The following is a 57,671-nucleotide window of genomic DNA, read 5'->3' on the forward strand; positions in this document are numbered from 1 at the left end:
CGACCGACACGCCGTGCCTACCGTGCCTTCATCCTGATGCGGCGCTAGAGATAACGCCGATCTTCATTCCGCTCTTCTCCAGGACACGGCTGGTTGCCTGCACCGGTCCGTCGAGGTGGAATTCCGGTTCCGAGCCGACCAGTGCCTGGGCGATGATGCGGGCTCGCGGCTTCAACCCGAGTGCGCGAGCCTTGTCCTCGTCCATGAGCAGGACTGCGGCCGCGCCGTCGGATATCTGGGAAGACGTTCCGGCCGTGTGAATCCCGCCTTCGAGGACGGGCTTCAGTCGGGCTAGGGACTCGGCCGTCGTATCGCGCAGGCCCTGATCGCGATTGACGAGCTTCGTCTCGCCCGTGAGGTTTCCTTCCTTGTCGACCTGGGGCGCCGAAAGTTCGAGAACCTCGCGGTCGAAACGCCCTTCCTCCCAGGCCTGCTTGGCCAGCGCCTGCGAGCGGACGCCGAGGGCTTCGATGTCGTCACGGGTCAGTCCGCGTCGACGCGCGATGCGTTCCGCAGCTTCGAACTGGTTGGGCATGTCGATGTCCCACGTCGCCGGCCGACGCGGTCCGGCCTGATCGCCGACGTTTGCGCCGAGGGGAACCTGGCTCATGGCTTCGATGCCGCAGGCGATGCCGGCGTCGATGGCGCCGGTGGCAATCAGTCCGGCAATCAGATGGTTCGCCTGCTGGGCCGAACCACACTGGCAGTCCACGGTGGTTGCGCCGGTCTGCCACGGAAGTCCGGCGTGCAGCCAAGCCGTGCGCGTGATGTTGTTGGACTGAGCGCCGGCCTGGGTGACGCAGCCGCCGATCACCTGCTCGATCAGCAACGGGTCGATTCCCGACCGGTCGAGAACGCCCTTTTGTGCCGCTCCGAGGATCTCGGCGGCGTGCAGACCGGCGAGCCAACCTCCGCGCTTGCCGATCGGTGTACGGACAGCCTCGACGATTACTGGTGTGCCCACAGCGGGCTCCTTTCCTTGTAATGAAAAAGTAGAACAGGTTCTCTGCGGGAAGCAAGACCTGTCGACGTTTCCTTTCCTAGTAAGCAGGCTTGTGTTTCAATGAGAGTAGAACGTGTTACACATCACGGATCCCCATCACCCCTGTGATGAAAAGGCTTAGGGCAGGAGACATCAGTGGCACAGCCCGCATTCCCCGAGGGAATCGACTTCACGGACCCCGACATCTACGCGGAACGCATGCCGTTCGAGGAGTTCGCCGAACTCCGGAAGACGGCCCCCGTGTGGTGGAATCCGCAGCCCCCGGAAATCGGTGGATTCCAGGACGAGGGCTTCTGGGTGGTCACCCGTCATGAAGAGGTCAAGGAGGTCTCGCAGCGAAGCGACATCTTCTCGACCCACGAGAACACTGCGATTCCTCGCTTCGCCGACGACATCCCGCGCGAGAACGTCGAGATGCAGCGATTCATCCTCATCAACAAGGACGCTCCGGAGCACACCAAGCTTCGCAAGCTGGTTTCGCGTGGATTCACCCCGCGAGCCATCAACAGCCTGCGCGAAGAACTGACCGAGCGCGCCGAAAAGATCGTCAAGACTGCGGCTGCCGGTGGTGCCGGAGACTTCGTGGTTCAGGTCGCGTCCGAACTTCCGCTGCAGGCAATCGCCGAGCTTCTCGGTGTGCCGCAGGAAGATCGAATGAAGCTCTTCGACTGGTCCAACCAGATGACGTCCTACGACGATCCTGAGTTCGACATCGATCCGCAGGCAGCGTCGATGGAGATTCTGGGATACGCGTACCAGATGGCGGATCAGCGCAAGAAGTGTCCCGCCGATGACATCGTCACCAAGCTCATCGAAGCTGACATCGACGGAAATGAGCTCTCCCCAGAGGAATTCGGCTTCTTCGTGATTCTGCTTGCGGTCGCGGGTAACGAGACCACTCGCAATGCCATCACACACGGCATGGTTGCCTTCCTCGACAATCCCGACCAGTGGGAGCTGTACAAGAAGGAACGCCCGAAGACTGCGGCCGACGAGATCGTTCGTTGGGCCACCCCGGTGACCTCTTTCCAGCGGACCGCGCTCGAAGACACCGAACTCGGGGGACAGAAGATCAAGAAGGGCGATCGCGTCGTGATGATGTACGCGTCGGCCAACTTCGACGAAGACGTCTTCGAGAACCCCACGAAGTTCGACATCATGCGTGACCCCAATCCGCACCTCGGATTCGGCGGCACGGGTGCGCACTTCTGCATCGGCGCCAACTTGGCTCGTCTCGAAATCGATCTGATCTTCAACGCGATCGCCGATCACCTACCCGACATCACCAGGCTCGGCGATCCCCGTCGCCTGCGCTCGGGCTGGCTCAACGGCATCAAAGAGTTTCAGGTTGATTACAAGACATCGGGCTGCCCGGTCAAACACTGATCCGGACATATACTGACCTGGTAACCGGCGAGTAGGTTCTGTGTAGGTTTTCGGGAGTTGCCTCTGCACTCTCGAACACGCAGAACTACAGTAGACGTTCCGGGGGGCCACTAGTTGGCAACCTGGAACTGCGGCGGCGTCTGCGGGATCCCTCATCTCCCGTAGGCGCCGCCGTTTGTAGTTCAATCTCTAATTCAGCCGCCGTATGGCTTGGTGATCGCTTCCAGGAAATGTCCCGACGGGTCGAGGAAGTAGACCCCACGCCCACCGTCGTTGGTGTTGAAGCCGGTACTCGACTGGCGCGGATCGGCCCAGTGATCAAGTTTCAACGCCTGTATCCGCTGGTAGATGCCGTCGAAGTCATCTTCGGAGACGAGGAAAGCGTAGTGCTGAGACGCAACCTCGGCGCCCTCTTCCACCTGTGCAAAGTCCAGTGTCACCCCGTGCTCGAGTTCGACGCCGAGAAAGTAGCCGGCCTCGACCGGGCCTGGCAGACCGAACATGTGAGTGAAGAACCACGCAGACTCTTGTCGGTCTTTTGCGGCGATGATGGTGTGGTTGAACGAAATGGTCATGAGTGACCCCTTGCAGTACGACGCCTCCATGCCTGACGCAGTCCGTCATCGACACGCGACGTTGGCAACCAGGAAACCATTTCAGGGTTCTCGGTGCAAGTACGACAGGCTGATTCGAATACGACGAGAGCGGCCCCGGTCGATGACCGGGGCCGCTCTCGTACTGTGGGTTCTCAGGCTTTGCGTGCCGTCTTCATCGCACGGTCCACTTCCCAGAATGCTCGAAGTGACGCGATCTTGCCTGCGTCGTTCACGCGATAGACGAACACGCCCTCGGCGTCGATGATCGAGCCGCCGATGGTGGTCCGGATCTTGCCGATGTTGACGTTCTCGTTGCCGCACACCAGTGAATCGTCGATCAGAAACTCGAGCTTGTCCGCGGTCGCGATCGTCATGTCGTAGAACTTGGAGATCGCTTCGCGTCCGTGATGGCCTTTGCCTTCGGGATCGAATCCCGACGGCCCGACCGGATCCTCCACCCAACCGTCCTCGGCGAAGAGGTCCAGCCAGGCTTCCTTGTTCTTGCCACTCGCTGCGGCGCGCGAAGCGTTACCCGCGACGCGGGCGGGGTGTTCGTCAGTCATCGCGACTCCTCAGTTGATGTACTGCTCGGCGAACTTACGCATCGAATCCTGCTTTGCCTCCAGCGGGGCATCGAAGCCGATTCCGTCGAAAACCCAAGGTACGGTGATGATGTCCGTGACGCCGGCATCTTCGAGTTCTGCGTAACCGTCCTTGCCGAAACGGTCGATGCACACCGTCTGGATTTCGAACGGCTCGTTCTCGCGGCCGTACTCGGCGCGCAGTTCGCGTAGTCGTGCGATCACACCCACCAGGTCGTCGAACTTGATCATCGCCGAGGTCCAACCGTCGCCGACTCGCGCAGCACGCTTGAGCGCCACCTCGGTGTGGCCGCCGACGTAGAACGGAACCGGCTTGGTGGGAGCCGGACTCATCTGCAGGCGATCGAAATCGAAGAACTCGCCGTGATACTCGACCATCCCGCCGCCGAGAATTAGTTTGAGAACGTCGATCATCTCGTCCACTCGGGCGCCGCGACGCTTGTACGGAGCGCCGCACCACTCGAACTCTTCAGGAGCCCAACCGATTCCGACACCGAAGCCGAAACGGTTGTTCGTCAATGCCGCTACCGATCCGACCTGCCGCGCGAGCAGGACCGGATTGCGGCTACCCAGCTTGAGCACCTGGGTGTAGAACTCGATCTTCTCGGTCACCGCGCCCATTGCAGCTGCGGCGATCAGCGGATCGACCCAGGGGGTCTCGGCATTCCACATCCGAGACCCGTCCGGGGTGTACGGGTAATCCGCCGCCTGCGTTTCCATGAAGAACAGTGAATCGGGGAGAGCGATCGACGAAAAGCCGCATTCCTCGGCCGTTTTGGCGATACCGGCTAACTGGTCCAAGGGGTTCATGGCAACCCCGACGGTGTACTTCATCTTCGGTCTCTTCCTGATCGGCGTGTGTGCTGCTGTTACGTGGTGGGACGTTCGGAGCCGACGACCCACATCGAGAAGTACTGCGAGCCACCGCCGTAGGCATGGCCGAGAGCCTTGCGCGCGTCGGCCACCTGGTGATCGCCGGCGCGGTGCATGACCTGCATCGCCGACTCGGCAAAACGGATCATGCCCGAGGCGCCGATCGGGTTGGAAGAGAGAACACCGCCCGAGGCATTGACCGGGAGCTTGCCGCCGATCGCGGTTTCGCCGGCCTCGGTCAGCTTCCATCCCTGGCCTTCCTCCGCGAAACCGAGGTTCTCGAGCCACATCGGCTCGAACCACGAGAACGGGACATAGATTTCGGCGCAGTCGATTTCGTTGAGCGGATCGGTGATTCCCGCGGACTTCCACAGCGCGGCCGCGGCGTCACGGCCGGCCTGCGGATTGACCTGATCGCGTCCGGCATAGAAGGTCGGCTCGGTGCGCATGGACGTCGCGTGGATCCACGCGACCGAACGACCCTCGGCCTCGACCTGTGCGGCCGCTTCCTCGTTGCCGATCACCAGAGCGCACGCGCCGTCCGAGGACGGGCAGGTCTCGTCGTAGCGGATCGGATCCCAGAGCATCTGAGATGCCTGCACCGATTCGAAGGTGATGTCCGGCTGCCGCAGGTGCGCATACGGATTGAGGCTGCCGTTGAGCCGATCTTTCACCGCGACGAGGTAGCCGATGTGCTCCGGTGCGCCCGATCGACGAATGTACGAACGGACGTGCGGGGCGAAGTATCCACCGGCGCCGGCGCCGACAGGCATGTTGAACGGTACCGGTGTGGACAGCGCCCACATGGCGTTCGACTCGGACTGCTTCTCCCATGAAACCGTCAGAACGCGCTTGTGGACACCGGATTTGACCAGGCTGGAGGCGACGATAGCCGTCGAACCACCCACCGAGCCGGCAGTGTGAACACGCAGCAACGGCTTTCCGTTGGCGCCAAGGGCATCCGACATGGCGAGTTCGGGCATCATCGAACCCTCGAACAGGTCGGGGGCCTTTCCGATCACGACGGCGTCGATGTCGTCCCAGCCGACGTTGGCGTCGAGCATCGCGGCGTCGATGGCTTCACGAACCAAGCCCGCCATCGAGACATCATGACGCTTTGCGACGTAGTGAGTTTGGCCGGTGCCGAGCACGGCCGCGAGTTGAGGCGTTCCGGCCATCAGTTCCGTCCCTCCAAGACTGCTACCAGGTTCTGCTGCAGCACAGGGCCGCTTGTTGCATGGGCCAGAGCGCGATTCGCTTGGCCGTCGAAGATTGCCTTGGCGGCGTGGCCGATTCGTTCCAGACCACCGGCGAACAGTGGGTTGCCGCTGAGCGGACCGCCGGACGGATTGATCGTGGTGGCGTCGGTCAGGCCGATCGCTTCCTTCAATATCAATTCCTGGTGAGTGAACGGTGCGTGCAGTTCGGCGACGTCGATGTTGCCGACCTCGCCGCCCGTTGCCGCCTTGGCTGCCGACGTAGTGGACGGCGACGTGGTCAGGTCACGTGCACCCAGGTTGGGGGAGTCGATGCGATGCTCGAGTCCGGTGATCCACGCCGGCCGATCGCAGAGATCGCGGGCGCGATTACCCGAGGCCAGGACGATTGCTGCCGCACCATCGGTGATGGGTGCACAATCGTGTGCGCGCAACGGATCTGCGAGGAACGGGCTGGCGAGTAGTGCCTCGATGTCGACCTCGCCCGCGAGCTGAGCCTTCGGATTACTCAGCGCGTGACGACGGCTGCGAGCGGCAACCTCCGCCATGTCCTCTTGCGTCCACTTACCCGCGTCGAGTCCGAGTCGGGCTTGAAGTCCGGCGATCGAGACGGAGTCCGGCCACAGCGGAGTGACGAGGTACGGATCGAGCTGCATGGACAGGATCTTGCGCAGGTGCCCGGCGGAGGATTTGCCGAAGCCGTACACCAGCGCGGTCTCGACCTCGCCGGTCAAGATCTTGATCCACGCTTCGTAGAAGGCCCACGCAGCATCCATCTCGACGTGAGATTCGTTGATCGGCGGGACCGCTCCGATGGAGTCGATGGCCGAGATGAAGGAGAACGCTCGTCCGGCCAGGTAATCGGAAGATCCGGAGCACCAGAAGCCGATGTCGGACTTGGTGATTCCCAGATCGCTGTAGAGCTGCTGGAAGCACGGGACGAGCATCTCGACGCCGTTGGTGGTGCCGTTGGTTTCGCGGACGTGGGGTGCCTGAGCAAAGCCCACGACTGCGATGTCTGCAGAAGTCATTTCAGGAGCCTCACAGGTGGTGTTGGAAGGTGGAGTACTCGGCGTCGGGTTCACCTGTCGGCCGGAAGTATTCGATGTTCTCGAGGGTGTAACCCCACTCTTCGCGAGGCTTCCACTTGGCTTCGACGCGCATGCCCATGCGTACGTCCGCGGCATCACATTCGAGGATCAAGTGCAGGAACGGAATGTCGGCTCCGTCGAGAAGCACGTAGGCGGCCACGTAGGGAGGTTTGATTCGCTGCCCGAGGAACGGGACGTTGACGATGCAGAAGGTGGTGACAATTCCCTTGTCGGGCAGTTCGATCTGCTCGCTCGTCGGCTTCCCGTTGGTGGGATTCGCGCCGCGCGGTGGGATGTAGATCTTGTCTTCGGGTCCGCTGCGACCACCGATCAGCTTGCCTTCTGCGAGACCACGGAGGTAGAAACTCTCCTCGGCCGAAGCGGAATGCATGAAGTGCAGGTCGACAGGCGTCGTGATCATGGTGACAGGATCGGCGGTGGAATCGACTGTCGCGATTCCATTTTCGCTCTCACCTGGTTCGAAGCACTCGATGTCCTTGATCTGCCCGATCCGCTCCGACGCCCAGCGAGCACGAACCCGCAGGCCGGTGCTGATGTCGTCGGGGGAGTCGACGTCGACCGCGTGGAGCATGGACGTGTCCGCGCCGTCGAGCTTGATCAGGGCCCACGCGAAAGGCTTCGTCAGGGGTTGACCCTCGATGGGTTCGGGCATCCACGTCCAACTCACGACCGTTCCGCCGTCGGAGACTCCGACGAAGTCGGTCAGTGGTTCGGCCGTATCCGGATCGAATTCCGGTGGCGGCACGAAGACACGACCGTTCGACCCACGTGCGCCGATCACCTTGCGATCACGCAGGGCAGTCACGAACGCGCCGATGGTCGGTCCCGTCGATCTGGTGTAGTCGAAATGGAGATTCAATGGTGCGCTCAGGGGCTTGTCGGCCACCCCGCTCTTTCCGATGGTCACAAGATCGAGTAGAACAGGTTCTAGAGATTGTGGCAAGAGTCACTTCTGATCACCGGCAATGTGGAGGCCTGCGATGAAGCTTGGGTTGCAACTCGGATACTGGGGCGCACAGCCGCCGGCAAACGCCCCGGAACTGATCGAGGCCGCGGAAGGCGCGGGATTCGACGCGGTCTTCGCGGCGGAGTCGTGGGGCTCGGACGCCTTCACCCCGCTTGCCTGGTGGGGATCTCGGACCGAGAACGTCCGTCTCGGCACGTCCGTCGTACAGATTTCGGCACGAACACCGACCAGCTGTGCCATGCACGCGCTCACTCTCGATCACCTCAACGGTGGGCGAACGATCCTCGGGCTCGGCGTATCCGGCCCGCAGGTCGTCGAAGGTTGGTACGGCCAGCCATTCGAGAAGCCGCTCGCGCGCACCCGCGAATACGTCTCGATCGTGCGCCAGGTCCTCGCCCGTGAAGCGCCCGTCACCAGCCCCGGCCCCCACTACCCTCTGCCGTATGCGGGACCGGGCAGTTCGGGACTTGGCAAGCCGCTCAAGCCCATTACGCACCCGCTGCGTGCGGACATCCCGATCTGGCTCGGCGCCGAAGGGCCGAAGAACGTCGCGCTCGCCGGTGAAATCGCCGACGGGTGGCTGGCGATCTACTACACCCCACGCCTGGCCCCGATGTACAACAAGTGGCTCGACGAAGGCTTCGCTCGCGCCGGGGCCCGTCGTAGTCGCGAAGACTTCGAGGTGGCCGCCACGTGCCAGGTCATCGTGACCGACGATCGCGCCGGCGCCATCGCCGCGCTCAAGCCGATGACCGCCCTCTACGTCGGCGGAATGGGCGCCCCGGAGTTGAACTTTCACGCACAGGTCTACAAGCGGATGGGCTACGAGAAGGAGGTCGACGAGATCGGTCGCCTCTTCATGTCGGGCAGCAAGGACGAAGCTGCTGCCGTCGTCCCCGACGAGATGGTCACCGAGACCATGATCATCGGCAACGTCGACGAGGTGCGCGCGGACGTGAAGCGTTGGGAGGAAGCCGGAGTCACGATGCTGCTGGTGACCTGCCGCGACGCCGACCATGTGCGAGAGCTCGCGGCCGCGGTGGGTGGTTGAGCGGGGCACACCCTTTTTTTCGAGCGAACGGAATGCTCGAGCACTAATTTCCCAACCTCAGTGCCGCCGCCAGCCTCCTGCCACATCGCGTGAACGTATCGCTGCCCTTCTCTGACAGGGGGAGCGATACGTTCACAGGGCGGAGGGTTATCCACAGGTCGGTGTAAATGCCTGATTGGCAAGGGCCTGCGCGGCCGGGAAAGCCCATGATGTCTCCATGAGAAGGGGCGAATGGGGAGACGATCCGAGTGTGCTGATCGTTGCGAGCACGGATGGCGTAATTCGCGTGGCAGAGCTGACCAGATTGGGTGTGTCGGACACAGCGATTGCCGGGCGATGCCGCACGGGCGGTACTTGGCAGCGAATGCTTCCCGGCATAGTTCTGCTGGGGAACGGTTATCCGACGCCGCGACAGCGCACGATCGCTGCATTGATGTTCTGCGGCCGCGGATCGATGGTCACTGGAAAAGCCGCTATGGCGCAGCATGGCTATCGTCCGCACTCCGGCGAGGTTCAAATCTTGATGCCCATGCATCGCAGGGTGCAATCGACCGGATTCGTCGTGGTCGAAAGGACTGTAAGGCTGCCGACGCCACTGACACGCAGCGGAATTGATTGCGCGCCACTGGTTCGGGCGGTACTCGATGCTGCACGGCGATGCAAGACTTTGGATAGTGCTCGCGCGTTGATTGCAGACGTCGTTCAACGAGGTGACGTTGTGGTTCGTGATCTGTCCAAAGAGTTGGAAGCCGGAAGTATTCGCGGTAGCGCGTTGCCCCGCAAAGTTTTGCGGGAGGTGGATGCCAACGTGCATTCGGTGCCAGAGGCAGAGGCCCGCGAGCTCTGGAGGAGAACCGGGCTGCCCGAAATGGTATTCAACCGTGAGATCTGCGACGCAAACGGGAAATTCATTGCAATGCCCGACGGGTGGATCGATTCTGTGGCTTTTGCGTGGGACATCGATTCACTGGACTGGCATCTGTCACCTGGGGACTACCGGGCGACGGTCGAGCGTCGGACTCGTATGCAGAACGCGGGCATCATCGTGCTTCCGACTGTGCCGAGCGCGTTGCGCGCAGAGCCCGAGCGCGCGATAAGCGACCTGCGTGCGCATTTTGCGCTGGCCGCGTCACGGCCGCGTCCGAGGGTGTCAATCAGTGCCAGACCCGGAGGGTGAACGTATCGCTCCCCTTGTCAGACAAGGGGAGCGATACGTTCACGCGATCGGGGAGCGGTGGTGCGCAGAGCGGTGGTGTGGGGAGCGGTGCTGTGCAGAGTGGGACGGGATAGGGCACCGGTGCACCGAGAGGGGGAAAGGGGGGTGGGTCGGACAACCCTGACTCAGACACCCTTGAACTGGGGCGCCCGCTTCTCACCGAAGGCTCGCGGGCCCTCCTTGGCGTCCGCGCTCATGAACACCTTCATGCCCAGCTGCGCGTCGATCTGGAAGGCCTCTTCCTCATGCATGCCCTCGGTGTCGCGGATGGTCTTGAGAATCGCCTGCACGGCGAGGGGGCCGTTTGCACTGATCAGGTCCGCGAGCTCCAGCGCCTTGTCGAGGGCCTGACCGTCCGGGACGACGTGGCCGATGAGCCCGATCTCCTTGGCCTCCGGAGCCTTGATGTGACGACCGGTGAGCAGGATGTCGGCTGCGATCGTGTACGGAATCTGTCGAACGAGACGCACCGCGGAACCGCCGAGCGGGAAGAGCCCCCACTTGGCTTCGGAGACGCCGAACTTGGCGCTCTCGCCCGCGACGCGGATGTCGGTGCCCTGCAGGATTTCGGTTCCGCCGGCGATGGCTGCACCCTCGACCGCAGCGATCAGCGGCTTGGTCAACCGGCGCCCCTTGAGTAGACCTTCGATCTTGGACATGTCGACGCCGCCGCCCGCGAAGGAATCTCCCGGAGGCTTGGCGGACATGTTCTTGAGGTCGGCGCCGGCGCAGAAGTCGCCGCCAGCTCCGGTGAGGATCGCGACGCGGATTTCGGGGTCGTTGTCGACCTGATCCCAGGCGTCGACCATGATCGCCATCATTTCGCCGGTGATGGCGTTCTTACGCTCGGGGCGATTCATGGTCACGATGAGAACGTGGCCACGCTTCTCCACGAGGCAATGCGGCGCGGTTTCCGAAATGTCTGATTTTTCGGTCGTCGAAGTGGACACTGATGGCTCCTGGCGGGTCTGTGAGCTGGCTCTCAAATTGGGTCTTGCCAGAAACGGTAACACGTTCTACTTTGAACTCGTGGCCCTTAACATCGCAGACTTCGTAGAGCACGCAATCGACCTCGTTCCGGACCGCGTTGCGCTGGTCTCGGACAACCGCGAGATGACTTATGCGCAGTTGGAGGACCGAGCAAACCGCCTCGGTCACTACCTGCGTGAACATGGCGTTCAACCGGGTGATAAGGTCGGCATCTACTGCCGGAACGTCATCGAGGCGATCGAGGCCATGGTCGCCGTTTTCAAAATCCGGGCCGTGATGGTCAACATCAACTACCGGTACGTCGAGAACGAGTTGCAGTACATCTTCGACAACTCCGACATGGTTGCGCTCATTCATGAGCGCCGCTACTCGGACAAGGTCGCGAACGTCCTGCCGAATACTCCCAAGGTCAAGTCCGTCATCGTGGTCGAGGACGGCACCGATCTGGACTTCAGTGCTTTCGGCATCGGCTACGAGGACGCACTCGCGCAGAGTTCGGGTGAGCGTGATTTCGAAGAGCGCAGCAACGACGACATCTTCATGCTCTACACCGGCGGCACCACCGGAAGTCCCAAGGGCGTCATGTGGCGCCACGAGGACTGGTGGCGTGTTCTCGGCGGCGGCATCAACTTCGTCACCGGAGTTCCGGTCGAGGACGAGTACGAGATGGCGAAGGTCGGCGCAGCCAACCCGACCATGATCCGCTACCCGATTCCCCCGATGATTCACGGTGGTTCGCAGTCTGCGGTGTTCCACAGCCTCTTCGGCGGCGGAACCTGTTTGATGCACCCGGAATTCGACGCCCACGAGGTGTGGCAGAACATCGACAAGCACAAGGTCAACCTGATCTTCATCACGGGTGACGCGATGGGCCGTCCGATGCTCGACGCACTGATCGCCGGCAATCCGAAGACGGGTGAGCCGTACGATCTTTCGACGCTCTACGTGATGGCCAGCAGTGCTGCGCTCTTCTCGCCGAGCATCCAGGAGCAGTTCCTCGAACTGTTGCCCAACCGCCTGCTGACCGACTCCATCGGAGCATCCGAGACCGGCTTCGGCGGACTGGCCGTGCTGAGCAAGGGTCAGAAGCACACTGGCGGTCCGACGGTCAAGATCGACGCCTCCACAACGGTTCTCGACGACGACGGCAACGAGGTCGAACCCGGATCGGGCAAGCGCGGCATGCTCGCGCGCAAGGGCAACATCCCGCTCGGCTACTACAAGGACGAGGTCAAGACGGCCGAAACCTTCCGCACCATCAATGGCGTTCGCTACTCGATCCCCGGCGACTATGCGCAGGTCGAAGCCGACGGCACGGTCACGATGCTCGGCCGCGGTTCGGTGTCCATCAACAGCGGCGGCGAGAAGGTTTACCCGGAAGAGGTCGAGGGCGCGTTGAAGGCGCACCCGGACATCTTCGACGTGCTGGTGGTCGGTATCCCCGACGAGCGCTTCGGTCAGCGGGTTGCCGCAGTGGTTCAGGTACGTGAAGGCACGTCGCCGACGTTGCACGACATCGCCACCGCAGCGCGCAAAGAGATTGCCGGATACAAGGTTCCGCGCAGTGTGTGGTTCGTCGACCAGATCAAGCGCAATCCGGCCGGCAAGCCCGACTACCGCTGGGCGAAGGCCGAAACGGAATCGCGCGAGGCCGATGATCACAACGGAAACGGCGCTCCTGTGTCGTCCTCAAACGAAAGCGTGGAAGCCTGATGCGTTCGGATCTCGCCGATAAGTTCGGCATCGAATACCCGATTTTCGGATTCACTCCTTCCGAGCATGTCGCGGCCGCCATCAGTCGCGCGGGTGGTCTCGGTGTGCTCGGTTGTGTCCGGTTCAACGACCCGGAAGAACTCGAAGCCGCACTGACGTGGATGGACGAGAACACAGACGGTAAGCCGTACGGCGTCGACATCGTCATGCCGGCCAAGGTGCCGACAGAGGGCGGCGCCGTCGATCTCGACAAGCTGATTCCGGAGGAGCACCGCGCCTTCGTCAACCGCACGCTCGACGAGCTCGGTGTGCCGCCGCTTTCCGACGACGTCGAGCATGCGACCGGCGTACTGGGATGGCTTCACTCGGTGGCGCGGTCTCACGTCGATGTTGCTCTGGGACACCGGATCGCGTTGATTGCGAATGCACTGGGATCGCCGCCGAAGGACGTCATCGATCAGGCGCACGAGAAAGGCGTTCCGGTAGCAGCACTGGCCGGCGCAGTCGAGCATGCACGTCGTCATGTCGAGAACGGTGTCGACATCGTGATCGCGCAGGGCTACGAGGCCGGCGGTCACACCGGCGAAATTGCGTCGATGGTTCTCGTTCCGGAAATTGTTGATGCGCTGGGCGATTCAGCTGCCGTACTGGCCGCCGGCGGTATCGGCAGCGGCCGTCAGGTGGCTGCTGCACTTGCACTCGGTGCGTCCGGAGTGTGGATGGGCTCGTACTGGCTCACCACATCCGAATACAAACTCGGCAGTGCGTCGGGCGAAGGCCCGTCCGCTATTCAGCGTGCACTGTTGGGCGCGACGTCGGCCGACACCGTACGTTCGCGCATCTACTCGGGTAAGCCCGCTCGGTTGCTCAAGACCAAGTGGACGGAAGCCTGGTCGAACCCGGGAGCACCGGCGCCCTTGCCGATGCCGCTGCAGAACCTACTGGTCAGCGACGCTCATCAGAGAATCGCTGCATCGGAGAACCCGGAAGTTGTGGCAATGCCCGTCGGTCAGATCGTGGGACGGATGAACGAGATCCGACCGGTCGCCGAGGTCATGGCAGAGCTGGTGTCGGGGTTCGAGGACGCGCGAACCCGACTGGATTCGATGAAGTAGTAGATGACACGTACGTATGCCCTCGGCCGAGTTTCGGCCGAGGGCATACGTCGTTTCAGCCGGCGAGGTCGTCCGGTCCGACGCTGTCCGACAACCATTCTCCGCGGCTGAGGGCGCCGTCGTCGCGGCGACGTGCGATCACGAAAATGACCAGGGCGGCAGCGAGGACAACTGCGAGAACGCGCGAAGGCGTCAGGTTCGGGTTCTTCATACCCGTAATTTTGCCGGAAGAACGGGCGCGATGGTGAGACAGCGGAGCAAAATCACGCGTTTCGAAACTACTGCGCTTCGGAAGCATGAAGGCCGGCGATCCGCTCGCGCAGGCCACCGAAGTGCACATCGAGAGTGTGCGCCGCCTCGACGGCATCACCCGTACGGATCGCGTCGAGAATCGCACGATGCTTCGACGCGATGTCGATCAGTGGTGTATCCGAATGCCCGATAGCCTGCTGGATCTCGCTGTACACCTGCCAGAAGACGTCCATCAACTGAGCGAGGACCTGGTTGTCGAGCGGGGAGTACAGGCGGGAATGGAAGGTCGCGTCGATGTCGGAGAAGTTCTTCCCGGCGGCGGCACGGACCTCCATGCCGGTGACGAGTTCGTCGAGGTCGGCGTGGTCGGCCGACGTCATCTCGGCCATCGCCGCACCGATCAGTCCGGTCTCGAGTGCCTGACGAATGTCGACCAGTTCCATCGCCTCGTGCCCGGTGCCCTGCAACGACAACCGGCCACGGAAGGTCAGGCCGTCGGCGAGAGCGTCGAAGTTGCTCGGGGCGACGAACATTCCGAAACCGTGACGGATCTCGACGACGCCCAAGGCCTGCAGAACCTTGAGTGCCTCGCGGAGGGTGTTCCGGCCGATTCCCAATTCCTCGGACAGTTCGGCCTCGGTGGGCATCGGGTCGCCAGGGGAGAGTCTGCGTTCGAGGATCAAGTTCATGATGTCCGTCTGAAGTGCGCGCATGCGGTTTTGCGCGCTGAAACGAGCGCCCTGTGTGCCACTCCGGACAGACATCGATTCCCCTTTTCTGATACGAACGTCCTTCATCCTATGTCCGGTCATCCGCTCCATTGGTCAACCCACGTCAACGGTGCGTTGCAGGAGACTGGGCGCTGCGCCCAGCAGTTTGGCCGTGTACGCATCCGACGGGTTGTCGAATACTTCCTGGGCCGTTCCCTGCTCGACGATCCGCCCGGCGTTCATGACGACGATCGTGTCGGAGACATACCGCACCGTCTGGATGTCGTGCGAGATGAACACCATGCCGAGCCCCAACCGAGCCTTGATGTCGCTGAGCAGGTTCAGGATCTGCGCTCGCACCGAGACATCGAGAGCCGACGTCGGTTCGTCGGCCACGATGACGTCAGGCTCGAGCGCGAGCGCACGCGCGATCGCGACACGTTGACGCTGACCGCCGGAGATCTGGCTCGGGATGACTTCGAGCGCAGATTGGGGGAGTCCGACCAAACCGACCAGCTCGCGAACTCGGGCGGTTCGGCTCGCGCGGTTGCCGATGCCGTGGACGTCGAGCGGATCGGTGAGGATGTCGGCCACCGTCATTCGCGGATTGAGCGCGGTAGCCGGGTCCTGGAAGACGATCGAGATCGCCCGCCCGAACTCCTTGCGCACGCCCGCCGACCGGGTCAGAGCGCTTCGGCCGCGAAATACCACGTCGCCCGACGTCGGTTTCTGCAATCCGACCATGACTTTGGCCAGAGTGGACTTGCCGCAACCCGACTCGCCCACGATGCCGATCGTCGCCCCTCGTCGTACGGCGATACTGACATCGTTGACCGCGTGAACCGTGCCGGGTTTGAACAGTGATCCCGAACGGGTCTTGTGGACGACGTGAATGTTCTTCAGTTCCAGGATGGGTGCTTCAGCTGTAGTCATCGCACGCTCTCCAATTCCGATTCTGCGTGTGCGGGAGTCGCGGACTGGTTCGCGAAGAAATGCTCGGTCTCGCCGATCCGAACCATCTCGGGCTTTCGGTTTGGATCGGAATCCGGACGCAGGGAACGTTCGGCAAAACGGTCACCGGCGGCGAAGCTGCCTGGCGACGGTACGGTTCCCTGGATCTGGTGGAGCCGCGGAGCCTCGTCCTCGATGGAGAGAACGGCGCCGAGGAGGCCCTGAGTGTATTCGTGACGCGGATCGACGAGTAGATCGCTGGTGGGCGCAGACTCGACGACCTGACCGGCGTACATCACCGTGATCTTGTGAGCGAGTGAAGCAACGAGTGCAAGATCGTGGCTCACGAAAACCATGGCAAAGCCGAGCTTTTCCCGAAGATCGTTGAGCAAGTCCACGACCTGGGCCTGGACGGTGACGTCGAGAGCGGTGGTGGGCTCGTCCGCGACGATCAACCGCGGACTGCGGGTGAGCGACATGGCGATCAGAACGCGCTGACGCTGACCACCGGAAAGCTCGTGTGGGTAGCTGGAGAGAGTGCGCACCGGATCGAGTCCGACGAGTTCGAGCAGTTCCTCGGCTGTGCGGGTACCGCCGCGCTTGGTGAGCTGCTTGAACTGCGCGCGGATCAGCATCGCCGGATTCAGTGAACTCAGCGCATCCTGGTAGATCATGGCCATGTCGTGCCCGCGCAGCTTGTTTCGCTCCCGGTTGTTCAGCTCGAGGACGTTGACGCCGTCGAACAGGATCTCGCCGGTCACCACCGCCGTCTTGGGTAGCAGACCCATGATCGCCAGCGAGGTGAGCGATTTTCCGCAACCGGACTCTCCGACGAGCGCCATCGTCTCGTTCGGGCGGACGGTGAAGCTCACGTTGTCGACGATCGCGGTGTCTCCGTAGCGTTCCGGGAACCGGATCGTGAGATTGCGGACCTCGAGGAGTGGTGCTGCATCGCCCTCGTACACAAGACGATCGGACCGAGATCGCTCGGTTTCCGCCAGGATCTTCAGGTGAGTTTCGAGAGGAGTCGGCTCGGCGGCCGGCTTCAGGACATCTTTCACGACGCTCGGGTCGGCGAAGTCGTCGATCAACTCCGGAGTGTTGGCGACCGATGCGGCTTCGTCCTCCAGAATGAGTTCGTTGGAGGTCTCCTCCGCTGCGGCGGTCTGCGCTGCTTGGAGTGCGGAGGGCGTCTTCTTGGTCTTCTTCAGACTCGGATCGGCCATCGCGTCCGTCAGGCCCTCGGCGAGCACGTTGAGGGAGAGCACCGTCAGAAGAATCAGCAGACCGGGGAACACCGTTGCCCACCAACCACCGAGAAGGACCATGTTCTTGCCGTCGGCGATCACCGATCCCCACGACGGATCCGGGGGACGGACACCTGCTCCGATGAACGACAGGCTGGCTTCCAGCACGATGGCGTCGGCGACCATGACAGTGCAGAAGACGAGAACGGGCGCAGCACAGTTGGCTACGACGTGCTTGACGACGATGTGTGAAGTTCTTGCGCCGATGACCTTTTCGGCCGCGACGTAGTCCTCACCGTACTGAGCGAGAACGTTCGCGCGAACGACGCGGGCGACCATCGGTGTGTAGAGGAACGCGATGGTGACGATCAGAACCGGAATCGAACCACCGAAGGCTGCGACGAGTACGGCAGCGAGCGCGATGCCCGGGAACGCCATGACCACGTCGAGCACTCGCATGATGGTCTCGTCGACGCCTTTTCGGCTCGTTGCGGCGACCGACCCGATGAGAGCACCGGCGCACAATGCGAGGAAGGTGGACCCGAGACCGATGGTCAACGACCAGCGTCCGCCGTAGAGCAAGCGGCTGAACAGATCTCGGCCGAGACTGTCCTGACCGAACCAGTGCTCGGCGCTGGGGCCCGCGGTACCGACCACCTGTTCGAGTGGGGTGTACTGCGTGATCAGCGGCGCGAAGAGGCAGGCGAGCACGATGATCGCGAGAACCGCCATCGACAGCCAGGCCGAGAGGGGGAAGCGAGAAAAGGTGATACCGGGTCGCGAAAGCTTCTCGGTGAGTTTTCTTCTCATCATGCTGCGCTCCGAAGTCGTGGATTGACGAGCAGGTAGAGGATGTCGACGGCGAGGTTGACGACGACGAAGCCGACCGCGATCACGATGACAACACCCTGAACTACTGCGGGGTCACCGTTGGTGACGCCGTTGATCATGAGCTGACCCATTCCGGGAAGACCGAAGATCTGCTCGATGACCACAGCGCCACCGAGGAGGTATCCGACCCGTAGACCCAGGACGGTGAGCGGGTTGATCAGTGCGTTACGCAAGACATTTCGCCCGATCACCACGTGATAGGGCAGGCCGCTGCCGATCGCGGTACGGACGTAGTCCTTGTCCAACTCCTCGACCATCGACGTGCGGATGATGCGCGTGAGTTGTGCTGCGACGGGCAGTGACAGGGACAGCGCCGGGAGCGCCATGTACCAGAGCCAGTCGGTGACGGAGTCGCTCGGATTGACGTAGCCACCGGTGGGGAACCATCCGAGTTGGACGGCCAGATACTGAATCATCAGCAGTGCCAACCAGAATGACGGTGCTGCCACACCACCGAGGGAGATCACTCGGATGACCTGATCCGGCCAACGATCGCGGAACAGTGCGCTGGTGACACCGAAGATCAGCGAGAGCACGATGGCGATCACCAGTCCGAGAACCGTGAGCTGAATGGTCAGTGGCAGAGCGGTGGAGATCGAGTCCAACACCGGGGTACCGGAAATCAGACTGTCACCCATATTGCCGCTGACCAGATCGGTCACGAAGTGAACGTATTGCAGCGGAAGCGGATCGAGCAGTCCGTTCTCTTCCTTGAACTTCTGCAACTGTTCCGCAGTCGGGTTGCCGCCGTTGAACGCCGCCGTTGCGGGATCGGTGGGCGCGAACTGCATCACGATGAAGACGAACGCGATGATGCCGAGGATCAGGGGGATCAGTATCAGTAATCGCCTGATCAGCATGGGGAGGACTCTTGCCATCGGGGAATCTCTCAGTTGTGGGAAACGGCCGAGCGGGCGGGTATCAGGCCGGCTTCGCCTGAAGCAGGTTGACGCCGGGGTACGGCAGCGGAGTGACGTCGGCGATCTTCTTCGGATCCCACGCAGTCAGGAGTTCCTGATGGAGAACCGGGTAGTAGACAGCGTTTTCGGCGATCTGGTTCAGGTACGACTGCACAAGGGTGCTGCGCTTTGCCGGGTCTGTCTCGCGGGTGGCCTCGTCCATGGTGGCGTAGATCTTCTGTGCCTCGGGGGTGTCGTCCCACTTGGCGTAGGTCTTCGTCCACAGGCCGCCCTTGCTGTACGTGTAGCGCACGAGGAGGTCGACGTCGCTGCCGAATGCCTGTGGGTTGGACGTACCCGCAGCGATCTGGAACTTCTGGCCGCTGTTGAGCTTGCTCACCATGGCGCTGGTGTCCTGCGGTTCGAGCGTCGTGTTGAATCCGACTGCATCCCAAGACTCTTTGATGGTCGGCAAGCAGTCGGCCAACCAGCTGACGTTGGTGGAGAGCAGCGTCAGGTCGAGGCCACTGACACCGGCGGCAGCGAGAAGCGAGCGGGCCTTGTCCGGATCGTACGAGTAGACGGTGGACGCTCGCGCGTAGTCGGGGTTGCGCTCGTACAGGTAGCTCGTGGCCGGTGCTGCCTTGCCGCCGAGGGCGATCTCGATCATCTTCGGGGTGTTGATCGCATAGAACATCGCCTGGCGAACACGAACGTCGTCGAACGGTGCCTGAGTGGTGTCGAAGAGCAGGTACATGAGGTTCATGCCCGGGTTGCCCTCGACGGTGCGCCCACCGGAGGTGAGGGTAGGGACGTTGGCGACGGGGATGTTGTCGGCGAGTTGTGCACCGGCATTGTTGCCCGAGACGCGCGCGATGCGTGAGGAGGTGTCGACGATGGAGAGCCAGTTCATGGTCGCGAAGTTGGCCGGACGCGGCCCGTTGTACGCCTCGAACGCCTCGAAAGCTGTGTTGCTCTTGGGGGTGTGGCTCTTGAGCTTGTACGGACCGGAACCGACGACCAGCGTTCCGGACTTGGCCTCGTCCCAGTGGCCGTCGAAGACGTGCTTGGGCATGATCTTGGCGATCGAGAGACGCTGTGCGGCAGCGCTGAACGGGTAGTTGAAGTTCAGGGTCACCGTTTGGTCGTCGACCTTGGTGACGGACTGCAACCAGGAGGAGAAGAAGGAGCGGATCAGTACGTTCTGCTGTGGATCGAGGATGCGATCGAAGGTGAAGACGACGTCGTCCGAGGTGACCGGAGTGCCGTCGTGCCAGGTTGCGCCCTCGCGGATTTTCATGGTCCAGCTCGAGGCGGTGGCGTCGGTCGGGACGGCCTGTGCGAGCGCCGCATACGTCTCACCGGTGCCTGGATCGTTTTCGAGCAGTCCCTCGTAGACGTGGTTGACCGCTGCCATGAGGAAACCGGATGCAGTCTGCATCGGGTCGAAGCTCTGGTCGTTGCCGTATCCGATGGCGGTGGTCAGATCGCCGGTGCTCGCGGAACCGCCGACAACCGAGGTCGACGACGGGCCGCCGCCACAGGCCGCGAGAGTCGCGGTGATACCTGCTGCAGCTCCCAGTAGCCCGGTGTACCGGAACAGGTCTCGGCGTGTGAACGCGGAGCTCAGCGGTCGTTCGTTCTTCAAGGCGGCCTCCAAGGCGGGGAGCGGGACATCAAGGGAGTGGATAGGGGATGTCCTATGTTCGACGTCCGATGTTGCGTAACTTACATTGTGGATCAGAAAGCGTCTAGAGAATCTTCGGAACTGGCGGCGCTGAACTTGGACGTTTCGCCGGTTTTGAACCAAAAATAGTGCGCTCACCTGCATAGATGAAGACTGCGTTACCGACGTCGAATTGACGACCGATGACGCTGGCCGTATAACATAGGACATCCCTCATCCAATCTTTGGAGACTTCATGACCCGATATAAAGTCGGTGTGGTCGGTTGCGGATTCTTCGGTAGTTCCCTCGCTCGCGAGCTGGCTGCCCATCCACGTTTCGAACTGGCGATGCTGTGCGACCGTGACTTCGAGCGGGCCAAGGATGTCGCCGCAGAGTTCTCGGCAACCCCGACAGACGATCACGACGCGGTGGCCGCTGACCCGGAGTTGGCCCTCGTTGTCGTCGCGACGCCCAATCACGCGCACGCCGAACCTGCCATCGCGGCACTCGAACACGGCAAGGCAGTTTTTGTCGAGAAGCCACTTGCCGTCGAACTGGTCGATGCGCAGAACATGATCGCGAGCGCCGACGCGAGCGGTTCGCCGTTGATGGTCGGGCACATCATGCGGATGATGCCGGGTGTACGACGTCTGGCGGACCTGCTGACGTCGGGGGAGCTCGGTGAGGTCGCTGCGATCGAAACGTCTCGCTCACGCTGGATCGACACCGACGGCGCAGATCCGCAGTGGTGGAAGCTCGACAAGAGCCGAACGGGTGGAGAACTGACTCACGAGATTCACGAACTGGACCTGATGTGCTGGCTCGGCGGCGAGGTGACTGCCGTGTCGAGCATCGCCACCGCGGACGACGGCTTCCGCAACACAGTGGTGTCGTTCGCCGGCGGCGCGATCGGCAGACACACCATCTCGACGCGTTCACACACTTCTTCGTGGGAGCTGACGGTCGATGCCGCCGAAGGCTCGGTCCACGCGGACTTCCACGCCGGCCGGGTCAGCCGACTGCGCGGGGGACGGGTCGAAGAGTCGTGGCCGATCTTCGACGTCGACGCCGAGAACCAATCGTTGATCGACTCTGCGAGCAGGATACAGAAGTACAATTCGGGTAGCGGAGGATCCTCGCTGTGGATGCAGGCTGCGATTCGCCACGAAATCGACGAGATGGCAGCAGTTCTCGACGGCAAGGCTGACTCCGGCTCACCGTTGACATACGCACGTGAACGCGCACTCGTGGTCGCCGAGCAGGTGCGACTCGGTGGCGGGGAACCGGCGGCGCTGTCGGGAAGTGCGAAGTGACCGTGCGTGTAGCCGTCATCGGCAGCGGCGCAATCGCGCGGGACCACGTCAGCGCTTTGGCGCGCATCCCGTCGGTCGAAGTCGCCTACGTATTCGGCAGTGACTTGGACCGTGCCGCATCGGTCGCGGCATTGGCGCCGGGTGCGAAGGCCAGTACCGATCTGGCGAAGATTCTCGCAGACCCGAGCGTGCACGCGGTCAACGTCGTCGGGGCCACTCCGGACCACGCGCCCGTGACGATAGCCGCAGGCCGCGCGGGAAAGCATGTGCACGTGGAGAAGCCCGCAGCGCTGACAGTCGCGGACTTCGACGCGATGGTCGAGGCCACCGAAGGTGGCGGCACCTCACTGATGGTCGGACAGACCGTACGATTCCAGCCGTCGATCACCTCGATCGGAAACTCGGTTGCACAAGGCGCCATCGGCGACCCCCGGTTGATCCACCTCAGTTGGTACACCGGCCACGTCTGGCCAGGGGGCTGGCGAGGCTGGCAACACGACAAGGAACGCTCGGGTGGTCACCCCGTTCACAACGGAACCCACGCTCTCGATCTGGTGACGTGGCTGATCGGTCGTCGTCCGATCCGTGTGTTCGCTCGTAGTTTCCCCACCTTCGCGGCGGGGATGCCCGTGCACGACAGCTTCCATCTGACCGTTCGCTTCGAGGACGGATCGCTGGCGCTCATCGAATTGGCTTACGCTCTACCACAATCGGGAAAGATGGTACGCCGGATCGTGGTGTCGGGGACATCCGGCACGCTCGCGCACGACACCGGCGACGACCCGGGCCTGTTGACGGATACGACAAACGCGCCGCCGTCGTCGATCGAAGATGCGATGGCGCATCAGATGCGCCACTGGATCGCCACTCTCGACGGTTCCGCGACCCCGATAGTCGAGAACTGGCAGGTACGTGCAGCTCTCGCGACTGCCGTCGCTGCACAACAGTCACTCGACACCGGCCGCGCGATCTCGATCGGAGAACACCGATGACCGGCACCGGTTCGATCCGCGTCGGATTTGTCAGCGGCGTAAGGCATGCCGGCTCCTATGCGGACCTGTTGCGCTCCGATCCTCGAGTGAGCTTGGTCGGGGCCTCCGACGAATCCTCGGTCCCCGATTGGATTCGTGAGGACGGAATCGCGATGGCAAAGACCGCAGACATCGAGTGGATCGACGAACTCGGCGAGCTGCTCGACCCCGAACGGATAGACCTGGCGATCATCTGCAGTGAGCCGACCAGGCATGCACGGCTTGCGATTGCCGCACTGAACGCGGGACTCGACGTCCTGGTGGACAAGCCGGTGGGTATCGACGAGTCGGAGGCCGCGGCGGTCGAGGAAGCGGCACGGTCGAACGGGCGAATCTGTACGGTGGTGAACCGCACTCATTCACCTGCGCTCCGGCGACTGCGCCGCTGGATCGATGCCGGAAACCTCGGACTGCCGCGCCACGTGGACATCGAGTTCCTTGCAAGCGGAACACATTTCGCGACGTCCGTCGAGCGTCCCGAACTGGTGGTGGATCCCGCGCTTTCCGGCGGGGGAGAAGTAGTGAACTTCGCCGGTTACGCCGCCGACTACCTCAGATACCTCACCGGCCTGGACGTCACCGAGGTGTACGCCGAGACGAGCACACTCTACGGCGGGGCCCACCAGCAGTTCGGAGTCGAAGACACGGCGTTGATCTCGCTCGCCTTGGAAAACGGCGTCACCGCGACGGTGACCGTCGGAAGAATCCCCGCAGCACCGGGTTTCGGCGCGAATACCGCGACGGTTCGGGTCCTCGGCTCCCACGGATACGCGAGTTCCGACGACGACAAACCCGCGGTGACCCACTTCGCATCCTCGGGAGACGTGACCGCACTACCCATCGGCGGCTTCGGTTCGGACAACGCGGTGTCGAGCTTTCTCTCTCACGTGCTCGATCGACTTCCCACACGGACCGAACCCGACTACACCGTGGCAGACGCCCGCGCGTCGATGCGCGTGATCGATGCTGCCTATCTGTCCGCCTCGAGCGGTCAGCCGGTCTCCGTTTCTCCCTGACAGCCGCACCCACAACTCAATCCGACAACCAACATATGGAGACCCCATGAGCACGGAAACCACCACCTTCAGCGGAATCGTCCCGCCGATCGTCACACCACTGACGCTCGAGGGCGAGGTCGACACCACGTCGCTCGAACGCCTGCTCTCACTGCAGATCGAAGCCGGAGTCGACGGCTTGTTCGTCCTCGGTTCCTCGGGTGAGGTCGGTTACCTCACCGACGCTCAGCGCGCCCAGGTGGTGCAGACGGTCATCGGTCACGTCGGCGGCCAGGTACCGGTCCTCGTCGGAGTGAACGACATGACCACCAACCGGGTCATCGCCGTCGCCGAGCAGGCGCGCGAGGCTGGTGCGGATGCCATCGTCGCGACGGCGCCGTTCTACGCGATCACCGACGCAGCCGAGACGGCAACGCATTTCCGCTCCATCCACGCCGCAGTGGATCTTCCGTTGTTCGCCTACGACGTCCCGGTTCGTGTCCACAGCAAGCTCAGCCCGGCAATGCTGGTCGAGCTCGGTCGCGAGGGAGTCATCGCCGGCGTGAAGGATTCGAGCGGCGACGACGTCAGTTTCCGTATGTTGCTCCGTCAGTCGGCCGGGCTCGAAAACTTCGCCGTCTTCACCGGGCACGAGGTAGTCGTCGACGGATGCCTGCTGATGGGTGCTTCGGGCGCTGTGCCCGGCCTGGCCAACGTGGACCCGCACGGCTACGTGCGACTGTGGCGCGCTGCGCAGGCAGGAGACTGGGTGGCGGCGAAGGCCGAGCAGGATCGACTCACCGATCTGTTCTCCATCGTCGAGGCACCGACACCGGGTCGCGTCAGTGCCGGTGCCGCGGGTCTGGGCGCATTCAAGACGGCTCTGGCCCTGCGCGGCGTCATCACCGGCAACACGATGTGCGCCCCGATGCTCTCGCTCGACGAGTCCGAGACCGCAACGATCAAGGTCGTTCTGGAACAGGCGGGGCTCCTCTGACATGACATCTGGGCAGAAGCGATGGATCGGCATCGACATCGGCGGCACCAAAGTGGCTGCTGCGGTGGTGACGTCCGACGGAGACGTGATCGACACGGTTCGTGCGGCAACACCGACGGCCGGTAAGGAGGCTGTTCTCGAGACCGCCACCGCGTTGGTCGACCGTCTGAGGGCGAATCACCCGGTAGCCGGAATCGGAGTCGGTGCACCGGGAATCATCGATCGGGTGCGTGGCCGCGTCGTCTTCGCCTCCGACATTCTGTCCGGATGGAGTGGCGCCGAGGTTCGCGGGGAACTCGAGGCGCACTCGGGTCTACCGGTGACGGTGGACAACGACGTGCGCGCGATGGCCCACGGCGAGAACATGATCGGCGCCGGTCGTGGTAGAAGCTCTGCACTGTTCGTCTCGATCGGTACCGGAATCGGTGGCGCGTTGACCGTGGGCGGACAGCTGTACCACGGTGCCCACGGAACAGCCGGCGAGCTCGCGCATCTGCTGGTTCCGGTCCCCGGGGCGATAGGTTGCGGTTGCGGTAGAACCGATCACCTCGAGGCAGTCGCCTCTGGCCCGGCGATGGAGGCCGAGTACGCAGCGCGGGCGGGTGTGCCCACTCAACCGTTGCAGAAGGTGGTGGCACTCATGCGCTCCGGCGACCCGATCGCCCGTGCCGTGGTCACCGACGCCGGTACTCTGCTCGGCCGAGTCCTGGCCGGCGTCGCCACCGCATTCGATCCCGAGGTGATCGTCATCGGCGGCGGCGCAGCCCAGATCGGAGCCGACCTCTTGTCGCCGCTGACGTCCGCTTTCCGGGTGGAAGCGATGGGTCCCATTGCCGAAACCGCCATTCTTCCTGCCCGTTTGGGCACCGATGCGCCGCTCGTCGGAGCTGCGCTCCTGGCCGCCGCAACACGAATCGAGGTAACACCGTGACTGTCGAAGAACTGCTCACGATCATCAGCGGGAAGCTGATCGTGTCCTGTCAGGCCGGACACGGCCATGCCTTGCGCGACACCGGGACCATCGAGAGGATGGCCCGCGCCGCGGTCGACGGCGGTGCAGTGGCGATCCGCTGCGGCGGTGTGGGCGGAACCCCGGATGTCGCCGCAGTCGTGTCGGCAGTGAAGGTACCGGTGATCGGTTTGACGAAGATCGGCTCGGAGGGCGTGTTCATCACGCCGACAAGGGAATCAGCCCTCGAAGTCGTGGATTCGGGTGCGCAGATCGTGGCTGCCGATGCCACGCTGCGACCGCGTCCGGACGGGCTGACCTTTGCCGACACCGTCGACGCGGTCCATGATCGCGGCGGCCTCGTCATGGCTGATTGTGGAACACTCGAGGACGGCATCGCTGCCGCCGCGGCGGGCGCCGACATCATCTCCAGCACACTGGCGGGATATACCGAGAACAGCCGACGGCTGGCAGGCCCGGACCTGGAGCTGGTTTCGGAACTGCGGCAGGCACTTCCAGATGCGGTCCTCATCGCCGAGGGGCGGTACCACAGCCCGGAGGATGCGGCACGCGCCATCGCCCTGGGTGCAGACTCGGTGGTTGTCGGAACCGCAATCACGGATCCGGCGTTCATCACGTCGAAATTTGCAGCCGCAGTATCGGGCGCCGAAAGGCAGAGGGTGTGACCCCGACGTCGAAGGCTTTGAAGTCCAAGACTGCCGAACGGATTCGACTGGAGACTTTGCTCGGCGACTCCTCGACGCCGATCCGGTGGGTCTTCACCGGCGACAGCATCACTCAGGGATTGACGCACACCGACGGTCATCGAAGTTACGTCGAACACTGCGCCGAGCGCGTCCGTGGTGAACTTTCCTTGTTCAACCACGTCCTTGTCAACACCGGGGTGAGCGGCAATCGATCCTCCGATGTGCGTTTGGGTTTCGCACACCGCATCGAAGTGTTCGAACCCTCGGTGGTGTTGATCATGCTCGGTACGAATGACGCATTGGATGGCGAAGAAGGACTGGAGCGGTTTCGAGACGACCTCTCGGACATGATTTTCCGGACGCGAGCGATCGGTGCGGTGCCGATCCTGCAGACGCCGCCACCGATCGACGTCGAGAATGCGCCCACCAGAGTTGGATTGCTTCAGTACGTCGAGGTCGTGCGGCAGGTTGCCGCCTCGACGCGCGTGGTGTTCGTCGACCACTACGCGCAGTGGACGGCCCATTCTCCCGAGGGCCCACCGCCGGCTCTCCTGGCTGACGCGTTCCATCCGAACGAACAAGGGCACTACGTGCTCGCGGACGCCGTGCTCCGTGAGTTGTCGATCGCGGATGCCGAAGTTCCCGTTGTACCGCAGGTGATGTCGTGACACTTCGTGGACAAATTCTGCGTGGACAATTGGTGACCGGTGGTCGATTGCTCTCGGACGGGGTTGTCGAGATCTCCGGTGATCGTGTGGTGTGGGCCGGACCCGCGTCGCAGCGAACCGACCCGTTACCCGAACGGGCAGCTGCGGGAACAACGATCATTCCGGGTTTGGTCGACGTTCATTGCCACGGCGCCGGCGGATTCGGTTTCCCCGAGGCAGACGAGTTCGGATCCACCGTGGCTGCCGATCACCATCGGACGAACGGCACGACCTCGGTGATCGGCTCGCTCGTCTCCGCGCCGCCGCAGATCCTGCGCAGTCGCATCGAGCTCCTGGCAGGACTGGTGGACGAGGGCACGCTGGCCGGAATTCACCTGGAAGGTCCATTCCTTTCGGTACTTCGTTGTGGCGCCCAGGATCCCGACAGCATTCTCGACGGCGACCCGGCTCTGCTCGAGTCGCTGCTCGAAGCCGGCCGTGGGCGCATTCGCTCGATGACGATCGCTCCGGAGACAGCACACTTCGACGAACTTGCCTCATTGCTGGAGCGTCACGGTGCCGTCGTGAGTATCGGACACACCGATGCGTCCAACCCGATTGCGACACGTTCGATCGCACACTCGGCGCATGCACCGCTCAGTGCCACTCACCTGTTCAACGGTATGGCGCCGATGCATCACCGTGCTCCCGGCGCAGTGGCGGCATGTCTTGCCGCGGCTGCGAAAGGACAGATGGTGGTCGAGTTGGTCGGGGACGGAGTACATCTGGCCGACGAGACGGTAGCGACGGTGTTCGATCTTGTCGGTCCGCATCAGATCGCGTTGGTCTCCGACGCGATGGCTGCCGCCGGAATGCCCGACGGCCGTTACCCGCTCGGGCCTCTCGACGTCGACGTGGTCGGTGGCGTGGCGCGATTGGCCGGCCAGGGGGAAACGGCCATTGCCGGCGGGACGAGTCGGTTGATGGACATAGTCCGCCGGGCTGTCAATCACGCCGGCGTCGATCTGCTTTCGGCTGTCATCGCAGCGACGGCAACGCCTGCTTCGCTGATGGGGCTGGCCGGAATGGTCGGCGATCTCGTGCCGGGTTGCCGCGCCGATCTGATCGTCACCGGTCCAGAACTCGAAACCCGCGCCGTCATGGCCGCTGGGAACTGGCTCATGAACTACACCGAAAGCTGAGGAATCAACCGATGGAAATTGTCATTGTCGACAGTGCGGATGCGGCCGGCACCGTTGTTGCCGACATCTTCGAACACGCGGTGCATTCAGGTTCAAGGACTTTGGGCCTGGCGACGGGGTCTTCACCGCTCTCTGTCTACCGCGAACTCGCGCGCCGTCACCGCGAGGACGGGTTGAGTTTTGCCGGCGTGCAGGCGTTCCTGTTGGACGAATACGTCGGCCTGCCGGAAGGCCACCCGGAGTCGTATGCCCAGGTGATCCGCACCGAACTGGTGAATCACCTGGACCTGGACGCGGCAAGGGTATTCAGCCCCGACGGCACCGCGCCGGATCCATTTGCCGCCGCGGCAGCCTACGACCGGGCGATTGCGTCGAATGGTCCGGTGGACGTACAACTACTGGGCATCGGCGGCAACGGTCACATCGGTTTCAACGAACCGACGTCCTCGCTGAATTCGAGGACCCGGGTCAAGACGCTGACGGAACAGACTCGAACCGACAACGCCCGATTCTTCGAGAGTCCGGACGACGTACCACGGCACGTGATCACCCAGGGCCTCGGAACTATTTGCGAAGCAAAGCATCTGGTGATGATCGCGACCGGCGAGCACAAGGCCGCTGCGATTGCCGCTGCCGTCGAGGGGCCGCTGGCCGCGGTGTGCCCGGCATCGGTCCTCCAACTGCATCCACACGCGACGGTGGTGATCGACGATGCAGCGGCATCACAGCTTCGGCTCACCGAGTTCTACAAAACGGTGTCTGCGCACAAACCGCTTGCTCAGCACTACTGAGATATCGGGCTAGACGGGCTCTCGCGTCTTCTCGAGGCCGAGTGCCATTTCGGGAGTGAGTAATTGGAAGTCGGATTCTCCGCGCCGGCGGATCCACACCGGATCGGATGTGTTCCATCGTTCGGCGCTCTGCGTTCGAGTGACCACCTTGAACGTCGCCGTTCTAGGGAACTCACTGCACACGCGGATCAAGGTCGGCTTCTGCTTCGGCCCGAGTTCCGGCCGGGAATCGATGTATTCGGCTACGGCTGCCGGGTCGAAGTTGTCGACGTCGCCGACCGGAATCACCGACGCCATGACGCGGTCGCCGACATCGCTGTCGGGGACTGCGTACACGGACACCTGCGCGAAGCCCGGGTAACCGACGAGCGAGCGTTCGATGGGTGCGGCGCCGATGTTCTCGCCGTCCACTCGTAGCCAACCGGAACTGCGTCCCGCGAAGTAGACGTAGCCGTCGACGTCGGTGTACGCCAGATCGCCGCTCCAGTACTGGCCGTTGCGCATTCGCTCGGCGTCGGCTTCCGGGTTCTTGTAGTACCCGGCGAATGTGCCTGGGCCGGTGACGTTGACCAGTTCACCGGTTGCCTCGTCGGCATTGGTGATCCGGCCGTCAGCGTCGAAGACTGCAGGCGGGCATGGGGCTCCGGTCTCGGGATCGAGGATCTTGACCCCGTCCGGGAGAAGTCCGAGGGCGCCGGTCCGCGGCACCGGCGCCGCGGAAATCGAAATGCCGCCCTCGGTGGAACCGAACCCGTCGATGACGCGGGCATCGAAGCGCCGGACGAAGGTGGCGACGGCGGGCGCCGAACCCTCGTTGCCGTACATGATCTTCAAGGTGTTCTCCCGCTCGTTCGGCACCTCGGGGGTGGAAGCGATGAAGGACAACGGCTTTCCGACGTAGTTGGAGTACGTGATTCCGTACTTGTGAACGTCGGGCAGAAAGCCCGAAGCGGAGAACTTGCGGCGCATGGCAATTCCCGCACGAGCGTGCAGCGCGACCGTCCACGCCGCCATCATGGCGTTGGAATGGAACATGGGCATCGCCATGTAGACGACGTCGTCGGCGCCGAGCCCGAAACGATCGGCAAGCATGACTCCGGGAGAGGCCAACTTGTGGTGCGTGCACCGAACCGCTTTGGGATCACCGCTTGTTCCGGAAGTGAAAATGAGCATCAACAGATCGTCGGGCTGCGCCGTCGACGCGTAGGCCGGTGTATCGGCGAAGGGCGCCAACAATTGCGTCCAGGCCGGAGAATCCACGTTGATCACCCGGACGTCACCGAGATCGACGTCGTCGAGTAGATGTGCCTGGGTGTTCTCGGTGAAGATGACCTGGCAGTCGGAGAGTTGGATGTCTCGCGCCAATGCCGGGCCGCGCCTGGTCGTGTTCAGTCCGGCAGCAACCGAACCCGAGAACGATGCTGCGCCGAGCAGTAGTGAGAATTCGGGGACGTTCTCCATCAGAAGACCGAAATGCCGGGGGCGCGTTCGATCGAGCAGCGTGTCCAGCAGCGCTGCTCGATCGAACGAGCCTTGAATGTGCTCGCGCCAGGTGATGACCTGGTCCTCGAAACGGATACCGCGGTCGTCGATCTCGCTGACTCCGAGGAGTAGATCGGAAACAGTGGGGCTCTGACTCATAGCTGCATCATCATCGATTCGTCTCGGACCAGGTCATGGATTTCCACTCGGTGGGACGCACTCAGGCAGGAACTGCGGCAAGTTCCTTGCCCAGTGCGCGAAGCTGATCTGTTGCGTTGCCGAGCAGGAACTCGTGATGCTTGGCCGCGAGGAAGTAGCGGTGAACCGGATGGTCCTCGTCCAGACCAACACCGCCGTGAACGTGAACAGCGGTGTGCCCGACGCGGTGTCCCGCATCTGCAGCCCAGAACTTGGCCGTCTGTACGGCCCCGTCGGACGGAAGTCCTTCGCTCAGACGCCACGCTGCGGCCCAGAGAGTCAGGCGAACGCCCTTGACATCGATGTATCCGTCGGCGAGGCGCTGGGCCACGGCCTGGAAACTACCGATCGGACGGCCGAACTGCACACGCTCGGTGGCGTATTCGGCGGTCAGCTTCAGCGCTTGATCGAGCACCCCGTACTGGTAGGCGCTGGAACCGAGCTGAATTCGTTCGACGATCCACGCCGCGATGTCGGATCCTTGGGCAACCGAGCCGAGAACACGATCGGCCGGGATCTGCACCGAATCGAACTCGACCAGGGCCGCACTCGAGAAATCCGTGGTCGATTGCCTGGTAATGCTCACGCCCGCGTCCGACGGTTCGACGAGGAAGACCGCGACACCGTCCTCGGTGATGGCGGGGACGAGGAACAGATCTGCGAGCGGAGCACTGTCGACGGTGATCTTGGCTCCGTCGATGCGCCAACCGTCGGCGGTCTTCTCGGCACGCGTGATCGGGTGCGCCGGGTCGTCGTTGTATTCCTCGGCGAGGGCCGCGGTGAGTATCTTCTCACCGGCAGCGGCAGCGCTTGCCCAGTCGTCGCGCTGCTTGTCCGAGCCGAATTCGGCTATCGCTGCGGCGGACCCGACGATGGACGTCAGGAACGGAACAGCTGCGACGCCGCGGCCGAGTTCGGCCAGGATGCTGCACTGCTCGAGGACACCGAATCCGTCGCCGCCCACCGATTCCGGAAGGGCCGCGCCGAGAACGCCGGCCGAAGCCAGAGCGTTCCACAAGAGGGCGTCGAAACGGTCTTCGGCGGCGTCGAGTTCACGAAGGCGGTCGTTGGTGACCAGTTCGGTGACGACGGATCGTGTCAGTCCGGACAGGTCCTGCTGGGCCTCGGTAAGGGTGAATTCCATGATCGTTGGTCCTTATCGCTTCGATGCGGGAAGCCGCAGAGCTGTCATGCCGATGATGTCGCGTTGCACTTCGTTGGTACCGCCGCCGAACGTCAGGATCAGCGAAGAACGATGCATGCGTTCGATGCGTCCGCGTAGAAGAGCGCCGGGGGAGTTCTGCCTGATCGTGGCGGAGGATCCGAGGATCTCCATCAGCAAGCGGTAAGCCTCGGTGGCGAATTCGGTACCGAACACCTTGTTGGCCGACGCCGCTTCGGGACCTGGAGCGTGATCGGTTGCGGAGGCGATTTCCCAGTTCATCAACTTCAGGTACTCGGCCTTGGCATGCACGCGAGCCAGATTGATCTGCACCCATTCCTGGTCGATCATGCGTCGGCCGTCGGGCAGCTTGGTGTTCTGTGCCCACTCGCGGACCTCACGCTGCGCGGTCAGAATCGGTCCGGCCGAGGTGAGGGCAACACGCTCGTGGTTGAGCTGATTGGTGATCAGTGCCCAGCCGCCGTGTTCCTGGCCGACTATCGACGACGCCGGGACCCGTATGTCCTGGTAGTAAGTGGCGCTGGTGTCGGGGCCGGCCATGGTGTGAACCGGGGTGTAGGAGAAGCCTTCTGCGGTGGTCGGGACGATCAGCATGCTGATTCCCTTGTGCTTCTTGGCTTCCGGATCGGTGCGGCACGCCAACCACACGTAGTCGGCGTACTGGATCAGGCTCGTCCACATCTTCTGCCCGTTGATGACGTAATCGTCACCGTCACGGACGGCCGACGTGCGCAGAGACGCCAGGTCGGTGCCGGCCTCGGGCTCGGAGTAACCGATCGCGAAGTGGAGCTCACCGCGGGAGATCTTGGGCAGGAAGAAGGCCTTCTGCTCGTCCGTCCCGAAATGCATGATTGTCGGCGCTACGGAATTGATCGTCAGGAACGGCACGGGCGCACCGGCAATGGCAGCTTCGTCGGTGAAGATCAGCTGGTCCATCGCGGAGCGTTCCTGTCCGCCGTACTCTTTCGGCCAACCCAGCGTGAGCCAGCCGTCCTGGCCCATCTGCGCGACGACTTCGCGGTACACATTGCCTTCGCCGTACTCACCCGTCGTGGCAGCGAGTGCTTCACGCCGCTCGGGAGTCATCAGTTGTGCGAAGTAGGCACGCAACTCCTCCTGGAGCTGTTGCTGCTCAGGGGTGTAGGTGATGTGCATGGTTACCTCTCCATAGAGATACGAATCAAAGCGCCAACCATTCGATTGACACAGGTTCTATCGATGCGTACATCGGCGACAATGGACGCTCTCGCCGTCTCCGGCGGATCGTTCGACGTCCGTTCTCGGTACTTTTTCGAATCATTGCACACGACTGAAACAGGTTCTAGTGTTATCGCCAGGAACGGTGTGCGGCACAGCCCTGCGGCACTCGTTTCGTATCCGTGTTCGCGCCAGTAGTAGTGAGTAGAGAAGAGGAATCGCCATGGAGGTCAGGGTTGATCTGGACCGTTGCGAGGCAAACGGTGTGTGCGTAGGGATCGCACCCGATATTTTCGACCTCGACGACAACGAGGAGCTCGTGATCAGTTCCGTGCGTCCGCCGGAGGATCGCTGGGAAGATGTCCGTTCCGCGATCGCTCAGTGCCCGCGTGCGGCGCTGACCGAACATCCGTGACGATGGTTGCCCAAAACAAGAACACGTTCTAAAGTTGCGAACTCGTGGGTCACGGCAATCGAGCCGGGTAACTCGACACACGACCGCAGAGAACCGGGAGAGCGCTTCGATGAATGCTGTGAACAGCCCAGAAACCAGTCTCGAAGGCAAGGTCGCCATCGTGACCGGTGCCGGATCGGGGCTCGGAAAGTTCGAGGCCATCGGTCTGGCGAAGGCCGGTGCGTCGTTGGTCGTCAACGATCTGGCCCCGAACGAGGCCGTCGAAGCAACGCTCGAGGAGATCCGCGGTCTCGGCGCCAAAGTCGAATTCGTGGCAGGCAACGTCGGTGAGCGTTCTACCGCCGACGCACTGATGGAAGCAGCGCAGGGACAGTTCGGCAGCGTCGACATCGTCGTCAACAATGCCGGCGTCGTACGCGACCGGATGCTGTTCAACATGTCCGACGAAGACTGGGATCTGGTCCTCGAAGTTCATCTTCGCGGCCATTTCCTCCTGTGCCGCAACGCCGCTGCCTACTGGCGGGCGAAATCCAAGGAAGCCGGGGCGCCGGTGTACGGGCGCATCGTCAACACTTCTTCGGAGGCGGGCCTTCTCGGACCGGAAGGGCAGCCCAACTACGGCGCTGCAAAAGCCGGAATCACGGCGCTGACGTTGTCGGCCGCACGTGGGCTCTCGCGCTACGGCGTTCGGGCCAACGCGATCTGCCCGCGGGCACGGACGTCGATGACCGAAGGTGTGTTCGGTGACGCGCCGGCCGACGGCATCGATCCGCTCTCGCCCGAGCATGTGGCATCGCTCGTCTCGTACCTGGCGTCACCGGCGGCCGACGCCGTCAACGGTCAGGTATTCGTGGTGTACGGACCGATGGTTGCGCTGATGGCGGCGCCCGTCGTCGAGCAGCGGTTCGACGCAGAGGGAGATTCCTGGTCGCCGGAAACGCTGTCCGCGGTGATGGGTGACTACTTCGCTGACCGTGACCCGGCAAAGATGTTCTCGGCATCGGCGGCCCTGCGCGCGTTGGGCTGATCGACGGGTCTGATTCTCAGGTGCGCGACACGTAGAACCGTTGTTCACACTTAGACGGTCTACGTGTCCACTTCCTGGTAGAAATAGCGTGTTCACGAGTCGGTGGGCGCGGCACTCTGCCTGCGTTCTACAACGAGACCAACGGTCTCGAAAAAACTAGACTGTGTTCCAATTTTGCATTCCTGTGAACGATGCGATATTCGATCGACGTGCCCGGTCAAGGCTGGCGCGGTAGCAGGGTCTCGATCCGGCGCCGATAAGCGCTGATCATTCAAAAGTATTAATTTCCAGGATATTTCGGCGAAATTCGCACCGAAAAGGGATGCTTCCCATGGCCCGAACCTTCGGGTTTCGGATCGTCGCCGTGAGGCTACTTCTTAGAGTTGGACACTTGTTTTTGACAGGTGAACACGTTCTAGTTAATATGACCTGAGTCACAAGCTGTCGGGGGCTGGACTATGAGAACAGACAGTACTGCGGCAACCAAGGACGAGGAGGGCGAATGGTAGACCTCGTCGAGGTGCCATTACGAGCGGTCGGTGGCTTCTTTCAGATGTCCGCCCAAACCTTGAGGGCAGTCTTCTCCCGCCCCTTCCAGCGTCAAGAGTTCATCGATCAGGCCTGGTTCGTGGCGCGAGTCTCGATGGTGCCGACGGTGCTGGTCGCAATCCCGTTCACGGTGCTGGTCAGCTTCACCATCAACATTCTCTTGCGCGAGATCGGTGCAGCCGACCTCAGCGGTGCCGGCGCTGCGCTCGGTACCGTCACACAGGTCGGCCCCATCGTCACCGTGCTGATCGTCGCCGGCGCCGGCGCAACCGCCATCTGCGCGGACCTCTCGGCCAGAACCATTCGCGAAGAGATCGACGCCATGAAGGTGCTCGGTATCAATCCGATCCACCGGTTGGTCGTTCCCCGGGTGCTCGCGTCGACGGGAGTGGCGCTGCTCCTCAACGGACTGGTCTGCACCATCGGCATCCTCGGCGGTTTCGTCTTCTCCGTGTTCATCCAGGACGTGAATCCCGGCGCCTTCGTCAACGGCATCACACTGCTCACCGGATTCGGTGAGCTCATGCTCTCCATGGTCAAAGCAGGACTGTTCGGCATGATCGCCGGCCTGGTTGCGGCCTACCTCGGACTCAACGTCAAAGGCGGCGCCAAGAGCGTCGGTGACGCGGTCAACCAGACCGTCGTGTTCGCGTTCATGGCGCTCTTCGTCGTCAACGTGCTCATCACGACCATCGGTATCAAGTTGACGGCCGGATGAGGCACACGGCAGTCGGAGAGATCGAAGTGGACAGAACGACGAACGACGGACGGGAGGAGATCTGATGGCGTTGGCCGCAGCGGGACGCTTCCCGCGCACACGTCGACAGATCGGCTCGATCTCTCGCAGTATCGACAGCATCGGTGATCAAGCGCTGTTCTTCGCGAAGGCTCTCGGTCACGCTCCCAAGGCGCTGATGCGCTATCCGCGTGAAACTCTGCGACTGATCGCCGAGATCAGCATGGGCACCGGTGCGCTCGCCGTCATCGGTGGCACCGTCGTGATCGTCGGATTCCTGACGCTGTTCACCGGTGGCACCATCGCCGTTCAGGGCTACAGCTCGCTGGGCAACATCGGTGTCGAAGCACTCACGGGCTTCTTCGCCGCCTTCATCAACGTTCGCATCGCAGCGCCGGTCATCGCCGGAATCGGCCTCGCCGCGACCATCGGCGCCGGCTCCACCGCGCAGCTCGGTGCGATGCGCGTCTCCGAAGAGATCGACGCCCTGGAGACGATGGCGATCCCGTCGATTCCGTATCTGGTCAGCACCCGCGTCATGGCCGGCATGATCGCGATCATCCCGCTGTACTCCCTGGCGGTGATCGCGTCGTTCGTCGCCAGCCGCTTTGCGACGGTGTTCCTCTACAACCAGTCCGGCGGCGTGTACGACCACTACTTCACGACCTTCTTGATACCCACGGACATACTGTGGTCGTTCGCGCAGGCGATAGTCATGGCGCTGGCCGTCATGCTCATCCACACCTACTACGGCTTCAACGCAACCGGTGGCCCGGTCGGCGTCGGTGTCGCGGTGGGTAACGCAGTGCGCGCCTCGTTGATCGCGGTCGTCACGGTCACCCTGCTCATCTCACTCGCCATCTACGGCGGGTCCGGCAACTTCAACCTGTCGGGATAGGCGGGCAAGCGATGACCGTACCCAGATGGCACAAGAAGTTGGCCGCAGCCGGCCTGGTCCTCGGACTCGTGGCGATCGTCGCCGTTGCTCTCACCATGTTCTCGGGTGGGTTCACCAAGAGCACGCCCATAACCGTGACGTCCACGCGTGCCGGCCTGGTCATGGAACCGAATGCCAAGGTGAAGCTGCGCGGAGTGCAGGTCGGCCGCGTCGAATCGATCTCCCTCGTCGGCGACCAGGCAAACCTGAAGTTGGCGATGGATCCGGGCCAGATGTCGAAGATTCCGTCGAACGCCCGGGTGGAAATCAAGACCACCACGGTGTTCGGTGCGAAGTACGTCAACATCGTGATTCCCGACGATCCGTCGACCCAGCCGATCCAGGAGGGTGCTGTCATCGCCTCGGACAGCGTCACCGTCGAGTTCAACAGTGTCTTCGAACATCTTTCGGACGTGCTCGCGAAGATCGAACCGGAAAAGCTCAACGCCACACTCGGCGCGATCTCCACTGCGCTCAACGGGCGCGGCGAGTCGCTGGGTGAGGTTCTCGAGCTCGGTGACACCTATCTGAAGAAGATGAATCCGGTTCTGCCGCAGCTCCAGGAAGACTTGGTCGGCGCCGCCGATGTCACCAACCTGTACGCCGACGTGGCACCGGATCTGATGCGCATCCTCGACAATGCCACCGCGACAAGCGGATCGATCGTGGCCGAGCAGGCAAACCTCGACTTGCTGTTGCTCAACGTCACCGGCCTCGCGGACACCGGCAACGCGTTGTTGACCGACAACGAGCAGAACCTGACCACCGCCCTCGACACTCTGACCGCGACGACGACCCTGCTCGACAAGTACTCGTCGGGTCTGACGTGCTTCATCGTCGGGTTGAACGACGGCCGGATCAAGTTCGAGCCACTGGCAGGCACCGGGGACAAGGCGGCACTGATGCTGAGTGCGAGCTTCATGTACGGCGCCGAGGCGTACCAGAACCCGCAATCTCTCCCCAAGGTCGCGGCCTCCGGTGGACCCAATTGTTATGGTCTGCCCGAATTCGATCCGAAGGTCGACGGGCATGCCCCGTTCGCAGTCACCAACACCGGCAACGTGCCTTTCGTTCCCAACACCGAACTGCGCGTCACCGTGCCGACTATTTTCCAGTATCTCTTCGGTGACTCCTACGAGCAGGAAGACGGGAAGTGATGAGACCGACCACGGTCAAGCTGCTGATTTTCACCGTCGTCATGGCGGTCATCTTCGCCGGACTGGCGATCGTCTTCAGTCAGGTGCGCTTCAGCAGCAGCAACGGATTTCACGCCACCTTCTCGGACGTCTCGGGACTCAAGTCCGGCGACAAGGTACGTATCGCCGGTGTTCCGGTCGGGTCGGTCACCGGAGTGTCCATCGGTGACTCCAACCAGGCCGAGGTCGAGTTCGACGTCGATACCAAGTACTCACTGATGAAGAGCACCAAAGCGACTGTGCGCTACGAGAACCTGGTGGGCGACCGCTACATGGAACTGCTCGAGGGCGCTGGTTCCACCGAGACGCTTTCGTCAGGTGGATCGATTCCAGTCGACCAGACGTCGCCCGCGCTCGATCTGGATCTGCTGCTCGGCGGATTCAAGCCGCTGCTTCGCTCTCTCGACCCCCAGCAGGTCAACGACCTCTCCGGGGCCCTGCTCCAGGTACTCCAAGGCCAGGGTGGAACATTGGTTTCGCTTCTGGGAAACACCAGTTCGTTCACCAGCACGTTGGCGGACCGAGATCAGCTGATCGGGGACGTCATCACCAACCTCAACGACGTACTCGGCACGATCAACGACAAGGGTGATCAGTTCTCCACCACGATCGATCAGCTCCAGCAGTTGGTCAGTGGATTGGCGAAGGACAGTGGCCCGATCGGTAATTCGATCACCGAGATCGCCGGCGCGACCGGAGATCTCGCATCGCTGCTGCAGGCGACACGTCCGGACATCCAGACCCTGATCGGGGAGACCAACCGAACGATGACGCAGCTGGACCTGGGCAAGGACGACATCAATACCGCTCTCGGTCGTCTGCCGTCCGACTACCGGAAGCTGATCCGAGTGGGCACGTACGGAGCGTTCTTCCAGTTCTATCTGTGCGCCAACACTTTCAAGTTCTCCGGACCTGACGGAACGACGATCATCTTGCCCACGGCAGTGCAGGACACGGGAAGGTGCGCAAAAGTCTCATGACCCCTACCCGTGAACGCAATCCGGTACAGATCGGTGTCATCGGTCTCGTCCTGGCGGTGGCAACCGTGGGTGCCGCGCTTCAATACGATCAACTCCAGTTCATCAACGGCGGCATTCGCTACTCGGCGTATTTCCAGGATGCCGGCGGCCTGGTCACCGGCGACGACGTCACCATGGCCGGCGTGAAGGTCGGCAAGGTCAGCGACGTCGAACTCGACGACCAGAAGGTTCTGGTCACCTTCACCGTTCAAGACGGTGTCGCCCTGGGCGAGCAGACCGCGGCCGACATCAAGACCAACACGGTTCTCGGCCGAAAGTCGTTGGCGGTGCGGCCGGAAGGATCCGGACTGCTGCGCACGGACACGCCGATTCCGGTGGAACGCACCAACTCCCCGTACTCGCTCAACGACGCTCTGGGTGACCTCGGTACCACGGTGTCCGAACTCGACACGGAACAGATCAACGATTCGCTCAACGCGATCTCGGACACGCTGGCCGATACTCCGCCCGAACTGCGCACCGCGTTGGACGGAATGACGCGGCTTTCGCAGAGCATCAACTCACGCGACGAGAGCCTGCTCCAATTGCTCTCGCGGGCCGAAGATGTCACCAAGATCCTCTCCGACAGAAGCGGTCAGATCGATTCGTTGCTGGTTGACGGAAACAAGCTGTTTGCCGAACTCAGCTTGCGGCGTGACGCGATCAGCGAACTGATCGTCAACACCGGCGCAGTCTCACGTCAACTGTCAGCGCTTGTGCAGGAGAACGAGGCTCAGATGGGGCCGACCCTCGAGAAGCTGAATTCGGTCGCCGAGGTTCTTCAGCAGAACAAGGACAACATCGCCGGGGCGCTCGACGGCCTCGGACCGTACATCACCGCGCTCGGCGAGACCGTGGCCAGCGGCCCGTTCTTCGATGCCTTCATCATCAACATTCTGCCGAGTAACTGGTGGAAGACCTTGGTGGACACCAGCGTCGCGCCCGAGCAGGTTCCGGGCGACCTGGAAGACTTCTTCCCCGGTATTCCACCGACGATCAGGGGGCCGGGAGAATGACCGAGACCATGACTTCACAGGATTCACAGGGCTCCACCAACCCACGCAAGAAGTGGGTGCTGATCGGAGCGGGTGTGCTGGTCGCGCTGCTCGTGGCGGGTGCGGCCTACCTCTTCATCCCTGGCCTGGGCAAGACCAAGATCTCCGCGCACTTCGTCTCGACGACAGGTCTCTACGAGGGCGACGTCGTGCGAGTGCTCGGTGTCAACGTCGGCAAGGTGACGAAGATCGAACCGCGTGATCGGGACACGTACGTCGAGATGAAGATCGACTCGAGCGTCGACGTTCCGGCAGATGCCAAGGCGCTCATCGTTGCTCAAAGCCTCGTGTCCGCACGCTTCGTGCAATTGACCCCCGTGTACTCCGGCGGGGAACAGATGCCCAATGGCGGCGAGATCCCGATCGAGCGCACCGCCGTTCCGGTGGAGTGGGACGAGATCAAGACCGAACTGACCAAACTGTCTGACGCCCTCGGACCGGAGGGTCTGGACGATCAGGGTTCCCTCGGCCGATTCATCGACACTGTGGGAACGAACCTCGACGGTAACGGTGAGTCCATTCGGTCGACGTTGCGCGAACTCTCGGCCACGATGCACACGCTGTCCGAAGGCCGGACCGATTTGTTCTCCACCATTCGGAACCTGCAGGCGTTTGTCACTGCCTTGTCCTCTAGCAACGAGCAGATCGTGCAGTTCAGCGGTCACCTCGCTTCGGTGACAAGCGTTCTCGCAAGCAGCTCAGACGAGTTGGGCACCGCCCTCAGCGATCTCGACCTGGCGGTGGGCGACGTTCAGCGGTTCGTCAAGGACAACAGCGAGGGACTGAGCGAATCGGTCGCGCGTCTGGCCGATGCCACCCAGGTACTGACGGACAAGCGCCCGGAGATCGAGCAGGTTCTGCACTCCGGACCGACGTCGCTTGCCAACTTCTATCAGATCTACAAACCGGCTCAGGGCAGCATGACCGGCGCAATTGCACTGAGTAACTTCAAGAATCCGATCCAGTGGATCTGTGGTTCCATCGAAGGCATCGACAGTGGTAACTCCCAGAACAGTGCCGACCTGTGTAAGCAGTACCTCGGGCCGGTGCTCAGCACGATGATCGGCAACTACCCCGGATTCCTGTTCAACCCGGTCGCGGGCGTGCAGGCTTTCCCGGATCAGATCGTCTACACCGAACCGGGATTGGAAGCGGCAAGTCAGAATCAGCCGGAAACTGTCGCAGGACCGATGTCAGGTGCTCCCATGACGAGTGTTCCCAAGGATCTCGCCGAACTCTTCAACATGGGCGGAGGGAACTGATGCGGGTAGCTCGCAAGACCACGGTTGCCGTGTTGGCCACGGCAGTGGCACTCGGCGCCAGCGGTTGTGAATGGAACGGTCTCAACTCTGTGCCGATGCCAGGAACTCAGGGCCGGGGCGAAGGCGCATACGAGGTCCAGATCGAGATGCCGAACGTGACTACGCTGTCGCAGAATTCGCCCGTCCGGGTGGATGACGTTGCAGTGGGAAGCGTTTCGAACATCGAGGTTCAGGGCTGGCACGCTCTGGTGACGGTGTCGCTGAATCCCGAGGTTCAGTTGCCCGCCAACGCGACGGCAAAAATCGGCCAGACAAGCTTGCTCGGCTCTCAGCACATCGAGTTGGCGCCGCCGGTTGGAGAAGAGCCCGAGGGCCGACTCGAAGCCGGTGACCTGATTCCGATCGAGCGGGCGGGCGCTTACCCGACGACGGAACAGACGCTGTCGTCGCTGTCCGTTGTTCTCAACGGCGGCGGTCTCGCTCAGGTTCAGGACATCACGAAGGAACTCAATGCCGCTCTCGGTGGGCGTGAAGATTCCGTTCGAGACCTCCTACCTCAGCTCGATCAGCTGGTCGGAAGTCTGGACAAGCAACGAGGCGACATCGTTTCGGCGATGGAAGGACTCGATCGACTGTCCTCGACCGTCCAGGCACAGCACGACACCTTGAACAAAGCGCTCGAAGGTATTCCGCCGGCACTCGAGATTCTTGTCGCTCAGCGTCAGGACATCACCAACGCGTTGACCTCCCTCGGTGGTCTCAGCGAGGTGGCGAGCCGTGTCATCCAGGAGAGCGGCGACGATTTCGCGACCAACGTTCGGGCTCTTTCGCCGACTCTGAAGGCCTTGGCGGATTCGGGTAACGCTCTCACTCAAGTTCTCGGAGTCCTCTTGACGTTCCCGTTCCCACAGAACGGAATCGACAACGTCATCCGAGGTGACTACGCCAACCTGGCAATGACCATCGACATCTCGCTGCCCCGACTCGACGCGAACTTCCTCACCGGAACTCCGTTGGCCGGAACACTCTCCGGCCCGGAAGGTGTGTTGGGTAAGCAGGCCGGGCTCGCCGGACAGACAGGCAACCCGTTGAGCGATCCGCTCAAGCCTGCCGCACCGCCGGCCCAGGCTCCCGCCGGACAGGCTCCCGCCGGACAGGCTCCCGCTGCGCAGGCCCCGGCAGCGGATCCGAATACCATTCAGATTCCGGGACTTCCGCCGATCAACATTCCAGGACTTCCTCAGGGGGCACCGGCACCATGATGCTCACAAAGTTCGTCCGTATCCAGCTCACCATCTTCGCCGTCTTGACGGTCGTCGGTTTGATCGTGATGGCCACTCAGTACGTGCGTGTTCCGGCGATGGTCGGTATCGGCCGTTACGACGTCACTGTCGAATTGCCCGCCACCGGTGGGCTGTACAAGAACTCGAACGTCACCTACCGCGGTCAGACCATCGGTGTCGTGAACGCGGTGGAGCTCTCGGAGACGGGTGTGAATGCGCGACTGTCTCTCGAGAGTGGCGTCAAGGTTCCGTCGGACGTCGATGCTGCGGTCAAGAGTGTGTCGGCGATCGGCGAGCAGTTCGTCGACCTGATTCCGCACACCGACAGCTCCGGAGCGATCGTGGTCGACGGGCATCTGGAAAACGGATCGGTGATTCCCGAAGACCGAACCAGCATTCCGCAGGATGTCGGCGCGATGCTCGATCAGGCAGATCTGTTGCTGCAGAGCATTTCCGACACCAAGCTCAAGACCGTCATCGACGAATCCTTCAAGGCGTTCAACGGTGCCGGCCCGGATCTGCAGAAGCTGATCGACTCGGCTCGGCTGTTCGTCGAGGAGGCGAACAACAACTCCGACGCGACCAAGACGCTGATCGAGCAGGCCGGTCCACTCCTGGACACTCAGGTGGTCAGCAGCGACGCCATCCGTTCCTGGACAAGCAATCTGGTGACGTTCACCGACCAGCTCCGAGCCAGCGACCCTGATCTGCGTGCCGTCATCCAGAAGGGGCCGGCGGCAGCGGCGGAGGCGAATGCTCTTCTGCAAGACATGCAGCCGACATTGCCGATTCTTCTGGCGAACCTCGTGTCCGTCGGACAGGTCGGCGTGATCTACAACAACGCGATCGAGCAGATTCTGGTCATCTACCCGCCGCTGGCCGCAGCGCTGGTCACGGTGGCAGGCTCCGGCCCGGCTGCGGATGGTGCACTGGTGGACTTCCACATGGAGGTCAACGACCCGCCGCCGTGCACTACAGGATTCCTGCCCGCAGAGCAGTGGCGCAGTCCGAAGGACGAATCACCGATCGAGACGCCGTCGGATCTCTTCTGCCAGGTTGCCCAGGATTCGCCGATCGCGGTGCGCGGCGCGAGAAACCTTCCCTGCGAGGAGTATCCGGGACGTCGTGCGCCGACGGTCGAACAGTGCCGTTCCGGCTACGTACCGATGGGCACGAACCCGCAATCCGGGCCTCCGGAACCGATTACCGCGACCCCGAGCTCGTACACGTCGACGCCTTCGGTCTCGGCTCGTCGGTACGATCCGATTACAGGCACGTACATCGGGCCGGACGGAAGGACGTACTCGCAACCGAACCTCGGTGGCGGCGACGTCAGTCTCGAACAGTTCATGAAGGGTCAGCAGGGTTGATGACAGACGAAGATCCACAGGCCGGGCAGCGGGTGCGCCGTCGCGCATCCCGCAGCGCCGGACCCACGGGTGCGGATGCAGACGCTGCCGCGGTAGTAGTGCCCACCGAAAAGAAGTCGGCCGAACAGAAGCCAGCCGAGCAGAAGGCGGCTGAGCAGAAGGCGGCGGCGCCAGTTGCTTTGGGCAAGCCCGATACTCCACCTGAGAAGGTCGTCAGCGGTGATCAGGTCGCGACCAAGGCTGAGCCGACCGGTGCCGCCGAAACCCCCGCAGAAACTGCTGTGGACACCCCTGTTCGTTCGAAGCCCAAGGCCGGGTTGGTAGTCGGGATCGCCGTTGCTTCGGTGATCGCTGTTGCTCTTGCGGCCCTGACGGTGTTTCTTCTCGTCGACCGGAACAAGGCGTCCAATGCCGACGAGGACCGAGCGCGCTACGTGGCCGGTGCCCGGACCACCGCACTGAATCTGACGACACTGCACGCGGATACAGCGGCTGCCGACCTCGACAAGTTCCTCGCCGGCACCACCGACGAGTTCAAGTCGCAGTTCGACGGACGCAAGGATTCGTTTGTCAACGTCCTCGGGCAGGCCGGAGTTCAGACCGACGGCGAGGTACTCGAAGCCGGGTTCGAGAAGTCCGACGGCGATTGCGGGACTTCATTGGTCGCGGTGCGTGCGATGCAGAAGAACGGCGACGAAGCGCCCGCTGAACGCAACTACCGACTCCGAATCACCATGTGCGACGTCGACGGGCAGTTGCTTGCCTCGAATGTGGAGTTTGTGCCATGACCCCAGAAGTAATCCCCGAGACGTCCAAGCCCAAGCGTGTCTCACCGCTCGCCATCGTTCTGTGCGTCATCAGTGCAGTGGCCATCGCGTTGGCGGCAGTGTCGGCGTATCTCTACTTCGGTCCGGGTGGAACGCGTGACATCGCGGCGATCGATCAGACCAGAGACGAAGTGGCACAGGCCTCTTCCGATCAGGCGGTTGCGATGTTCCAGTACGACTACAACAACGTCGACCAGCAGTTGCACGCGGCCACAGACGGTTTGACGGGCGATTTCCAGGGCACGTTCACCAACCTGATCGAATCGGTGATCATTCCGGGAGCCAAGGAAAAGTCGCTGACCGTTCAGGTAGTCGTCCAGGGCGCCGCGGTTCTCGACGCCGAGGCAGACAGTGCGACGACGATGCTGTTCCTCAATCAGATCACTACGTCTTCGGAGTCACCCGAAGCCGTCGCCAGTGGTAGTCGCGTCAAGATGAGTCTGGAGAAGCAGGACGGGCGTTGGCTCGTGAACAACGTCCAACCCTTCTGATCAAACACACCAAGGGCTGGATCCGGCCATGAAACAGGCTGGGGCCGCGGAGATTCACTCTCCGCGGCCCCAGCCTTTGTGCACTGTCCTCAGTGGTCTTGTGCTTCGGCCGGGGCGATCAGCGCCGGACCTGCGGCACCGCCGTGCGCGAGCGCGTCGAGGAACGAGCGTGCCCAGCGGTCGACGTCGTGGGTCAGGACCTGACGACGTAGCGCACGCATGTGGCGTCGGCCGTCCTCTCGCGGTTGATTGAGGGCCTTCTCCATCGAATCCTTGACGTCGTCGAGGTCGTGGGGATTGCACAGGAAAGCCTGGCGGAGTTCTGCTGCAGCGCCGGTGAATTCGCTGAGCAGCAATGCGCCGCCCAGATCACTGCGGCAGGCGACGTACTCCTTGGCGACCAGGTTCATACCGTCACGCAGCGGTGTGACCAGCATGAGGTCGGCAGCGACGAAGAACGCGACCAGTTCGTCGCGGGGGATCGGCCGATGGATGTAGTGGACGACGGGGCGACCGACTTCGCTGAACTCGCCGTTGATCCGGGAGACCTTCTGCTCGATGTCTCCGCGCATCTGTACGTAGCTTTCGACGCGTTCGCGGCTCGGGGTCGCCAACTGCACCATGACCGTGTCGGCGGGATCGATGCGCTTCTCCATGAGAAGTTCGTGGAGTGCGGCGAGCCTGACGTCGATGCCCTTGGTGTAGTCGAGGCGGTCCACGCCCAGCATGATGTGCTTGGGGTTTCCGAGTTCTTTGCGAATCTGCTTGGCGCGGTCTCGAATTGCCTTGGTGCGTGATAGCTCGTCGAGCTTGCCGGAGTCGATGGAGATGGGGAATGCACCGACGCGGACGCTACGGAAACCTACTTGCACCACACCGAGTTTGGAGCGGACTCCGACGGTTCCACGTGAAGTCTGCTGTCCGGCAAGGCGTCTGGCCAGATAGAGGAAGTTCTGTGCGCCACCAGGAAGGTGGAAGCCGATGAGGTCGGCGCCGAGGAGGCCTTCGACGATCTCGGTGCGCCACGGCATCTGCATGAACAGCTCGACCGGGGGAAACGGAATGTGCAGGAAGAATCCGATGGTGAGGTCGGGGCGCAGCATCCGCAGCATCTTCGGTACCAACTGCAGCTGGTAGTCCTGGATCCAGACGGTTGCGCCCTGAGCCGCTGCCTTGGAAGTGGCTTCGGCGAACCGCCGATTCACCTCGACGTAGGCGTTCCACCATTCGCGGTGGTACTCGGGTTTGACGATGACGTCGTGATAGAGCGGCCAGAGGGTGGCGTTGGAGAACCCCTCGTAGTACTCGTTGATCTCCTCGGCGCTCAGCGGCACGGGGTAGAGCTCGAGTCCGTCTTCGACGATGGGGTCGAGATCGGCGTCGGGCACGCCCGCCCAGCCCACCCACGCGCCCTGATTGCTGCGCAGAATCGGCTCGAGAGCGGTGACCAGTCCACCGGGGCTCCGCTTCCAGCGGGTGGTGCCGTCGGGAAGCCGTTCCAAGTCGACGGGCAGGCGGTTCGCTACGACGACGAACTCAGCCTGCCCGGACACGGTGTCACCGGTCGAAGAAGCAAGTGCGCTGTCAGAAAGGGTTGAACTGGTCGAATCCGGACTGACAGGCACGTGGTTCCTTCTCGGTCGGTGAGGGAAAGATTCAGTCGAGCTTGGCGGCGGGAGAGATACCGAGCATCGAGAGCAGCATCCTGCACTCGTCGGCATCCTCCGCGTATGCAGCGACAACGTGCTGCGCCATGCGCGCTGTTTCCTCGGCGACGGTCTCGATTTCCTCGTCCGCGATCTCGGTTTCGACGGTCGTGTTCTCAGCCATCATGTTCCTCTCGTGCTTGCCTGCACGGCGCAAGCAATGTTTCTTACTCGCGACTCTATGAGAACTGGGCGTGTCGACGCTAGTTGCTCATGTATTAGGGTCGACTTACTTATCTCTGTACTCAACTTTATCGCTTCCATCGATGCTTGGAGTTCCATGAGTTCGACCCCCTCGAGTGTGACCGTCGACTCGGACGAGCCCGATAGTGGCAATCACAGCGGTGCTGCGATTTTGCGACGCGTCCTCGTCCGCAACCGTCGCCCGCTCGCTATCGGCACGGTTCTGGTCTGTCTGCACCAACTGACCGAGACGGCGGTGCCGATCTCCATCGGTGTGATCATCGACCGTGCGGTGGAGACTTCGGACACCACGGCCCTGATCGTCTCCATCGTCGGTCTCGCGGCTCTGTTTCTCGTTCTGACGGCCGCGTGGCGCTTCGGTGCACGCTTCATCGTCACCGCGATGCAGCAGGAGGCTCATCGCCTCCGGCTCGAGGTGGCGCACCGCGTCCTCGATCCGCGCGGGGTGCGAACCGATCTGCGTTCAGGTGAACTGCTGACTGTTTCGACATCGGACGCCGAGCAGACTTCGTGGATCGCGGACATCGTCCCGCGCGCGGCTGCGGCCCTGACGGCTGCGGTCGCGTCGGCCGCGGCTTTGGTGTGGATCGACCTCTGGCTGGGATTGGCCGTTCTGATCGGAACGCCGGTCATTCTCGGTCTGCTGCAATTGGCGGCGCCGCTCATCACGTCGAGGGCCACCGGTCAGCAGGCGTCGATCGCGCGGGCGTCGGCGATGGCTACGGATCTGGTCAGCGGATTGCGTCCACTGCGCGGTATCGGTGGTGAGAAGACCGCGTCGGCTCGCTATCGCACAGTCAGCCGTCAGGCGCTCGCGTCGACGATCGGCACGGCCAAGGCGACCGGTATCTACACCGGCGTTGCCGCGACCGTCAGTGCGTTGCTCGCAGTCGGTGTTGCGGGCTTCGCCGGGTACTTCGCGTTGCAGGGCCGGATCACGGTCGGTGAACTGATCACCGTGGTGGGGCTTGCGCAGTTCATCATCGAACCGCTCGGATTGCTTGCGTCCATTCCCGGATACTTCGCGGTGGCGCGGGCGTCGTCGGATCGACTGGCATTGGTCTTGGACGCGGAGCCACTGCGGGGCGCGGGTTCGCAGACCGAACTCGAAGGCACCGACCTGACCCTCGACGGAGTCGAGTACAAGTCGCTCAAGGGCATCGACTTGCACCTGCCTGCGGGAGAACTGCTGGGCGTCGTGGCTTACCAGCCGCAGGACGCCGACGCTCTTGTCGCGGTCCTGTCCGGTCAGCTGGCTCAGGGCGCGTATCGCGGAGTGGTGAGGGTTGGCGGAATCAGCCTGTCCGACATGGACTTGCGATTGGCGCGTCGGACGGTGTTGGTGGAGCCGCACATCACCGATCTGTTCTCCGGGTCCCTCGCCTCGAACGTCACTGCGGGCGCCGGTGACGGCGCTGCTCTCGACATCCAGAGCGCTCTGGCGGCGTCGGCAGCGGCGGATGTCGTCGACGCACATCCGGACGGTCTCGACCTCGAAGTGACCGATCGAGGCGCCAGTTTGTCGGGAGGTCAGCGACAACGCGTCGCCCTCGCGCGCGCCTTGGTGGCACAGGCACCCGTGATGGTCCTGCACGATCCGACTACGGCAGTGGACGCGGTAACCGAGGCGTCGATCGCCGAAGGAATCGCAGAACTGCGGCACGAGGGTGCCGGTGGCATTCACACGACGGTATTGATCACCAGCAGCCCGGCCTTGTTGGCTGTGACGGATCGAGTGATCGTCTTGAACGACGGAGTGATTGCCTCGATCGGCACACATTCCGAACTCTCTCGCGGCGACGCGAACTACCGAGGAGCGGTGCTGCGGTGACGGCCACGGACATGACAACCGATATGCCGGCCGGGGAGAACGCGGAGAAGGTGACCGAGCGCGAGCTGTTGCCGATCGCGAGTGGTCGCCAGACCTGGAAGTGGTTGCGGGCAGCGCTGGCCGAACACCGGATGCAGAGCCTGTTGGTCCTGATCGTCGCGGCTTCGGCGTCGGCGATGGCCTTGGTGCCGATTTACGTATTCGGTGTCCTGGTCGACCGGGTCCGGGACAACGCGCCCACGTCGACGATCGTCGGGGTGGTCGTGATCATCGCCGCCGCCGCAATCGTGGGCGGTGTGTTCACCGGTGTGGCCGCCTATCTGATCAAGCGACTCGGCGAGACGATTCTGGCGGACCTGCGCGAGCGAACCGTGGACCGGGCACTGCGCCTGCCGATCCAGACCGTCGAGAAGGTCGGCAAGGGCGATCTGCTCTCACGAGTCGGCGACGACGTGTCGGTGATCGCCAAGGCCGTGTCCGACGTGGTTCCCGGCATGATCGCAGCAGTTCTGCTCGTGGCTCTGAGCATGGTGACCATGCTCGGACTCGACTGGCGCCTCGGCCTCGCCGGAATGGTCGCGCTGCCGATGTACGCGCTGGCGCTCAAGTGGTACCTGCCACGATCGGCTCCCATTTACGCTGCCGAGCGGGTAGCGATGGGCGCTCGTTCACAAGCGCTCATCAGCAGCCTCCAGGGTGCCAAGACGGTCCGCGCGTACAGCCTCGAGAAGGAACACCTCGGTCAGATAGATGCGGCGTCGGCAAAAGCGCGTGATCTGGCCGTCGGCGTGTTCGGCCTGTTCACGAGATTCGCCGGTCGCGGTAACCGCGCCGAATTCGTGGGCTTGTCCATGATTCTCGTCGTCGGATTCCTGCTGGTCCGTGAGGACGTCGTGACAGTCGGCCAGACGACGACTGCTGCTCTGCTGTTCCATCGCCTGTTCAACCCGATCGGCTCGCTGCTTTACACCTTCGACGAAGTGCAGTCGGCCGGCGCCAGCCTCGCGCGACTGGTCGGCGTCGTCGAGATCGAGGAAACGGAGCCTTCGACGGATGCAGGTTCCGTTCCGGCCGACGGTTCGCTGCGTCTGGACGACATTCGGCACAGCTATGACGGTGGCCATGAGGTTCTCCACGGAGTGAGCCTCACCCTGCGAGCGGGAGAGCGCGTGGCGCTCGTCGGTTCGACCGGAGCCGGAAAAACGACGCTTGCGGCGATCTCTGCCGGTTCGATCACTCCGACGTCGGGGCGGGTGTCGATCGGTGGTGTCCCGCTTGCAGACCTCGACGACCTACGACGCCACATCGCGATCGTGAGTCAGGAGGTCCATGTTTTTGCCGGGCCCCTGATCGAGGATCTGAGGTTGGCCGCTCCCGAATCCTCGGACGAGGACGTAGCCGCGGCGCTGCGGACGGTCGGCGCGTACGAGTGGGTGGAGGCTCTCGACGAGGGAATGTTGACCGTCGTGGGCGAAGGCGGGCACGAGATGACGGCGGCACAGGCGCAGCAGTTGGCTTTGGCGCGACTGGTGTTGGCCGACCCGGCCGTCGCGGTACTGGACGAAGCAACAGCGGAGGCGGGCAGCGCCGGAGCACGGGAACTGGAAGCGACTGCCGACGCCGCTACGGAGGGCCGCACCACTCTGGTTGTTGCACACCGGCTTACACAGGCCGCGGGCGCCGACCGAGTGATCGTGCTCGAACACGGACAGATCGTAGAAGAAGGCCCGCACCGCGAACTGGTGTCCGCGGGCGGGCGTTACGCACAACTGTGGGCGGCCTGGGAAGGTCGCGACTGAGGGGTTTGTACTGGGGTTTGTACTGAGGGGGTCTGTTCAGACGATCAGGTGAGGTACCCGCCGCCGTGGGGGAAGAACTCGGCGGCGGTGTACTCGCTGCCGTCGTCGAGTCGGACGCGCTCGATTCGCAGTCCCTTGTTCTTGCCCGACCATGCGTCGGGGCCTGCGACGATCACCATGCCGTCGTCCTCCTGGATGAACACTCGGCCGGGGGTTCCTCCGTAGTGCCCGCGTGAGACGGACGCCTTCAGGATGCGGATGCGCTGGCCCTTGAACTCCGCAAAAGCGTTGGGGTACGGATCGGACTGTGCCCGGACGAAACGCTCGATGACCTCGGCCGGCCAGGACCAGTCGACGTGGCTGTCCTGCGGTGCGCGCTTGTGGAAGAACGTGGCCTGCGATCGGTCCTGCGGCGTCCAGTCGGTACGGCCGGACGCGATCAGATCCAGGGCGTCGAGTGTGATGGGGCCGATCATGTCGATCGTGCGGTGGAACAGATCGGTGACGGTGTCGGTCGGGCCGACCGTTGTCGATCGCTGCAGCACGATGTCGCCCGCATCGAGTTCCTCGTCCATCAGGTGCGCCGTGAGCCCGACTTCTTCTTCGCCGTTGATCAGAGCCCAGATGAGCGGGGAGAATCCCGTGTACTTGGGCAGCAGCGAATCGTGGATGTTGAGGGTGCCGTACTTGGGTGCGTCGAAGACCTCCGCCGGCAACCAGGTACGCCAGTTGTTGGCGACGATGATGTCGGGAGCTGCTTCGGCCAGCGCGGCTTTGAAGGCGTCGTCAGGCTTGTTCGCCACGTGAACGGGTACACCGTTCTCGGCCGCCAGATCTGCAACCGAGTCCGCCCACATCTGTTCGTAGACGTGTTCGCTCTTCGGGTGTGTGATTGCCAGCACGACCTCGTGATCGGAGTCGATCAAGGCCTGCAGGGTACGGTGGCCCCAGGTTTGGTATCCGAGCGTAGCGACTCTCAACGGGGGTCCTCCTGGACGAGCATGGGCTGGGGTTGCGGTCACACGACCGCCCATCAGCTTAGGCTATCCAACCAAAATTGTTGATCACACGTACGAGGAGGAAGGCTGACATGACGGTCGCCACAATCAACGGAATCCCCATCAATTACCAGGTCAAGGGTGATGGAGATCTGGTGGTGCTCATCATGGGGACCGGCAGCCCCGGCCGCGTCTGGGATCTACACCAGACCCCGGCGCTGGTGGCCGCCGGCTACCGAGTCTGCACCTTCGACAACCGCGGAATCGCACCGTCCGGCGAGAGCCTCGGCGGCATCACGATGCCCGACATGGTTGCGGACACCGCCGGACTGATCGAGCACCTCGGTGGCGGCCCCGCCCATGTCATCGGAACCTCGATGGGCGCCCGGGTGGCGCAGGAACTGACGCTCGCCAGGCCCGATCTGGTTCGCAAAGCAGTGTTCCTCGCCGGCCACGCCCGGATGGATCATTTCCAGCAGGTCCTGACCGAGGGTGAGCGCCAGTTGTTCGACAGTGGCGTCGCTCTGCCGGCCAAATACCGTGCCGCAGTGACCGCGGTGATGAACCTTTCGCCGGCCACGCTGGCAGACGATCACTCCGCGCGCGACTGGATGGATATCTTCGAGTTCACCGGCGGCGCAACGTCACCGGGTGTTCGCGCACAGCTCGGTATGGACCGCGCCTTCGATCGACGGGGCGCGTACAAGTCGATCATGCGCCCGTGCCTGTCCGTCGCTTTCGCCGACGACCGCATGATCCCGCCCTACCTCTCCCGCGAGGTGGCGGACTGCATCGCGACGGCGTCGTTCGAAGAGATTCCCGACGCCGGACACTACGGGTACCTCGAGCGTCCGGAGGCCGTGAACAAGGTGCTGATCGACTTCCTGGCGAAGTAGTTTCCCGCACGCGAGAAGGGCCTGACCTGCTGACTGCAGGTCAGGCCCTTCTCATATTTCAGGCCAGTGCCAGGAACAGCTTCTCGAGTTCGGCCTCGGTCATCGGTTCCTGACCTTCCGCGCTGTCACCGCTCAGGCATTCACGCAGCCCGGAAGCGACGATCTTGAACCCTGCTCGGTCCAGTGCCTTCGACACGGCTGCGAGCTGCGTCACGACGTCCTTGCAGTCGCGGCCGTTCTCGATCATCGAGATGACCCCGGCAAGTTGGCCGTGAGCACGCCGCAGTCTGTTCAGTACGAGCGCAATGCTCTCTTCGTCGCCGGTCATGGTGGCCCCTTCTCGAGTGTTCGTGCTGCGACCGAGGGTACCCCTGGGGGCATATCACTGCTTGATCCAGTGTTTGATCCGGCTGCGGTGTCAGATCAACGAGTCGACGGCTGCCCGCAACTTGACGGCGGCGTCGGCCGCCACGGACTCCAGGCCTGGTTCGCCGGAAACCTGAACCATGAGAGCGGGATTCATCGCTTCGACGAAGAACGAATTCTCGGTAGTCGTATCTTCGCGGACGACAACGTTGCACGGCAGCAGGAGGCCGATCTGACGATCCACCGAAACTGCCCGATGGGCCAACGGCGGGTTACAGGCACCCAGGATCAGGTACTTTTCCATGTCCTCGTCCAGCTTCGCCTTGAGTGTTGCCTGCATGTCGATCTCGGTCAGGATGCCGAAGCCCTGCTCGGCGAGAGCAGCACGAGTTCGGGTGACGACGTCGTCGAAAGTTCCGGTGACCTTGGTTGCGATCGCTATCGGTTCTGTGGGTGTTGTCATTGCCCGCTCCTTGTCGTTGGCTGCGATGTCGTTGGCTTCGGTGTCGTTGGTTTCGGTGTCGTTGGCTTCGATTTCTCTTGCCTCCATCATACCCCTGGGGGTATCAAGAAGACAGTGATGTCGGGTACACGGTCAGCCATGCGAGAAGCTGATGTTCGGCAGGACGCGTCGTAACCATGCCGGCGCCCACCAGGCTGCCCGGCCGCTGAGGCGCAGGAGAACGGGCAGCAGCACCAAGCGGACGAGCACTGCGTCCAGGAGGACAGCTACACCGAGAATGATGCCCATTTCCTTGGGTGGCAAGGGATCTGCGAGCGCAAAAGTGAAGAAGACCGCAACCATCACCGCTGCTGCCGCCGCAATGACCCGACCCGAATGTGCGAGGCCGTCGATGTGTGCGCTCTCGGGGTCACCTGTGCGTTCGTAGTGCTCCTTGGCGCTCGAGAGCAGGAACACGGTGTAGTCCATCGCGATGGCAAAGATCATGGCGAAGAAGAAGACCGGACCCCACCCGTTGAGAAACCCCTGGGGATCGAAGCCGAGCAGGCCTGCTCCGTGGCCGTCCTGGAAAATCAACTTCGCGATTCCGAATGCGGCCCCAGTGGACAGCAGGCTGACCAGCGTGCCGATCAAGGCGATCAAAGGTGCCTGGAGGGCGATCAGCAGCAACAGGAATCCGAGCGTCAGAATCACGACCACCACGAAGGGAAGGTAGTCGTCGAGCGCCTTCTGAAGGTCGAGATTTTCAGCCGGAGCGCCGCCGACGAGCGCCGATTCCGGCAGTTGCGACCGAAGGTCGGCAAGGATGGTTTCCATCGCAGGATCTGACGGGTCGACGGTGGGAACTGCTTGCAGCATAACCAGATCGGATCCGTCGGCCGCTTGTTGCGTCGGGGTGATCATTGCGACGCCATCCACGCTCATGGCAAGACGCGAGGTGTCGGCCGCATCGTCGGCGGACGTGACGATCTGCAGCATTCCGGGTGCCCCGTCACCGAACTGCTGCTGCACCAATTCGTATCCCTGTCGAACCGGGGCGTCCTCGGGAACCACGGCGATGGAGGGCATTGCAACCTTCAGTCCGAAGACCGGAACGACGAGGGCGATAAGGACGATCACGGCGCCGATGCCGAAAGGCCAAGGGTGCTTGTGCAGCAGTGATGCCCAAGCTGCGAACATCGGGGAGCGGTGCTGCTGGCGCTTTGCATACGGTAGTGAACCGCCGTTGACCTTGGCGCCAATCCGGCCGAGCACGGCAGGTAGCAGGGTGAGTGTTGCGGCGAGAACGAAGATCACAGCGAGCATGATTCCGACAGCCATCGTGCGTACGGCCGGGGCTGGAACGATGAGCACCGCAGACAAACTGACCAGAACTGTGAGGCCGGAGAGGACAACAGCTTTGCCGGCGGTGTCCATCGTTTGAGCCACGGCGGCCCGCGGATCCGGATCGGTTCGCAGTGCTTCCCGGAACCTGGCGACGAGGAAGAGTGCGTAGTCGATGCCGAGTGCGAGAGCGAACATCATCGCGAAGTTCATGGCCCACACGGAAATCGGCGTGATCTCGTTGAGGATCACAAGCCCGCCCGCCGAGGCGACCAGACCTGCGAGTGTCAGAAGCAGTGGGAGTCCTGCGGCAACCAGGGAGCCGAAGGCCAACACCATGATCGCGAGAGTGACGGGCCACGACATCATTTCGGCCTTGATCATCGCTTCGTGATTGGCCTTGTTGAAATCGCTCCACAAAGCCGACGCGCCGGTGGGGTACACCTCGATGGTGTCCGTGGACAATGCAGTGAGTTCCTTGCCGAGTTCGTCTACCGCACTGACCATCTCGTCGGTACTTGCGTTGGCGCCCGCGATCATGATGCCGGTATGTCCGTCCGGGCTGATGGTCATGCCGGTCTGCGGGGCGACCACTTCGCCGAAACGAGGGTCCGCGGAAAAGATTTCCGTTGCCGCCGCCAGCGTTTGCTGCATCGACGGATCGGTGATGGGCACAGAATCCGAGTGAACGACCACCTGCACTGCAGCGGAGGAGTTTCCACCGAAATGCTGCTCGGCCAACTCGCGAACCTGCACTGATTCGGATCCGTTTGCCTGCCAACCTGCGCCGGCCAGGGAGGTGAAGACGCTGGGTGCTGCGGCGCCGAGTGCGACCAACGCGATCAACCAGACGCCGATGACGAGGCGGGTGTGCGCCGCCATCGATCGACCGAGGCGCGCGAGTATGCCGTCGGATTGGGCGGGTGGGTCCGCGGTGACTGTTCTGGTCGCTGACATCTTCGCTCCTGATACGGGTGGGGGTATTCCTGACCGTCACCTGTATACCCCCAGGGGTATGTATCTGTCACGTTTGAGGGTTCTCTATGCTGCTCGTTGCACCGTCTGATCGGAGACAGTGGAACGAACCGCGGTGAAACGAACCACGAGGAGCAGTGATCATGGACGCACACGACTGGGACGAGCGATACCGAGCGGTGACGGAGCCGTGGGGAATCGACCCGGCGGGAACCGTTGCAACACGAATTGCCGACCTGAAGCCGGGCACTGCGATCGATCTGGCCTGCGGCGACGGCCGTCACGCGCGGTGGATGGCCGGGCAAGGGTGGTCGGTGACTGCCGTCGACTACTCGTCGGTGGCGATCGATCTGGCACGGGCGAGTGACTTGGACAAGGCTGTCGACTGGCAGGTCGGCGACGCGACCACGTGGCAACCGGAAGGGGTAGTTGACCTGGTGTTGGTCAGCTTTCTTCACCTCGAGGTCGACGAGCTGGCCGACACGCTCAAACGCGTCGGGGAGTGGCTGACGCCAGGCGGGCGCGTCCTCTACTTGGGACATTCGATCGAGAACTTCCACCGTGGTGTGGGCGGCCCACCCGAACCGACCATTCTGCCCGGTATTTCCGATCTCGCTCGCGCCGCGGAGGGATCGAGGGTCTACGCCCTCGAACATGTCGTTCGGCCGCAGGACGGTAAGACGGCAATCGACGTTTTGCTCGAATTCGGTCCGTGGGAACAGGTCTGACCAGGGCAGGAGCGCACCTTCACGTTCCTGGGTAGCCTACCCTAAACTTGCGAGGGTGTTCGTCGTTCGATGAGCATGAACGACGATGATCGGATTTGTCGATGTCTGACCACTCTCAGGTAGCTCACCCGTCTGTATCGGGCGGTGGCGATCTGGACGCAGCGCTCCCGGCGACGGCCGCTCAGCGTGAGGTGTGGGTTGCTCAGAACGTCGATCCGAGCAGTCCGGTGTACAACATCGGACTTGTCGTCGAGGTCGACGGGACGATCGACGTCGAGCGCGCGGCAGCGGCGATCAAGGCCACAGTCGGACGCGTCGAAGCGCTGTTCGTGCACTTTCGGGTGGATGCTGACAACCAGCTGATCCAGGTGCCGATTCCGGATGCGCGCTGGGACGTGGAAATTCTCGACCTTCGCGCCGAGGCGGATCCCGATTCGACTGCGCAGTCGTGGATGGACACCGATATGGCTCGGGTCTTCGGTGCGGACGATCTGCTGTTCCGCCAGGTGCTTCTGCGAACTGCTGACGACGGAGTCATCTGGTATCAGCGCTATCACCACAGCGTGGTCGACGGGTACGGCATCTCGCTCATCGTCGCCGACGTCGCCGAGCGGTACGACGATCCGGACCTCGAGACTGCGGCGCCGGTGTGGTCGCTCGATGCGGTGGTGGCGGCCGATCTGGAATACCGGAACTCTCCGCGGTTCCTGCTCGACCGTCAGTACTGGGTCGAACGAGTTGAATCAGGACCGGAAGCGACGCGGATTTTGCATGGGCAGGTGGATGACTCGCTGCCGCCGATCGCGGCGATGCTCACGCTCGACGTCGATCGTGCAGCGCAGCTCTATCGCTATGCCGCCGACGCCGGGATTCGGCGAACTCGCCTGCCCATGGCTGCGCTGATCGCGTACATTGCACGAACCACCGGACAGCACGACGTTGTCGTCTCGGTGCCGATGGCCGCTCGGGTGGGTCGCGACATGCGGCGCACTCCCTCGATGGCGTCGACGATTCTGCCGCTCGGTATTCGGGTCGAACGCTCGGAAACCATCGGCCAGTTGGCA

Annotated in this window: 53 protein-coding genes and 1 pseudogene (1 of these 54 running past the window's edge); 31 read left to right on the forward strand and 23 right to left on the reverse strand. The window is 62.7% G+C overall.

Translation table 11 applies throughout. From position 1 onward, the window contains the following. Positions 1-55 precede the first annotated feature (55 nt). Positions 56-964: pseudogene (locus tag H7C86_RS08155) on the reverse strand (steroid 3-ketoacyl-CoA thiolase); the annotation flags it as partial. Between the two features lie 174 nt (positions 965-1,138). Between H7C86_RS08155 and H7C86_RS08160 the strand changes: the two are divergent. After that, entirely contained in the window at positions 1,139-2,389 is a 1,251-nt protein-coding gene (locus H7C86_RS08160) for a cytochrome P450 (RefSeq protein ID WP_003945573.1), read from the forward strand. A 194-nt stretch (positions 2,390-2,583) separates the two neighbouring features. Here the strand turns inward: H7C86_RS08160 and H7C86_RS08165 are convergent, their stop codons facing one another. The 6 genes from H7C86_RS08165 to H7C86_RS08190 all read right to left on the reverse strand — a co-directional run bounded on the left by H7C86_RS08165 (position 2,584) and on the right by H7C86_RS08190 (position 7,696). Continuing rightward, complete coding sequence (locus tag H7C86_RS08165) at positions 2,584-2,964, reverse strand: VOC family protein (protein WP_020906296.1); 381 nt, start codon at positions 2,962-2,964, stop codon at positions 2,584-2,586. Between the two features lie 173 nt (positions 2,965-3,137). Further along, positions 3,138-3,548, reverse strand: a complete 411-nt coding sequence (locus H7C86_RS08170; RefSeq protein WP_019746977.1) for a nuclear transport factor 2 family protein — start codon at positions 3,546-3,548, stop codon at positions 3,138-3,140. A 9-nt stretch (positions 3,549-3,557) separates the two neighbouring features. Beyond that, entirely contained in the window at positions 3,558-4,421 is an 864-nt protein-coding gene (locus H7C86_RS08175; RefSeq protein ID WP_019746978.1) for a TIGR03619 family F420-dependent LLM class oxidoreductase, read from the reverse strand. A 35-nt stretch (positions 4,422-4,456) separates the two neighbouring features. Beyond that, positions 4,457-5,638, reverse strand: a complete 1,182-nt coding sequence (locus H7C86_RS08180; RefSeq protein ID WP_021342919.1) for a thiolase domain-containing protein — start codon at positions 5,636-5,638, stop codon at positions 4,457-4,459. Next, positions 5,638-6,708, reverse strand: coding sequence for a thiolase domain-containing protein (locus H7C86_RS08185; protein ID WP_047889541.1), 1,071 nt, complete (start codon positions 6,706-6,708; stop codon positions 5,638-5,640). Before H7C86_RS08185 ends, H7C86_RS08180 begins: the two co-directional genes overlap by 1 nt. 10 nt (positions 6,709-6,718) lie before the next feature. Then, the gene (locus tag H7C86_RS08190; protein WP_021342921.1) at positions 6,719-7,696 is read right to left on the reverse strand and encodes a Zn-ribbon domain-containing OB-fold protein; all 978 of its coding nucleotides are present in this window, start codon (positions 7,694-7,696) and stop codon (positions 6,719-6,721) included. A 73-nt stretch (positions 7,697-7,769) separates the two neighbouring features. Between H7C86_RS08190 and H7C86_RS08195 the strand changes: the two genes are divergently transcribed. Both H7C86_RS08195 and H7C86_RS08200 read left to right on the forward strand, forming a co-directional pair. Next, a complete protein-coding gene (locus H7C86_RS08195; protein ID WP_182261380.1) occupies positions 7,770-8,807 on the forward strand; it encodes an LLM class F420-dependent oxidoreductase in 1,038 nt (345 codons plus the stop codon). Between the two features lie 217 nt (positions 8,808-9,024). Next, positions 9,025-9,984 (forward strand): hypothetical protein, encoded by a 960-nt coding sequence (locus H7C86_RS08200; RefSeq protein WP_182261381.1) that lies wholly within the window; start codon positions 9,025-9,027, stop codon positions 9,982-9,984. A 164-nt stretch (positions 9,985-10,148) separates the two neighbouring features. On the opposite strand, the gene H7C86_RS08205 is transcribed toward H7C86_RS08200, so the two are convergent. Continuing rightward, positions 10,149-10,973 (reverse strand): crotonase/enoyl-CoA hydratase family protein, encoded by an 825-nt coding sequence (locus H7C86_RS08205; protein ID WP_007734275.1) that lies wholly within the window; start codon positions 10,971-10,973, stop codon positions 10,149-10,151. Positions 10,974-11,052: 79 nt separating this feature from the next. On the opposite strand from H7C86_RS08205, the gene H7C86_RS08210 reads away from it, so the two are divergent. Next, positions 11,053-12,726 carry an acyl-CoA synthetase gene (locus H7C86_RS08210; RefSeq protein ID WP_182261382.1) on the forward strand — a complete coding sequence of 558 codons (1,674 nt, stop codon included), beginning with the start codon at positions 11,053-11,055 and terminating at the stop codon, positions 12,724-12,726. Further along, entirely contained in the window at positions 12,726-13,841 is a 1,116-nt protein-coding gene (locus H7C86_RS08215; protein WP_003945863.1) for a nitronate monooxygenase family protein, read from the forward strand. Before H7C86_RS08210 ends, H7C86_RS08215 begins: the two co-directional genes overlap by 1 nt. Before the next feature lie 55 nt (positions 13,842-13,896). On the opposite strand, the gene H7C86_RS08220 is transcribed toward H7C86_RS08215, so the two are convergent. The 6 genes from H7C86_RS08220 to H7C86_RS08245 form a co-directional block, all read right to left on the reverse strand. After that, positions 13,897-14,052 (reverse strand): hypothetical protein, encoded by a 156-nt coding sequence (locus H7C86_RS08220; protein WP_019746984.1) that lies wholly within the window; start codon positions 14,050-14,052, stop codon positions 13,897-13,899. Positions 14,053-14,119: 67 nt separating this feature from the next. Beyond that, entirely contained in the window at positions 14,120-14,857 is a 738-nt protein-coding gene (locus H7C86_RS08225) for a FadR/GntR family transcriptional regulator (protein ID WP_024487763.1), read from the reverse strand. 60 nt (positions 14,858-14,917) lie between these two features. After that, positions 14,918-15,736 (reverse strand): ABC transporter ATP-binding protein, encoded by an 819-nt coding sequence (locus tag H7C86_RS08230; protein ID WP_020906302.1) that lies wholly within the window; start codon positions 15,734-15,736, stop codon positions 14,918-14,920. Next, the gene (locus tag H7C86_RS08235; protein WP_220463455.1) at positions 15,733-17,811 is read right to left on the reverse strand and encodes a dipeptide/oligopeptide/nickel ABC transporter permease/ATP-binding protein; all 2,079 of its coding nucleotides are present in this window, start codon (positions 17,809-17,811) and stop codon (positions 15,733-15,735) included. The genes H7C86_RS08230 and H7C86_RS08235 overlap by 4 nt, the downstream gene beginning before the upstream one ends. After that, positions 17,811-18,770 (reverse strand): ABC transporter permease, encoded by a 960-nt coding sequence (locus H7C86_RS08240; RefSeq protein WP_182261384.1) that lies wholly within the window; start codon positions 18,768-18,770, stop codon positions 17,811-17,813. The genes H7C86_RS08235 and H7C86_RS08240 overlap by 1 nt, the downstream gene beginning before the upstream one ends. 43 nt (positions 18,771-18,813) lie before the next feature. After that, positions 18,814-20,439 (reverse strand): ABC transporter substrate-binding protein, encoded by a 1,626-nt coding sequence (locus H7C86_RS08245; RefSeq protein ID WP_007734285.1) that lies wholly within the window; start codon positions 20,437-20,439, stop codon positions 18,814-18,816. Positions 20,440-20,713: 274 nt separating this feature from the next. Between H7C86_RS08245 and H7C86_RS08250 the strand changes: the two genes are divergently transcribed. From H7C86_RS08250 to nagB, 9 genes are read left to right on the forward strand one after another with little or no spacing between them, the layout of a single operon-like run. After that, positions 20,714-21,772: a Gfo/Idh/MocA family protein gene (locus H7C86_RS08250; RefSeq protein ID WP_182261385.1), complete on the forward strand. Its 1,059-nt coding sequence runs from the start codon at positions 20,714-20,716 to the stop codon at positions 21,770-21,772. After that, positions 21,769-22,764 carry a Gfo/Idh/MocA family protein gene (locus tag H7C86_RS08255; protein WP_020968496.1) on the forward strand — a complete coding sequence of 332 codons (996 nt, stop codon included), beginning with the start codon at positions 21,769-21,771 and terminating at the stop codon, positions 22,762-22,764. Before H7C86_RS08250 ends, H7C86_RS08255 begins: the two co-directional genes overlap by 4 nt. Beyond that, positions 22,761-23,819: a Gfo/Idh/MocA family protein gene (locus tag H7C86_RS08260; RefSeq protein WP_182261386.1), complete on the forward strand. Its 1,059-nt coding sequence runs from the start codon at positions 22,761-22,763 to the stop codon at positions 23,817-23,819. Before H7C86_RS08255 ends, H7C86_RS08260 begins: the two co-directional genes overlap by 4 nt. Positions 23,820-23,865: 46 nt before the next feature. Beyond that, positions 23,866-24,795 carry a dihydrodipicolinate synthase family protein gene (locus H7C86_RS08265; RefSeq protein WP_182261387.1) on the forward strand — a complete coding sequence of 310 codons (930 nt, stop codon included), beginning with the start codon at positions 23,866-23,868 and terminating at the stop codon, positions 24,793-24,795. 1 nt (position 24,796) lies between these two features. Then, entirely contained in the window at positions 24,797-25,726 is a 930-nt protein-coding gene (locus H7C86_RS08270) for an ROK family protein (RefSeq protein ID WP_182261388.1), read from the forward strand. Next, positions 25,723-26,430: an N-acetylmannosamine-6-phosphate 2-epimerase gene (locus tag H7C86_RS08275; protein ID WP_182261389.1), complete on the forward strand. Its 708-nt coding sequence runs from the start codon at positions 25,723-25,725 to the stop codon at positions 26,428-26,430. The genes H7C86_RS08270 and H7C86_RS08275 overlap by 4 nt, the downstream gene beginning before the upstream one ends. Continuing rightward, complete coding sequence (locus H7C86_RS08280) at positions 26,427-27,119, forward strand: SGNH/GDSL hydrolase family protein (RefSeq protein ID WP_182261390.1); 693 nt, start codon at positions 26,427-26,429, stop codon at positions 27,117-27,119. The genes H7C86_RS08275 and H7C86_RS08280 overlap by 4 nt, the downstream gene beginning before the upstream one ends. Further along, on the forward strand, positions 27,116-28,300 hold the full coding sequence (locus H7C86_RS08285; RefSeq protein WP_029254522.1) for an N-acetylglucosamine-6-phosphate deacetylase: 1,185 nt from the start codon (positions 27,116-27,118) through the stop codon (positions 28,298-28,300). The genes H7C86_RS08280 and H7C86_RS08285 overlap by 4 nt, the downstream gene beginning before the upstream one ends. An 11-nt stretch (positions 28,301-28,311) precedes the next feature. Next, the gene (gene nagB, locus H7C86_RS08290; RefSeq protein WP_182261391.1) at positions 28,312-29,091 is read left to right on the forward strand and encodes a glucosamine-6-phosphate deaminase; all 780 of its coding nucleotides are present in this window, start codon (positions 28,312-28,314) and stop codon (positions 29,089-29,091) included. A gap of 9 nt (positions 29,092-29,100) precedes the next feature. On the opposite strand, the gene H7C86_RS08295 is transcribed toward nagB, so the two are convergent. The 3 genes from H7C86_RS08295 to H7C86_RS08305 all read right to left on the reverse strand — a co-directional run bounded on the left by H7C86_RS08295 (position 29,101) and on the right by H7C86_RS08305 (position 33,109). Further along, positions 29,101-30,732: a long-chain-fatty-acid--CoA ligase gene (locus tag H7C86_RS08295; RefSeq protein WP_182261392.1), complete on the reverse strand. Its 1,632-nt coding sequence runs from the start codon at positions 30,730-30,732 to the stop codon at positions 29,101-29,103. Between the two features lie 61 nt (positions 30,733-30,793). Beyond that, entirely contained in the window at positions 30,794-31,915 is a 1,122-nt protein-coding gene (locus tag H7C86_RS08300; RefSeq protein ID WP_020968503.1) for an acyl-CoA dehydrogenase family protein, read from the reverse strand. Positions 31,916-31,927: 12 nt separating this feature from the next. Continuing rightward, positions 31,928-33,109, reverse strand: a complete 1,182-nt coding sequence (locus H7C86_RS08305; RefSeq protein ID WP_182261393.1) for an acyl-CoA dehydrogenase family protein — start codon at positions 33,107-33,109, stop codon at positions 31,928-31,930. A 265-nt stretch (positions 33,110-33,374) separates the two neighbouring features. On the opposite strand from H7C86_RS08305, the gene H7C86_RS08310 reads away from it, so the two are divergent. The 12 genes from H7C86_RS08310 to H7C86_RS08365 all read left to right on the forward strand — a co-directional run bounded on the left by H7C86_RS08310 (position 33,375) and on the right by H7C86_RS08365 (position 45,318). Continuing rightward, complete coding sequence (locus H7C86_RS08310; RefSeq protein WP_007734330.1) at positions 33,375-33,566, forward strand: ferredoxin; 192 nt, start codon at positions 33,375-33,377, stop codon at positions 33,564-33,566. Positions 33,567-33,675: 109 nt separating this feature from the next. Continuing rightward, positions 33,676-34,593, forward strand: a complete 918-nt coding sequence (locus tag H7C86_RS08315) for a 3-oxoacyl-ACP reductase (protein WP_007734334.1) — start codon at positions 33,676-33,678, stop codon at positions 34,591-34,593. A gap of 502 nt (positions 34,594-35,095) precedes the next feature. After that, entirely contained in the window at positions 35,096-35,860 is a 765-nt protein-coding gene (locus H7C86_RS08320; RefSeq protein ID WP_003945687.1) for an ABC transporter permease, read from the forward strand. Positions 35,861-35,924: 64 nt separating this feature from the next. Then, entirely contained in the window at positions 35,925-36,776 is an 852-nt protein-coding gene (locus H7C86_RS08325) for an ABC transporter permease (RefSeq protein WP_003945759.1), read from the forward strand. Positions 36,777-36,787: 11 nt separating this feature from the next. Then, entirely contained in the window at positions 36,788-37,972 is a 1,185-nt protein-coding gene (locus H7C86_RS08330) for an MCE family protein (RefSeq protein WP_003945815.1), read from the forward strand. Further along, entirely contained in the window at positions 37,972-38,991 is a 1,020-nt protein-coding gene (locus H7C86_RS08335) for an MCE family protein (RefSeq protein WP_019746999.1), read from the forward strand. The genes H7C86_RS08330 and H7C86_RS08335 overlap by 1 nt, the downstream gene beginning before the upstream one ends. Then, a complete protein-coding gene (locus H7C86_RS08340; RefSeq protein WP_003945728.1) occupies positions 38,988-40,046 on the forward strand; it encodes an MCE family protein in 1,059 nt (352 codons plus the stop codon). The genes H7C86_RS08335 and H7C86_RS08340 overlap by 4 nt, the downstream gene beginning before the upstream one ends. Next, positions 40,043-41,347: an MCE family protein gene (locus H7C86_RS08345; RefSeq protein ID WP_019747000.1), complete on the forward strand. Its 1,305-nt coding sequence runs from the start codon at positions 40,043-40,045 to the stop codon at positions 41,345-41,347. Before H7C86_RS08340 ends, H7C86_RS08345 begins: the two co-directional genes overlap by 4 nt. Next, positions 41,347-42,609, forward strand: coding sequence for an MCE family protein (locus H7C86_RS08350; RefSeq protein ID WP_182261394.1), 1,263 nt, complete (start codon positions 41,347-41,349; stop codon positions 42,607-42,609). Before H7C86_RS08345 ends, H7C86_RS08350 begins: the two co-directional genes overlap by 1 nt. Next, entirely contained in the window at positions 42,606-44,000 is a 1,395-nt protein-coding gene (locus tag H7C86_RS08355; protein ID WP_019747002.1) for an MCE family protein, read from the forward strand. Before H7C86_RS08350 ends, H7C86_RS08355 begins: the two co-directional genes overlap by 4 nt. Continuing rightward, on the forward strand, positions 44,000-44,788 hold the full coding sequence (locus H7C86_RS08360; protein WP_029254526.1) for a hypothetical protein: 789 nt from the start codon (positions 44,000-44,002) through the stop codon (positions 44,786-44,788). Before H7C86_RS08355 ends, H7C86_RS08360 begins: the two co-directional genes overlap by 1 nt. Further along, positions 44,785-45,318, forward strand: coding sequence for a twin-arginine translocation pathway signal (locus H7C86_RS08365; protein ID WP_019747004.1), 534 nt, complete (start codon positions 44,785-44,787; stop codon positions 45,316-45,318). The genes H7C86_RS08360 and H7C86_RS08365 overlap by 4 nt, the downstream gene beginning before the upstream one ends. An 89-nt stretch (positions 45,319-45,407) precedes the next feature. Here the strand turns inward: H7C86_RS08365 and H7C86_RS08370 are convergent, their stop codons facing one another. Together H7C86_RS08370 and H7C86_RS08375 are read right to left on the reverse strand one after the other, a co-directional pair. Next, positions 45,408-46,871 (reverse strand): trehalose-6-phosphate synthase, encoded by a 1,464-nt coding sequence (locus H7C86_RS08370; protein WP_020906320.1) that lies wholly within the window; start codon positions 46,869-46,871, stop codon positions 45,408-45,410. Between the two features lie 103 nt (positions 46,872-46,974). Next, positions 46,975-47,151: a hypothetical protein gene (locus H7C86_RS08375; protein WP_019747006.1), complete on the reverse strand. Its 177-nt coding sequence runs from the start codon at positions 47,149-47,151 to the stop codon at positions 46,975-46,977. Between the two features lie 153 nt (positions 47,152-47,304). Here H7C86_RS08375 and H7C86_RS08380 point away from each other — a divergent pair, with 153 nt between their 5' ends. Then, on the forward strand, positions 47,305-49,059 hold the full coding sequence (locus tag H7C86_RS08380) for an ABC transporter ATP-binding protein (protein ID WP_259349067.1): 1,755 nt from the start codon (positions 47,305-47,307) through the stop codon (positions 49,057-49,059). A gap of 11 nt (positions 49,060-49,070) precedes the next feature. After that, positions 49,071-50,858: an ABC transporter ATP-binding protein gene (locus H7C86_RS08385; protein WP_372461253.1), complete on the forward strand. Its 1,788-nt coding sequence runs from the start codon at positions 49,071-49,073 to the stop codon at positions 50,856-50,858. A 44-nt stretch (positions 50,859-50,902) separates the two neighbouring features. On the opposite strand, the gene H7C86_RS08390 is transcribed toward H7C86_RS08385, so the two are convergent. Continuing rightward, entirely contained in the window at positions 50,903-51,838 is a 936-nt protein-coding gene (locus H7C86_RS08390; protein WP_007734348.1) for a methionyl-tRNA formyltransferase, read from the reverse strand. A gap of 110 nt (positions 51,839-51,948) precedes the next feature. Here H7C86_RS08390 and H7C86_RS08395 point away from each other — a divergent pair, with 110 nt between their 5' ends. Next, positions 51,949-52,752, forward strand: coding sequence for an alpha/beta fold hydrolase (locus tag H7C86_RS08395; RefSeq protein ID WP_020906324.1), 804 nt, complete (start codon positions 51,949-51,951; stop codon positions 52,750-52,752). 58 nt (positions 52,753-52,810) lie between these two features. Here the strand turns inward: H7C86_RS08395 and H7C86_RS08400 are convergent, their stop codons facing one another. From H7C86_RS08400 to H7C86_RS08410, 3 genes are all read right to left on the reverse strand, one after another. Further along, positions 52,811-53,080 carry a metal-sensitive transcriptional regulator gene (locus H7C86_RS08400; protein ID WP_007734349.1) on the reverse strand — a complete coding sequence of 90 codons (270 nt, stop codon included), beginning with the start codon at positions 53,078-53,080 and terminating at the stop codon, positions 52,811-52,813. A gap of 90 nt (positions 53,081-53,170) precedes the next feature. After that, a complete protein-coding gene (locus H7C86_RS08405) occupies positions 53,171-53,581 on the reverse strand; it encodes a DUF302 domain-containing protein (protein WP_020968512.1) in 411 nt (136 codons plus the stop codon). Positions 53,582-53,713: 132 nt separating this feature from the next. Then, on the reverse strand, positions 53,714-55,861 hold the full coding sequence (locus H7C86_RS08410) for an MMPL family transporter (RefSeq protein WP_182261395.1): 2,148 nt from the start codon (positions 55,859-55,861) through the stop codon (positions 53,714-53,716). A 161-nt stretch (positions 55,862-56,022) separates the two neighbouring features. Between H7C86_RS08410 and H7C86_RS08415 the strand changes: the two genes are divergently transcribed. Both H7C86_RS08415 and H7C86_RS08420 read left to right on the forward strand, forming a co-directional pair. Then, on the forward strand, positions 56,023-56,607 hold the full coding sequence (locus H7C86_RS08415; protein WP_020968514.1) for a bifunctional 2-polyprenyl-6-hydroxyphenol methylase/3-demethylubiquinol 3-O-methyltransferase UbiG: 585 nt from the start codon (positions 56,023-56,025) through the stop codon (positions 56,605-56,607). Between the two features lie 101 nt (positions 56,608-56,708). Continuing rightward, positions 56,709-57,671: the beginning of a non-ribosomal peptide synthetase gene (locus H7C86_RS08420; RefSeq protein WP_182261396.1), read on the forward strand. Its footprint extends 15,726 nt past the window's final position; the window shows 963 of its 16,689 coding nt (coding positions 1-963); its start codon is at positions 56,709-56,711; its stop codon lies beyond the right edge, outside the window.

Source organism: Rhodococcus sp. UFZ-B548 (assembly GCF_903819475.1).
GTDB classification, from domain to species: domain Bacteria; phylum Actinomycetota; class Actinomycetes; order Mycobacteriales; family Mycobacteriaceae; genus Rhodococcus_F; species Rhodococcus_F erythropolis.

Bases quoted from the DNA above. Each gene is read 5' to 3' on its own strand.
- H7C86_RS08385 (WP_372461253.1), top strand. From the start codon at position 49,071: ATGACAACCGATATGCCGGCCGGGGAGAACGCGGAGAAGGTGACCGAG.
- H7C86_RS08250 (WP_182261385.1), top strand. From the start codon at position 20,714: ATGACCCGATATAAAGTCGGTGTGGTCGGTTGCGGATTCTTCGGTAGT.
- H7C86_RS08235 (WP_220463455.1), bottom strand. From the start codon at position 17,811: ATGAGAAGAAAACTCACCGAGAAGCTTTCGCGACCCGGTATCACCTTT.
- H7C86_RS08180 (WP_021342919.1), bottom strand. From the start codon at position 5,638: ATGGCCGGAACGCCTCAACTCGCGGCCGTGCTCGGCACCGGCCAAACT.
- H7C86_RS08325 (WP_003945759.1), top strand. From the start codon at position 35,925: ATGGCGTTGGCCGCAGCGGGACGCTTCCCGCGCACACGTCGACAGATC.
- H7C86_RS08365 (WP_019747004.1), top strand. From the start codon at position 44,785: ATGACCCCAGAAGTAATCCCCGAGACGTCCAAGCCCAAGCGTGTCTCA.
- H7C86_RS08170 (WP_019746977.1), bottom strand. From the start codon at position 3,548: ATGACTGACGAACACCCCGCCCGCGTCGCGGGTAACGCTTCGCGCGCC.
- H7C86_RS08195 (WP_182261380.1), top strand. From the start codon at position 7,770: ATGAAGCTTGGGTTGCAACTCGGATACTGGGGCGCACAGCCGCCGGCA.
- H7C86_RS08330 (WP_003945815.1), top strand. From the start codon at position 36,788: ATGACCGTACCCAGATGGCACAAGAAGTTGGCCGCAGCCGGCCTGGTC.
- H7C86_RS08350 (WP_182261394.1), top strand. From the start codon at position 41,347: ATGCGGGTAGCTCGCAAGACCACGGTTGCCGTGTTGGCCACGGCAGTG.
- H7C86_RS08310 (WP_007734330.1), top strand. From the start codon at position 33,375: ATGGAGGTCAGGGTTGATCTGGACCGTTGCGAGGCAAACGGTGTGTGC.
- H7C86_RS08215 (WP_003945863.1), top strand. From the start codon at position 12,726: ATGCGTTCGGATCTCGCCGATAAGTTCGGCATCGAATACCCGATTTTC.
- H7C86_RS08225 (WP_024487763.1), bottom strand. From the start codon at position 14,857: ATGTCTGTCCGGAGTGGCACACAGGGCGCTCGTTTCAGCGCGCAAAAC.
- H7C86_RS08335 (WP_019746999.1), top strand. From the start codon at position 37,972: ATGAGACCGACCACGGTCAAGCTGCTGATTTTCACCGTCGTCATGGCG.
- H7C86_RS08165 (WP_020906296.1), bottom strand. From the start codon at position 2,964: ATGACCATTTCGTTCAACCACACCATCATCGCCGCAAAAGACCGACAA.
- H7C86_RS08175 (WP_019746978.1), bottom strand. From the start codon at position 4,421: ATGAAGTACACCGTCGGGGTTGCCATGAACCCCTTGGACCAGTTAGCC.
- H7C86_RS08320 (WP_003945687.1), top strand. From the start codon at position 35,096: ATGGTAGACCTCGTCGAGGTGCCATTACGAGCGGTCGGTGGCTTCTTT.
- H7C86_RS08415 (WP_020968514.1), top strand. From the start codon at position 56,023: ATGGACGCACACGACTGGGACGAGCGATACCGAGCGGTGACGGAGCCG.
- H7C86_RS08315 (WP_007734334.1), top strand. From the start codon at position 33,676: ATGAATGCTGTGAACAGCCCAGAAACCAGTCTCGAAGGCAAGGTCGCC.
- H7C86_RS08395 (WP_020906324.1), top strand. From the start codon at position 51,949: ATGACGGTCGCCACAATCAACGGAATCCCCATCAATTACCAGGTCAAG.
- H7C86_RS08300 (WP_020968503.1), bottom strand. From the start codon at position 31,915: ATGGAATTCACCCTTACCGAGGCCCAGCAGGACCTGTCCGGACTGACA.
- H7C86_RS08305 (WP_182261393.1), bottom strand. From the start codon at position 33,109: ATGCACATCACCTACACCCCTGAGCAGCAACAGCTCCAGGAGGAGTTG.
- H7C86_RS08230 (WP_020906302.1), bottom strand. From the start codon at position 15,736: ATGACTACAGCTGAAGCACCCATCCTGGAACTGAAGAACATTCACGTC.
- H7C86_RS08240 (WP_182261384.1), bottom strand. From the start codon at position 18,770: ATGGCAAGAGTCCTCCCCATGCTGATCAGGCGATTACTGATACTGATC.
- H7C86_RS08220 (WP_019746984.1), bottom strand. From the start codon at position 14,052: ATGAAGAACCCGAACCTGACGCCTTCGCGCGTTCTCGCAGTTGTCCTC.
- nagB (WP_182261391.1), top strand. From the start codon at position 28,312: ATGGAAATTGTCATTGTCGACAGTGCGGATGCGGCCGGCACCGTTGTT.
- H7C86_RS08340 (WP_003945728.1), top strand. From the start codon at position 38,988: ATGACCCCTACCCGTGAACGCAATCCGGTACAGATCGGTGTCATCGGT.
- H7C86_RS08375 (WP_019747006.1), bottom strand. From the start codon at position 47,151: ATGATGGCTGAGAACACGACCGTCGAAACCGAGATCGCGGACGAGGAA.
- H7C86_RS08295 (WP_182261392.1), bottom strand. From the start codon at position 30,732: ATGAGTCAGAGCCCCACTGTTTCCGATCTACTCCTCGGAGTCAGCGAG.
- H7C86_RS08200 (WP_182261381.1), top strand. From the start codon at position 9,025: ATGAGAAGGGGCGAATGGGGAGACGATCCGAGTGTGCTGATCGTTGCG.
- H7C86_RS08405 (WP_020968512.1), bottom strand. From the start codon at position 53,581: ATGACAACACCCACAGAACCGATAGCGATCGCAACCAAGGTCACCGGA.
- H7C86_RS08410 (WP_182261395.1), bottom strand. From the start codon at position 55,861: ATGTCAGCGACCAGAACAGTCACCGCGGACCCACCCGCCCAATCCGAC.
- H7C86_RS08380 (WP_259349067.1), top strand. From the start codon at position 47,305: ATGAGTTCGACCCCCTCGAGTGTGACCGTCGACTCGGACGAGCCCGAT.
- H7C86_RS08260 (WP_182261386.1), top strand. From the start codon at position 22,761: ATGACCGGCACCGGTTCGATCCGCGTCGGATTTGTCAGCGGCGTAAGG.
- H7C86_RS08270 (WP_182261388.1), top strand. From the start codon at position 24,797: ATGACATCTGGGCAGAAGCGATGGATCGGCATCGACATCGGCGGCACC.
- H7C86_RS08265 (WP_182261387.1), top strand. From the start codon at position 23,866: ATGAGCACGGAAACCACCACCTTCAGCGGAATCGTCCCGCCGATCGTC.
- H7C86_RS08360 (WP_029254526.1), top strand. From the start codon at position 44,000: ATGACAGACGAAGATCCACAGGCCGGGCAGCGGGTGCGCCGTCGCGCA.
- H7C86_RS08345 (WP_019747000.1), top strand. From the start codon at position 40,043: ATGACCGAGACCATGACTTCACAGGATTCACAGGGCTCCACCAACCCA.
- H7C86_RS08355 (WP_019747002.1), top strand. From the start codon at position 42,606: ATGATGCTCACAAAGTTCGTCCGTATCCAGCTCACCATCTTCGCCGTC.
- H7C86_RS08185 (WP_047889541.1), bottom strand. From the start codon at position 6,708: ATGACTTCTGCAGACATCGCAGTCGTGGGCTTTGCTCAGGCACCCCAC.
- H7C86_RS08400 (WP_007734349.1), bottom strand. From the start codon at position 53,080: ATGACCGGCGACGAAGAGAGCATTGCGCTCGTACTGAACAGACTGCGG.